Origin of the sequence: Pseudosulfitobacter pseudonitzschiae (genome assembly GCF_002222635.1) — a bacterium.
Classification (GTDB): Bacteria; Pseudomonadota; Alphaproteobacteria; order Rhodobacterales; family Rhodobacteraceae; genus Pseudosulfitobacter; species Pseudosulfitobacter pseudonitzschiae_A.
This window is the reverse complement of the sequence record NZ_CP022415.1, coordinates 3,188,190-3,243,754: the sequence shown is the minus strand read 5'-3', so window position 1 is coordinate 3,243,754 and position 55,565 is coordinate 3,188,190. Positions and strand designations below refer to the sequence as shown.

Annotated in this window: 56 protein-coding genes (1 of these 56 only partly in view); 37 read left to right on the top strand and 19 right to left on the bottom strand. The window is 58.2% G+C overall.

Annotated features, from left to right (window positions below; translation table 11 throughout):
* Positions 1-299: 299 nt before the first annotated feature.
* From dnaA to SULPSESMR1_RS15940, 6 genes are all read left to right on the top strand, one after another.
* Positions 300-1,655: a chromosomal replication initiator protein DnaA gene (gene dnaA / locus SULPSESMR1_RS15965; RefSeq protein WP_089421763.1), complete on the top strand. Its 1,356-nt coding sequence runs from the start codon at positions 300-302 to the stop codon at positions 1,653-1,655.
* A gap of 179 nt (positions 1,656-1,834) precedes the next feature.
* On the top strand, positions 1,835-2,953 hold the full coding sequence (gene dnaN / locus SULPSESMR1_RS15960) for a DNA polymerase III subunit beta (protein ID WP_089421762.1): 1,119 nt from the start codon (positions 1,835-1,837) through the stop codon (positions 2,951-2,953).
* A gap of 103 nt (positions 2,954-3,056) precedes the next feature.
* On the top strand, positions 3,057-4,109 hold the full coding sequence (gene recF / locus SULPSESMR1_RS15955; RefSeq protein WP_240311426.1) for a DNA replication/repair protein RecF: 1,053 nt from the start codon (positions 3,057-3,059) through the stop codon (positions 4,107-4,109).
* Positions 4,106-4,726 carry a LysE family translocator gene (locus SULPSESMR1_RS15950; protein WP_089421760.1) on the top strand — a complete coding sequence of 207 codons (621 nt, stop codon included), beginning with the start codon at positions 4,106-4,108 and terminating at the stop codon, positions 4,724-4,726. The genes recF and SULPSESMR1_RS15950 overlap by 4 nt, the downstream gene beginning before the upstream one ends.
* A 78-nt stretch (positions 4,727-4,804) precedes the next feature.
* Entirely contained in the window at positions 4,805-7,222 is a 2,418-nt protein-coding gene (gene gyrB / locus SULPSESMR1_RS15945; protein WP_089421759.1) for a DNA topoisomerase (ATP-hydrolyzing) subunit B, read from the top strand.
* A gap of 302 nt (positions 7,223-7,524) precedes the next feature.
* On the top strand, positions 7,525-7,866 hold the full coding sequence (locus tag SULPSESMR1_RS15940; protein ID WP_089421758.1) for a DUF2853 family protein: 342 nt from the start codon (positions 7,525-7,527) through the stop codon (positions 7,864-7,866).
* 69 nt (positions 7,867-7,935) lie between these two features.
* Here SULPSESMR1_RS15940 and SULPSESMR1_RS15935 read toward each other — a convergent pair whose 3' ends face one another.
* From SULPSESMR1_RS15935 to tsaD, 4 genes are read right to left on the bottom strand one after another with little or no spacing between them, the layout of a single operon-like run.
* On the bottom strand, positions 7,936-8,355 hold the full coding sequence (locus SULPSESMR1_RS15935; RefSeq protein ID WP_089421757.1) for an EVE domain-containing protein: 420 nt from the start codon (positions 8,353-8,355) through the stop codon (positions 7,936-7,938).
* Complete coding sequence (locus SULPSESMR1_RS15930) at positions 8,355-8,627, bottom strand: YciI family protein (protein ID WP_089421756.1); 273 nt, start codon at positions 8,625-8,627, stop codon at positions 8,355-8,357. Before SULPSESMR1_RS15930 ends, SULPSESMR1_RS15935 begins: the two co-directional genes overlap by 1 nt.
* Before the next feature lies 1 nt (position 8,628).
* On the bottom strand, positions 8,629-9,591 hold the full coding sequence (locus tag SULPSESMR1_RS15925; protein ID WP_089421755.1) for an NAD(P)H-dependent glycerol-3-phosphate dehydrogenase: 963 nt from the start codon (positions 9,589-9,591) through the stop codon (positions 8,629-8,631).
* A complete protein-coding gene (tsaD, locus tag SULPSESMR1_RS15920; RefSeq protein ID WP_089421754.1) occupies positions 9,588-10,658 on the bottom strand; it encodes a tRNA (adenosine(37)-N6)-threonylcarbamoyltransferase complex transferase subunit TsaD in 1,071 nt (356 codons plus the stop codon). The genes SULPSESMR1_RS15925 and tsaD overlap by 4 nt, the downstream gene beginning before the upstream one ends.
* A gap of 72 nt (positions 10,659-10,730) precedes the next feature.
* Here tsaD and SULPSESMR1_RS15915 point away from each other — a divergent pair, with 72 nt between their 5' ends.
* The 4 genes from SULPSESMR1_RS15915 (at position 10,731) to SULPSESMR1_RS15900 (ending at position 14,661) form a co-directional block, all read left to right on the top strand.
* Positions 10,731-11,435, top strand: a complete 705-nt coding sequence (locus tag SULPSESMR1_RS15915) for a uroporphyrinogen-III synthase (RefSeq protein ID WP_089421753.1) — start codon at positions 10,731-10,733, stop codon at positions 11,433-11,435.
* Between the two features lie 71 nt (positions 11,436-11,506).
* Complete coding sequence (locus SULPSESMR1_RS15910) at positions 11,507-12,793, top strand: hypothetical protein (RefSeq protein ID WP_089421752.1); 1,287 nt, start codon at positions 11,507-11,509, stop codon at positions 12,791-12,793.
* A 10-nt stretch (positions 12,794-12,803) separates the two neighbouring features.
* A complete protein-coding gene (locus SULPSESMR1_RS15905) occupies positions 12,804-14,285 on the top strand; it encodes a heme biosynthesis protein HemY (RefSeq protein WP_089421751.1) in 1,482 nt (493 codons plus the stop codon).
* Between the two features lie 151 nt (positions 14,286-14,436).
* Positions 14,437-14,661 (top strand): hypothetical protein, encoded by a 225-nt coding sequence (locus tag SULPSESMR1_RS15900; RefSeq protein WP_089421750.1) that lies wholly within the window; start codon positions 14,437-14,439, stop codon positions 14,659-14,661.
* A 163-nt stretch (positions 14,662-14,824) separates the two neighbouring features.
* On the opposite strand, the gene ahcY is transcribed toward SULPSESMR1_RS15900, so the two are convergent.
* Both ahcY and SULPSESMR1_RS15890 read right to left on the bottom strand, forming a co-directional pair.
* Positions 14,825-16,216: an adenosylhomocysteinase gene (ahcY, locus tag SULPSESMR1_RS15895; RefSeq protein WP_089421749.1), complete on the bottom strand. Its 1,392-nt coding sequence runs from the start codon at positions 16,214-16,216 to the stop codon at positions 14,825-14,827.
* Between the two features lie 162 nt (positions 16,217-16,378).
* Positions 16,379-16,669, bottom strand: coding sequence for a hypothetical protein (locus tag SULPSESMR1_RS15890; RefSeq protein WP_089421748.1), 291 nt, complete (start codon positions 16,667-16,669; stop codon positions 16,379-16,381).
* 66 nt (positions 16,670-16,735) lie between these two features.
* Here SULPSESMR1_RS15890 and SULPSESMR1_RS15885 point away from each other — a divergent pair, with 66 nt between their 5' ends.
* The gene (locus tag SULPSESMR1_RS15885) at positions 16,736-17,344 is read left to right on the top strand and encodes an HD domain-containing protein (protein WP_089421747.1); all 609 of its coding nucleotides are present in this window, start codon (positions 16,736-16,738) and stop codon (positions 17,342-17,344) included.
* A complete protein-coding gene (locus SULPSESMR1_RS15880) occupies positions 17,341-17,829 on the top strand; it encodes a GNAT family N-acetyltransferase (protein WP_089421746.1) in 489 nt (162 codons plus the stop codon). Before SULPSESMR1_RS15885 ends, SULPSESMR1_RS15880 begins: the two co-directional genes overlap by 4 nt.
* 14 nt (positions 17,830-17,843) lie before the next feature.
* Here the strand turns inward: SULPSESMR1_RS15880 and SULPSESMR1_RS15875 are convergent, their stop codons facing one another.
* Together SULPSESMR1_RS15875 and SULPSESMR1_RS15870 are read right to left on the bottom strand one after the other, a co-directional pair.
* On the bottom strand, positions 17,844-18,398 hold the full coding sequence (locus SULPSESMR1_RS15875; RefSeq protein WP_089421745.1) for an ActR/PrrA/RegA family redox response regulator transcription factor: 555 nt from the start codon (positions 18,396-18,398) through the stop codon (positions 17,844-17,846).
* 70 nt (positions 18,399-18,468) lie between these two features.
* On the bottom strand, positions 18,469-19,086 hold the full coding sequence (locus SULPSESMR1_RS15870; RefSeq protein WP_089421744.1) for an SCO family protein: 618 nt from the start codon (positions 19,084-19,086) through the stop codon (positions 18,469-18,471).
* A gap of 94 nt (positions 19,087-19,180) precedes the next feature.
* Between SULPSESMR1_RS15870 and regB the strand changes: the two genes are divergently transcribed.
* From regB to trxA, 8 genes are all read left to right on the top strand, one after another.
* Entirely contained in the window at positions 19,181-20,566 is a 1,386-nt protein-coding gene (gene regB / locus SULPSESMR1_RS15865) for a sensor histidine kinase RegB (protein ID WP_089421743.1), read from the top strand.
* Positions 20,567-20,643: 77 nt separating this feature from the next.
* On the top strand, positions 20,644-22,173 hold the full coding sequence (locus SULPSESMR1_RS15860; protein ID WP_089421742.1) for a PAS-domain containing protein: 1,530 nt from the start codon (positions 20,644-20,646) through the stop codon (positions 22,171-22,173).
* Between the two features lie 53 nt (positions 22,174-22,226).
* Positions 22,227-22,700 (top strand): tRNA (adenosine(37)-N6)-threonylcarbamoyltransferase complex ATPase subunit type 1 TsaE, encoded by a 474-nt coding sequence (gene tsaE / locus SULPSESMR1_RS15855; RefSeq protein WP_089421741.1) that lies wholly within the window; start codon positions 22,227-22,229, stop codon positions 22,698-22,700.
* A complete protein-coding gene (locus tag SULPSESMR1_RS15850; protein WP_089421740.1) occupies positions 22,697-23,710 on the top strand; it encodes an aminoglycoside phosphotransferase family protein in 1,014 nt (337 codons plus the stop codon). The genes tsaE and SULPSESMR1_RS15850 overlap by 4 nt, the downstream gene beginning before the upstream one ends.
* Positions 23,692-24,375, top strand: a complete 684-nt coding sequence (locus SULPSESMR1_RS15845) for a nucleotidyltransferase family protein (RefSeq protein WP_240311427.1) — start codon at positions 23,692-23,694, stop codon at positions 24,373-24,375. Before SULPSESMR1_RS15850 ends, SULPSESMR1_RS15845 begins: the two co-directional genes overlap by 19 nt.
* Positions 24,368-27,325, top strand: a complete 2,958-nt coding sequence (gene addB / locus SULPSESMR1_RS15840; protein WP_089421739.1) for a double-strand break repair protein AddB — start codon at positions 24,368-24,370, stop codon at positions 27,323-27,325. The genes SULPSESMR1_RS15845 and addB overlap by 8 nt, the downstream gene beginning before the upstream one ends.
* Complete coding sequence (gene addA / locus SULPSESMR1_RS15835) at positions 27,322-30,711, top strand: double-strand break repair helicase AddA (protein ID WP_089421738.1); 3,390 nt, start codon at positions 27,322-27,324, stop codon at positions 30,709-30,711. The genes addB and addA overlap by 4 nt, the downstream gene beginning before the upstream one ends.
* Positions 30,712-30,749: 38 nt before the next feature.
* Entirely contained in the window at positions 30,750-31,070 is a 321-nt protein-coding gene (trxA, locus tag SULPSESMR1_RS15830) for a thioredoxin (RefSeq protein WP_028955559.1), read from the top strand.
* 52 nt (positions 31,071-31,122) lie between these two features.
* Here trxA and SULPSESMR1_RS15825 read toward each other — a convergent pair whose 3' ends face one another.
* Positions 31,123-31,674, bottom strand: a complete 552-nt coding sequence (locus SULPSESMR1_RS15825) for a hypothetical protein (protein WP_089421737.1) — start codon at positions 31,672-31,674, stop codon at positions 31,123-31,125.
* 85 nt (positions 31,675-31,759) lie between these two features.
* On the opposite strand from SULPSESMR1_RS15825, the gene SULPSESMR1_RS15820 reads away from it, so the two are divergent.
* The 7 genes from SULPSESMR1_RS15820 (at position 31,760) to SULPSESMR1_RS15790 (ending at position 38,862) form a co-directional block, all read left to right on the top strand.
* Complete coding sequence (locus tag SULPSESMR1_RS15820; protein ID WP_089419165.1) at positions 31,760-32,800, top strand: IS110 family transposase; 1,041 nt, start codon at positions 31,760-31,762, stop codon at positions 32,798-32,800.
* 174 nt (positions 32,801-32,974) lie between these two features.
* Positions 32,975-33,472, top strand: a complete 498-nt coding sequence (locus SULPSESMR1_RS15815; protein WP_089421736.1) for a hypothetical protein — start codon at positions 32,975-32,977, stop codon at positions 33,470-33,472.
* Between the two features lie 25 nt (positions 33,473-33,497).
* Complete coding sequence (gene hslV / locus SULPSESMR1_RS15810; protein WP_089421735.1) at positions 33,498-34,088, top strand: ATP-dependent protease subunit HslV; 591 nt, start codon at positions 33,498-33,500, stop codon at positions 34,086-34,088.
* Positions 34,075-35,145, top strand: coding sequence for a hypothetical protein (locus SULPSESMR1_RS15805; protein ID WP_089421734.1), 1,071 nt, complete (start codon positions 34,075-34,077; stop codon positions 35,143-35,145). Before hslV ends, SULPSESMR1_RS15805 begins: the two co-directional genes overlap by 14 nt.
* 13 nt (positions 35,146-35,158) lie before the next feature.
* On the top strand, positions 35,159-36,463 hold the full coding sequence (gene hslU, locus SULPSESMR1_RS15800) for an ATP-dependent protease ATPase subunit HslU (protein ID WP_089421733.1): 1,305 nt from the start codon (positions 35,159-35,161) through the stop codon (positions 36,461-36,463).
* A gap of 66 nt (positions 36,464-36,529) precedes the next feature.
* Positions 36,530-37,621 carry an alpha/beta hydrolase gene (locus SULPSESMR1_RS15795; protein WP_089421732.1) on the top strand — a complete coding sequence of 364 codons (1,092 nt, stop codon included), beginning with the start codon at positions 36,530-36,532 and terminating at the stop codon, positions 37,619-37,621.
* Positions 37,621-38,862 (top strand): MFS transporter, encoded by a 1,242-nt coding sequence (locus SULPSESMR1_RS15790; RefSeq protein WP_198362810.1) that lies wholly within the window; start codon positions 37,621-37,623, stop codon positions 38,860-38,862. Before SULPSESMR1_RS15795 ends, SULPSESMR1_RS15790 begins: the two co-directional genes overlap by 1 nt.
* On the opposite strand, the gene SULPSESMR1_RS15785 is transcribed toward SULPSESMR1_RS15790, so the two are convergent.
* From SULPSESMR1_RS15785 to SULPSESMR1_RS15775, 3 genes are read right to left on the bottom strand one after another with little or no spacing between them, the layout of a single operon-like run.
* A complete protein-coding gene (locus SULPSESMR1_RS15785; RefSeq protein WP_089421731.1) occupies positions 38,859-39,449 on the bottom strand; it encodes a Smr/MutS family protein in 591 nt (196 codons plus the stop codon). The genes SULPSESMR1_RS15790 and SULPSESMR1_RS15785 overlap by 4 nt on opposite strands.
* Positions 39,446-40,438: a murein transglycosylase A gene (gene mltA / locus SULPSESMR1_RS15780; RefSeq protein WP_240311430.1), complete on the bottom strand. Its 993-nt coding sequence runs from the start codon at positions 40,436-40,438 to the stop codon at positions 39,446-39,448. Before mltA ends, SULPSESMR1_RS15785 begins: the two co-directional genes overlap by 4 nt.
* A gap of 41 nt (positions 40,439-40,479) precedes the next feature.
* Entirely contained in the window at positions 40,480-41,136 is a 657-nt protein-coding gene (locus SULPSESMR1_RS15775; RefSeq protein WP_089421730.1) for a Tim44/TimA family putative adaptor protein, read from the bottom strand.
* A 106-nt stretch (positions 41,137-41,242) separates the two neighbouring features.
* Between SULPSESMR1_RS15775 and SULPSESMR1_RS15770 the strand changes: the two genes are divergently transcribed.
* Positions 41,243-41,722: an FxsA family protein gene (locus SULPSESMR1_RS15770; RefSeq protein WP_089421729.1), complete on the top strand. Its 480-nt coding sequence runs from the start codon at positions 41,243-41,245 to the stop codon at positions 41,720-41,722.
* Positions 41,723-41,790: 68 nt separating this feature from the next.
* Positions 41,791-42,282 carry a protein-export chaperone SecB gene (gene secB / locus SULPSESMR1_RS15765; protein ID WP_089421728.1) on the top strand — a complete coding sequence of 164 codons (492 nt, stop codon included), beginning with the start codon at positions 41,791-41,793 and terminating at the stop codon, positions 42,280-42,282.
* Positions 42,283-42,314: 32 nt separating this feature from the next.
* On the opposite strand, the gene dnaQ is transcribed toward secB, so the two are convergent.
* Genes dnaQ through SULPSESMR1_RS15745 form a run of 4 tightly spaced genes read right to left on the bottom strand, consistent with a single transcriptional unit; the run spans position 42,315 to position 45,013 of the window.
* The gene (gene dnaQ, locus SULPSESMR1_RS15760) at positions 42,315-43,001 is read right to left on the bottom strand and encodes a DNA polymerase III subunit epsilon (protein WP_089421727.1); all 687 of its coding nucleotides are present in this window, start codon (positions 42,999-43,001) and stop codon (positions 42,315-42,317) included.
* Positions 42,994-43,587 (bottom strand): dephospho-CoA kinase, encoded by a 594-nt coding sequence (gene coaE / locus SULPSESMR1_RS15755; RefSeq protein WP_089421726.1) that lies wholly within the window; start codon positions 43,585-43,587, stop codon positions 42,994-42,996. Before coaE ends, dnaQ begins: the two co-directional genes overlap by 8 nt.
* Positions 43,584-44,417 carry a shikimate dehydrogenase gene (locus SULPSESMR1_RS15750; protein ID WP_089421725.1) on the bottom strand — a complete coding sequence of 278 codons (834 nt, stop codon included), beginning with the start codon at positions 44,415-44,417 and terminating at the stop codon, positions 43,584-43,586. Before SULPSESMR1_RS15750 ends, coaE begins: the two co-directional genes overlap by 4 nt.
* On the bottom strand, positions 44,414-45,013 hold the full coding sequence (locus SULPSESMR1_RS15745) for a Maf family protein (protein ID WP_089421724.1): 600 nt from the start codon (positions 45,011-45,013) through the stop codon (positions 44,414-44,416). The genes SULPSESMR1_RS15750 and SULPSESMR1_RS15745 overlap by 4 nt, the downstream gene beginning before the upstream one ends.
* Positions 45,014-45,415: 402 nt before the next feature.
* Here SULPSESMR1_RS15745 and SULPSESMR1_RS15740 point away from each other — a divergent pair, with 402 nt between their 5' ends.
* The 7 genes from SULPSESMR1_RS15740 to SULPSESMR1_RS15710 all read left to right on the top strand — a co-directional run bounded on the left by SULPSESMR1_RS15740 (position 45,416) and on the right by SULPSESMR1_RS15710 (position 52,765).
* The gene (locus SULPSESMR1_RS15740; RefSeq protein ID WP_089421723.1) at positions 45,416-45,865 is read left to right on the top strand and encodes a CopD family protein; all 450 of its coding nucleotides are present in this window, start codon (positions 45,416-45,418) and stop codon (positions 45,863-45,865) included.
* Positions 45,866-45,985: 120 nt separating this feature from the next.
* Entirely contained in the window at positions 45,986-47,275 is a 1,290-nt protein-coding gene (gene rho, locus SULPSESMR1_RS15735; RefSeq protein ID WP_089421722.1) for a transcription termination factor Rho, read from the top strand.
* An 18-nt stretch (positions 47,276-47,293) separates the two neighbouring features.
* On the top strand, positions 47,294-48,574 hold the full coding sequence (gene mnmE, locus SULPSESMR1_RS15730; RefSeq protein ID WP_089421721.1) for a tRNA uridine-5-carboxymethylaminomethyl(34) synthesis GTPase MnmE: 1,281 nt from the start codon (positions 47,294-47,296) through the stop codon (positions 48,572-48,574).
* A 14-nt stretch (positions 48,575-48,588) separates the two neighbouring features.
* Positions 48,589-50,448 (top strand): tRNA uridine-5-carboxymethylaminomethyl(34) synthesis enzyme MnmG, encoded by a 1,860-nt coding sequence (gene mnmG / locus SULPSESMR1_RS15725; protein ID WP_089422360.1) that lies wholly within the window; start codon positions 48,589-48,591, stop codon positions 50,446-50,448.
* Positions 50,445-51,062: a 16S rRNA (guanine(527)-N(7))-methyltransferase RsmG gene (rsmG, locus tag SULPSESMR1_RS15720; protein ID WP_089421720.1), complete on the top strand. Its 618-nt coding sequence runs from the start codon at positions 50,445-50,447 to the stop codon at positions 51,060-51,062. The genes mnmG and rsmG overlap by 4 nt, the downstream gene beginning before the upstream one ends.
* Positions 51,055-51,870: a ParA family protein gene (locus SULPSESMR1_RS15715; RefSeq protein WP_089421719.1), complete on the top strand. Its 816-nt coding sequence runs from the start codon at positions 51,055-51,057 to the stop codon at positions 51,868-51,870. The genes rsmG and SULPSESMR1_RS15715 overlap by 8 nt, the downstream gene beginning before the upstream one ends.
* Position 51,871: 1 nt before the next feature.
* Positions 51,872-52,765 (top strand): ParB/RepB/Spo0J family partition protein, encoded by an 894-nt coding sequence (locus tag SULPSESMR1_RS15710; protein WP_089421718.1) that lies wholly within the window; start codon positions 51,872-51,874, stop codon positions 52,763-52,765.
* Here SULPSESMR1_RS15710 and hemW read toward each other — a convergent pair.
* From hemW to rph, 3 genes are read right to left on the bottom strand one after another with little or no spacing between them, the layout of a single operon-like run.
* Positions 52,762-53,907 (bottom strand): radical SAM family heme chaperone HemW, encoded by a 1,146-nt coding sequence (gene hemW / locus SULPSESMR1_RS15705; RefSeq protein ID WP_089421717.1) that lies wholly within the window; start codon positions 53,905-53,907, stop codon positions 52,762-52,764. The genes SULPSESMR1_RS15710 and hemW overlap by 4 nt on opposite strands.
* Positions 53,900-54,511: an RdgB/HAM1 family non-canonical purine NTP pyrophosphatase gene (gene rdgB, locus SULPSESMR1_RS15700; RefSeq protein ID WP_089421716.1), complete on the bottom strand. Its 612-nt coding sequence runs from the start codon at positions 54,509-54,511 to the stop codon at positions 53,900-53,902. The genes hemW and rdgB overlap by 8 nt, the downstream gene beginning before the upstream one ends.
* Entirely contained in the window at positions 54,508-55,221 is a 714-nt protein-coding gene (gene rph / locus SULPSESMR1_RS15695; protein WP_089421715.1) for a ribonuclease PH, read from the bottom strand. The genes rdgB and rph overlap by 4 nt, the downstream gene beginning before the upstream one ends.
* Before the next feature lie 110 nt (positions 55,222-55,331).
* Here rph and hrcA point away from each other — a divergent pair, with 110 nt between their 5' ends.
* Positions 55,332-55,565 carry the start of a heat-inducible transcriptional repressor HrcA gene (gene hrcA, locus SULPSESMR1_RS15690; RefSeq protein WP_089421714.1) on the top strand. Its footprint extends 831 nt past the window's final position, so the window shows 234 of its 1,065 coding nt (coding positions 1-234); its start codon is at positions 55,332-55,334; the stop codon falls past the right edge of the window.

Below are 55,565 nucleotides of genomic sequence, written 5' to 3'. Positions count from 1 at the left end.
GCTGCCGCACTATAAAGGGTTTGTTTGCCGGCCGGACAGTTGGACAAAGACTGAATGGTGTCTGTGGAATGCCGATTTTTTGGCGCCACCTGTCGCATCAATATTTGGAATGACGCACGTCGTTCTGGGGGTCCTACGTGGCACCCACGGACGTAGTCTGTTTTCTGATCGAAGACGACGCAAGTCGCATCTGTTTCCGTCGGGACACGGAATGATGTGAGCGTGTCGTGGGAAGTATTAGGCGGCCGAGTGCATATTGCGCTTGGTGGGGACAGCGGAAAGGCTTGGGGAATAAAAGAATGACACAAGAAAAATGGGGACAGCTGAGACAACGGCTGCTCAAAACCGTGGGACAGAACAATTTCACAACTTGGATCGAGCCGCTGGAATTCCAGCAACTTGAAGATGGCATTGCCACATTCAACGTGCCGACCAACTTCATGGGCAATTATGTCAGCCAGAACTTTGCAGATCTGATTTTGCACGAACTGCGCCATGAGAATGCCAGCGTAAACCGGCTAAACTTTACCGTCGCTGCCAATATGTCCGAAAAACCACGTTCAACGCCTGCCAAGCCTGCCGCCGCCCCAGCCAAGGTCGCACCTTCCTCGGCGCTGAACACAGCACCACTGGACCGTCGTTTCACCTTTGACAGCTTTGTCGTGGGCAAGCCCAACGAACTGGCCCATGCCGCCGCCAAACGCGTGGCCGAAGGTGGCCCTGTTACGTTCAACCCGCTGTTTCTGTATGGCGGCGTGGGTCTGGGCAAAACACACCTGATGCACGCGATCGCATGGGAACTGCAACAAACACGCCCCGATCTGTCTGTGCTGTACTTGTCCGCCGAACAGTTCATGTACCGGTTTGTTCAGGCGCTGCGTGATCGCAAGATGATGGATTTCAAAGAAATCTTTCGCAATGTCGATGTGTTGATGGTGGATGATGTTCAATTCATCGCTGGCAAGGATTCGACGCAGGAAGAGTTTTTTCACACCTTTAATGCACTGGTAGACCAGAACCGCCAGATCATCATCTCGGCTGACCGCGCCCCCGGCGAAATCAAGGATCTTGAGGATCGCGTCAAATCGCGTCTGCAATGTGGTCTGGTCGTCGACCTGCACCCCACAGACTACGAACTGCGCTTGGGCATCCTGCAAAGCAAGGTCGAACAACAGGGCCGCAACTATCCCGGTCTGACCATAGCCCCCGGCGTGCTGGAATTTCTTGCCCACCGCATTTCGACCAATGTGCGTGTTCTCGAGGGTGCGCTGACCCGTCTGTTCGCCTTTGCCTCGCTTGTGGGCCGCGAAATCGACATGGATCTGACCCAAGACTGTCTGGCCGACGTGCTGCGCGCGTCCGAGCGCAAGATCACCATCGAAGAAATCCAGCGCCGTGTTTCCGAACACTACAACATCCGTCTGTCGGATATGATCGGCCCCAAACGTCTGCGCAGCTATGCGCGGCCGCGTCAGGTGGCCATGTATCTGTCCAAACATATGACCAGCCGGTCATTGCCCGAGATTGGCCGCCGGTTCGGGGGTCGCGACCACACCACCGTCATGCACGGCGTGCGCCGTATCGAAGAGCTGAAAGTGCAGGACGGGCAAATCGCTGAAGATCTTGAACTGCTGCGCCGCGCGCTCGAAGCGTAAACCTGCGTCACCTGTACAACACGGCACCCTTTTCGGGTGCCGTTTGTGTTTGGAACGGATGCAATCCACCTGCCACGCTTGACCCTTCCTGCAATCCAGCCGACAACAAACAAAAAGCTTGAGAATGTGCCGGTATAGGGTAGTTTGCCCGTCCCGGTGGTCCGATTGGAGAGGGACAGATGAAAATCAGTATTGAACGGGCCGCGTTGCTCAAAGCCGTGAGCCAGGCCCAGTCTGTGGTCGAACGCCGCAACACGATCCCGATCCTCGCCAACGTGTTGATCGAGGCCGAAGGATCTGACGTGATGTTCCGCGCCACCGATCTGGATATCGAAGTGGTGGACAAGGCCCCAGCACAGGTCGAACGCGCGGGTGCCACCACCGTGTCCGCCACCACGCTGCATGAAATCGTGCGCAAACTGCCCGATGGTGCGTTGGTCACCCTGACCGCCGACGCCGCCGCCGGTCGTCTGACAGTGGAAGCGGGCCGGTCGAACTTTTCGCTGGCGACGCTGCCCAAGGAAGACTTTCCAGTCATGGCCTCGTCGGAATATGCGTCGAACTTCTCGATCGAGGCGGCCAAGCTGCGCCGCCTTTTCGACAAATCCAAATTCGCCATTTCGACTGAAGAAACCCGGTACTATCTGAACGGTGTCTACATGCACGTGTCCACCGGCGAAGACGGCAAGGTGCTGCGCTGTGTCGCGACAGATGGCCACCGTCTGGCGCGGATCGACACCGATCTGCCCGCAGGGGCCGAAGATATGCCCGGCGTCATTGTTCCACGTAAAACCGTAGGCGAGTTGCGCAAGCTTCTGGATGATGACGAGATGAAGATTGCCGTGTCGGTGTCAGAAACCAAAGTGCGCTTTGCCACGCCGGAAATCACGCTGACGTCGAAGGTGATCGACGGCACATTCCCTGATTACACCCGCGTTATTCCGCAGGGCAACACCCGCAAGCTGGAAGTAGACGCCAGCGACTTTGCCCGCGCTGTAGACCGCGTTGCGACCGTGTCATCAGAACGCTCGCGCGCGGTAAAACTGCAACTGGACGAAGATCGTTTGATCCTGTCGGTGAACGCCCCCGACAGCGGTGCCGCCGAAGAGGAATTGGCGGTGTCGTACAATGACGAGCGGCTGGAAATCGGCTTTAACGCCAAATACCTGCTGGAGATCGCCAGCCAGGTGGACCGCGAAAACGCTGTGTTCATGTTCAACTCGTCAGGCGACCCGACGTTGATGCGTGAAGGCAATGACATGTCGGCTGTCTATGTCGTCATGCCGATGCGCGTTTAAGAGTTTTCTTGCCTCCGGCGGGGATATTTCAGGCCAAAAGAAAGGGACAGTTGTGACGCTGTCCCTTTCTGCATTGACCGTTTCCCATTTCAGGTCGCACCGCATGGCGCGAATTTCGGTGGACCCGCGCCCGGTTGCGATCTTTGGACCCAATGGTGCAGGCAAGACCAACATTCTGGAAGCGGTGTCATTGTTTTCGCCCGGTCGCGGTTTGCGCAGGTCAAGCGCCGAGGATATGACGCGACGGCCGGAGGCGCTGGGTTGGAAGATCTCTGGCGTACTGACATCGCTGCGGCAGGTTCACGAGATTGACATCACATCAGAGGCAGGCGCCGCGCGGCAGGTGCGGATTGACGGCAAGGCGGCAGCTCAGGTGGCGCTGGGGCGGGTAGCACGGGTGCTGTGGCTGATCCCAGCGATGGACCGGCTGTGGATCGAAGGTGCGGAAGGGCGGCGGCGGTTTCTGGACCGGATGACGCTGAGTTTTGAGCCCGGTCATGCGGAGCTGTCGCTGTCCTATGAAAAGGCGATGCGGGAACGCAACCGGCTGCTGAAAGACATGGTGCGCGATCCTGCGTGGTACGGCGCACTTGAGGCACAGATGGCGCAGGCCGGTGCGGCGATCCACGCCAACCGGTTGACGACCTTGTCCGAGCTGCACAGCGCCCAGCAGGACGCGCAGACGGCCTTTCCCACGGCAGATCTGGAGTTGACCCACGCCGATGTCCCCCTGCCCACGACCCAGGCCGATTTGCGCACAGCATTGGCCGAGGGTCGCAAACGCGATCTGGCGGCAGGGCGCACGCTGATCGGGCCGCACCGTGCCGATCTGATCGGTACCTATGCCGCCAAGGACGTGCCTGCCCGAGATTGCTCCACCGGCGAGCAAAAGGCGCTGCTGGTGTCACTGATCCTTGCGAATGCGCGGGCATTGGCACAAAGCTTTGGCGCACCACCGCTGTTGCTGCTGGACGAGGTTGCAGCCCATCTGGACGCGGACCGGCGCGCGGCGCTGTATGACGAAATCGTGGCGCTGGGTGCGCAGGCTTGGATGACAGGCACAGACCGCAATCTGTTTGATGCGCTGGGCGCGCGGGCGCAGTATTTGAATGTGACCGAAGCGGATGGCGCTTCGCATGTAGAGGCAGTGACATGACGCTTCAGTGGTCCGACCTGTTGCTGTATTGCAGCGCGCTGTTGATCCTGTTCCTGACGCCGGGTCCGGTGTGGCTGGCGTTAATGGCACGCGGCCTGTCAGGCGGGTTTAGCGCTGCTTGGCCGCTAGCGCTTGGCGTAGCGATTGGCGATATCGTCTGGCCGTTGGTCGCGATTCTGGGCATCTCTTGGATATTGTCGGTGTTCGACACTTTTATGCTGGTGCTGCGGTGGATTGCCTGCGGCGTGTTCGTCGTCATGGGGGCCATGCTGATCCGCCATGCCGATGCTGCCATCAGCGCTGACAGCCGCCTGACCCGCCCCGGCATGATGGCCGGATTTCTGGCCGGTATCCTTGCGATTCTGGGCAACCCAAAGGCGGTGTTGTTCTACATGGGCGTCTTGCCCGGCTTTTTCGATCTGCGCGCGGTGACGTGGGTCGACGTGCTTTTGATCGTCGGTGCATCGGTTCTGATCCCGCTTGTCGGCAATCTGACGATGGCTGCTTTTGTCGGGCGTGTGCGGACGTTTATCACCACCTCGGGCGCCCTGCGGCGAATCAATATCGGGGCCGGTGCGCTGCTGATTCTGGTGGGGTTGGCCCTGCCCTTTGTCTAGGTCAGAAACTTGTCTCGATTGCGTGACATCCCCCTGCAAAAACAGTATAAAATAACAAAAAATATAGGGTGAAACGGCATGTCCGAAAACGAGCAGGCGCCACAAGAGTATGGCGCGGATTCCATCAAAGTTCTCAAGGGCTTGGATGCTGTCCGCAAACGGCCTGGCATGTATATCGGTGACACTGACGACGGGTCGGGTTTGCACCACATGGTCTACGAGGTCGTGGACAACGGCATTGACGAGGCGCTGGCCGGTCATGCCGACGCAGTGACTGTCACAATCCACGAAGATTCCTCGGTTTCGGTCAGCGACAACGGGCGCGGGATTCCTGTAGGTATTCACGAGGAAGAAGGCGTTTCAGCTGCCGAGGTCATCATGACCCAGCTGCATGCGGGCGGCAAATTCGACAGCAACAGCTACAAGGTATCGGGCGGTTTGCACGGCGTTGGCGTCTCGGTTGTGAACGCGCTCAGCGACTGGCTGGAATTGCGCATCTGGCGCGAGGGCAAAGAGCACATCGCGCGGTTCGAAGGCGGCTACACTGCCAAGCATCTTGAAGTTGTTGGCGACTCCAACGGCAAAACCGGCACCGAAGTGCGCTTTCTCGCCTCGACCACCACATTCTCGAATCTGGAATATTCGTTCGAAACATTGGAAAAGCGCCTGCGCGAGCTGGCGTTCCTGAACTCAGGCGTGCGGATCATTCTGACGGATGAACGCCCCGCAGAACCCCTGCGGTCCGAACTGTTCTACGAGGGCGGCGTCAAGGAGTTCGTCAAATACCTTGACCGGTCGAAATCGTCGATCATGGAAGATCCGATTTTCATCTCGGGAGAGCGTGACGAAATCGGCGTCGAGGTCGCGATGTGGTGGAACGACAGCTATCACGAGAACGTCCTGCCCTTTACCAACAACATCCCCCAGCGGGATGGTGGCACCCATATGGCGGGCTTTCGGGGTGCGCTGACGCGGACAATCAACAATTACGCCCAGTCCAGCGGGATCGCGAAAAAGGAAAAGGTTTCGTTCACAGGCGATGACGCGCGCGAAGGTCTGACCTGTGTGCTGTCTGTCAAAGTGCCCGATCCAAAGTTTTCGTCCCAGACCAAGGACAAGCTGGTCAGTTCCGAAGTGCGGCCTGCTGTCGAGAGTCTGGTGAACGAAAAGCTGGCAGAGTGGTTCGAAGAAAACCCGCTGCAAGCCAAGATTATCGTCGGCAAAATCATCGAAGCCGCTTTGGCCCGCGAGGCCGCCCGCAAAGCGCGTGATCTGACGCGGCGCAAAACAGCGATGGATGTGAACTTTCTGGCGGGTAAGCTCAAGGATTGCTCGGAAAAAGACCCGTCCAAAACCGAAGTCTTTCTTGTCGAGGGTGACAGCGCCGGAGGGTCTGCACAGACGGGCCGTGACCGCCAGACACAGGCGATTTTGCCGCTGAAGGGTAAAATCCTGAACGTGGAACGCGCGCGGTTCGACCGGATGCTGGGCAGTCAGGAGATCGGCAACCTTGTGATGGCGCTTGGCACCGGCATTGGCCGTGACGAGTTCAATATCGACAAGCTGCGCTATCATAAAATTGTCATCATGACCGATGCGGACGTTGACGGCGCACACATCCGCACGCTGTTGCTGACGTTCTTTTACCGGCAGATGCCCGAGTTGATCGAACGCGGTTATCTCTACATCGCGCAACCGCCGCTGTACAAAGTGTCGCGTGGCAAGTCCGAGGTTTACCTCAAGGATCAGACTGCGATGGAAGAATACCTGATCAATCAGGGCATCGACGGCGCCATGCTGCGTCAGGGCAACGGCGAGGAAATCAGCGGCGCCGATCTGGCCCGTGTTGTCGATCACGCCCGCCAGATGCGCCGTGTACTGGAAGCGTTTCCAACGCATTATCCGCGTCACATTCTGGAACAGGCGGCAATTGCCGGTGCGTTTTCCGAAGGTGCGGTCGAGCGTGACCTGCAAGGTGTCGCCGACAGGGTGGCCGAGCGTCTGAACCTGATCGCGCTGGAATACGAAAAAGGCTGGCAGGGGCGCATCACTCAGGACCACGGCGTGCGTCTGGCCCGTATCCTGCGCGGCGTCGAAGAGGTGCGCACGCTGGACGGTCGCATTCTGCGCGGCGGCGAGGCTCGCAAGACCGGCACGTTCACGCAGCACCTGCAAGATGTCTACAACATGCCTGCACAGTTGGTGCGTAAGGACCGCAGCCAGATGATCTATGGGCCGATGGACCTGCTCGACGCCGTTCTGGCCGAGGGCGAAAAGGGTCTGTCGCTGCAACGCTACAAGGGTTTGGGTGAAATGAACCCCGACCAGCTGTGGGAAACCACGCTGGACCCGGATGCGCGGACGCTGTTGCAAGTGCGTGTCGAGGACATGGCCGAGGCTGACGACCTGTTCACCAAGCTGATGGGTGACGTGGTCGAACCGCGCCGCGAGTTCATCCAGCAAAACGCGCTGAACGTAGAAAATCTGGATTTCTGATCAATCAGGGGGCGTGCTGGCGCAGCATGGCACGCGCCCGATTGTCTGTATTCGGTTCGGGTATCGCGGAACTTTTGACACCCTGCGGCATGTGCAGTCCGCCTTGGTGACACGGCGGGGCGCAGTTGTGCCTTATGCACGCCAAACAGTCAGCTTTAACGGTAAGCACACTTGGAATTGGGTCTGTATGCGCGCGCAGAGGGGGAACTTTGTGAAAATTTTTCCTTTTTTGCGGCACGGATAGCCCTTAGACTTTTATCCAAGGCCGGTTTTGCGGCCAATACCAAGGTAGGAGACTGACTATGGGAAAACGTGACGACCTGATCGCGCAGTACGCGGATGATCTGAAGAACAAATGTGGCATGACGCCAGACATGGACCTTTTGACCAAGGTCACTATCGGCTGCGGGCCCGCGATCTATAACGCTGATGCGTCCACTGTGGCAGGCACGCAGCCATCCGAACTGGAGACAGTCAAAGAAAACTTTCTGATTAAAAAGCTGGGCTTGGCCGATGGCCCCCAACTGATGGAAGCGATCAACAGCGTGATCGAAACCTATGGCAAATCCGAGCGTAACAAATACCGCGCGGTGGTTTACTATATGCTAACCAAACACTTTGGGAAAGACAGCGTTTACGGCTGATTTCCCTTTGTCAAAGACGGTTTCAGGCCCGCATTACGCGGGCCTTATTCGTTTGGTCCCGGTCCGGTGTCAGGGATCAATCCCCGCCAAACCGCAAACAATCTGCCATTCCACATCTGTGACCGGCTGCACCGACAGACGCGAATTACGCACCAGAACCATATCGTCCAGACGGCCATCAGCCTTGATCATGTCCAGCGTTACAGGTGTTTTAACGGATTTGACCGCCTTGATGTCCACACATTCCCACCGGTCATCGTCGGTGCTGCTGTCAGGGTGCGCCACGGCGATCACCTCGACCACGCCAACCACGGCTTTTTCCTTTAGAGAATGATAAAAAAAACCCCGATCGCCCAGTTTCATTTCGCGCATGAAATTGCGTGCCTGATAGTTGCGCACGCCGTCCCATTCCTCGCCCGCGTCGGCCTTGGCCAGTTGGTCATCCCAGCCCCAGGTGGACGGTTCCGATTTAAACAGCCAATATGCCATCAGCCAATAACCTTTTTCCATTCGATCAGTTTGACGTCGGCAAACAAACCGGCCAGCGCATAGGGGTCGTTGTCGGCCCACAATTGCGCGTCTGCCATGCTGTCCACCGACAAGATCACCAGCGATCCAGCCATCTGACCACTGCCATCCAGCAACGGGCCAGCCTGAGCCACAACGCCAGTTTTTTCAATATAAGCCAAGTGGTTGTCCCGATTGGCCTTGCGCACGTCCAGCGCGCCCTCTCGGTCTGTGGCAATCAATGCGATCAGCATGTCATTCTTCCTTCAGTGGGCGCGACAACAGGGCCGCCATAGATGTGGGCACGTCGGCCTCGCCGTCCAGCAGGCGGGCAACTGTGTGTGTAATCGGCATATCAACTCCGCTGGCTTGCGTCATCTGCACAATCGCGCGGGCCGTGGCGACGCCCTCTACCGTGGTCGAGGGATCAAAGCTGTTTCCGACGCCCAGCGACAGACCCAGCCGGTAATTGCGCGACTGCTCTGACGTGCAGGTCAGCACCAGATCGCCAAAACCGGACAGCCCTGCGAGCGTTGCGGTTTCGGCCCCAAGGTGTCGCGCAAGGCGGGTCATCTCGGAGAACCCCCGCGTCATCAATGCAGCGCGCGCGCTTTGGCCCAGTCCCGCGCCAATGGCGACCCCGCAGGCGATGGCGATGACGTTCTTCAGCGCGCCGCCCAGTTCGGCACCCTGAGTGTCCGTTGTACGGTAAAGACGCAGGTTTTGCGTTGTTAGAGCCTGTTGCAACTTCTGACACGCCGCATCATCCGCACAGGCCAGCGTCAGTGCGGTTGGCAACCCACGCGCAATGTCGGCGGCAAAGCTGGGGCCCGTCAGGATCGCGGCGGTGGCCTGTGGCACCATATCGCGGATCACCGTAACAGGGCCACGTCCGGTCGAAACCTCGAAACCCTTGCAGCACGCGACCAGATTGGCGGTGCTGCTCTGCGGAATGTGGTCGGTCAGAAAGCCGGCAAGCCGTTGCATCGGAACCGCCAGCAGGATCACATCTGCGGCCAGCGCCTGCGCTATATCGCTTGTTAGAGACATAGATGCAGGCAAATCCACACCCGGCAAACGCGCGGTATTTGTTCTGTTGGCCTGCATTTCAACCACATGATCAGGATTGCGCCCCCACAGGGTCACGGCACCCTTCTGTGCCAGAGAAATCGCCAGCGCGGTGCCAAAGGCCCCTGCCCCAAGGACAGAAACGCTCATGCTTTGGCCCCTTTTTTGCCGCTGCCCAGCATCGCCTGACTGGCGGTGTCCAGTGGCATTCTGGGGCGGGCCGACAGGTCCATTCCGTCAGCTTCGCGGGTTTGCATCTGTTCGATGGCCGCATAAGCAATCATTGCCGCATTATCGGTACACAAAGCCAAGGGTGGCGCAATAAACGGGATGCTGTTCGCGTTCGAAACAGTCTCTAATGCAGCGCGTATAGTCTGGTTTGCAGCCACACCACCAGCAACGCACAGTGCCCTTACCGGACCGCTGGCCACCAAGGCGCGCCTGCATTTCTCTTGCAGGACATCCGCGACGGCGGCCTGGAATCCGGCGGACAGATCAGCCTGATCCTGTTCGGTCAGCCCGCCCTTTTCCGCGATGACCTTGTCACGCGCGCGCAATGTTGCGGTTTTAAGACCCGAGAACGACATATCGCACCCCTCACGATCCAACAGAGGACGCGGCAGGGCAAAGCGTTTGGCATCCCCACCCGTCGCTGCATGTTCAATCGACGGCCCACCCGGCTGTGACAGGCCGATCAGCCGCGCAACCTTGTCGAACGCCTCTCCGGGGGCGTCGTCGATGGTGCCACCAAGACGGCGAAATTCGTCAGGTCCAGAAACACACAGAAACTGGCAATGCCCGCCCGACACCAGCAGCAGTAAATAGGGATATTCAATCGCATCCGTCAGGCGCGGCGTCAAAGCATGGCCCGCCAGGTGGTTCACACCATAGAGCGGCACATCCAATGCTGCCGCCATCCCTTTGGCCAGCATCACACCCGACACCACGCCCCCGATCAATCCCGGCCCTGCGGTGACAGCAATTGCGTCAATATCACTTGGGTTAGAGCCTGCTTCAGCCAGCGCCTGCCGCACCACGCCGTCCAGCTTTTCCGCATGGGCACGCGCCGCAATCTCGGGTACGACACCGCCGAAATCCGCGTGCAGGCTGGTTTGCCCCAGCACCACCGAAGACAGCACGCGCCGCCCCCGCAACACAGCCGCGGCCGTATCGTCGCAACTGCTTTCGATGCCCAGCACTGTTAGATCGTTGTTCATGATGCGTGTCCGTTGCGCATTGTTCCGCTCCGAGGTAACACCTAGACATCGTTCAAACAACCAGAGCACAGCATGTCACGGCACCGGATCACGCTTTTGATGACCCGCCCCGAGGCCGGATCGCATGGCTTTGTCGCCGCCCTGCCCGATGCTGTGACGCAAAGCTGCGAGGTTGTCATATCGCCGCTGATCCGCATTGAACCACTGACGGTAGACACACCTGATTGCGACGCCGCTGTCTTTACCTCGGCGCATGGTGTGGCACATGCACCGCAAGCGCTTGGGCGGCGTGCGTTTTGTGTGGGTAACGCCACCACAGACGCTGCCGCAAAAGCAGGCTGGCAGGCACAGCACAGCGGGCAAGATGCCGAAACCTTGGTCGCCGCCCTGATAGCAGCACAGCCCCAAGGGCGGTTGGTACATTTTTCAGGCACCCACACGCGGGGAGATGTGGTAGGCCATTTGCGCGCCGCCGGTCTGACGGCTGACAGCGTTGCGGTTTATGATCAGGTGCTACTGCCGCTTACAGAAGCGGCACAAAACAGGCTGAATGGGACAAATCCTGTCATCGTTCCTCTTTTTTCTTCACGCAGCGCGCTACATTTCAGTCAGAGCACGGTGGGCGCTGCGCCGCTTTATCTGGGTGCGATCAGCGCGGCTGCTGCGGCAAATTGCGCAGATGTCGACCACGTGGCATTGCAGATAGCACGGAACCCGAACCGTGTTTCGATGATTGAGGTTGTGCAAATACTTTTGGCACAGGTGCTATCAGCTTGAAGCATGCCAAGAGAGGCGGCTAAGTTTAAACGGGCGCGCGTTCAAGCGTTCGGGAATCGGAAGGTAATATCGTGGCGAAATCCAAGTCTCCTGAAAGTGTTGGTCCAGCGGAAGACAAAGATAAGGTCGCAACCGAAGCGAACGCCGACGATAAGACCGCCACAGATCCGGACAAAGACGCTGGGCTGCCAGAGCCCGATAAATCGGACGAGCCAGAGATTGCCGACACGCCACAACCTGACAGTGCCGACGAACCCGTTGAACTGAGCGAGCCAGGCGAAATTATCGCAACTGAAGAGGTGACTGCGCCGAATGACGATGCCGCGGAAGATGACACGCCGGAAGAGGTCGTCACCCCAGAAGAAACTCCAACGCCCAACGAATATCCCGCAGCGCCCTCAACAATGCCCGCGGTCGCGCCCGAGCGATCCAGCAGCGGTTTCTGGCCACTGGTGCTGGGCGGCATGGTTGCCGCCTGCCTTGGATTTGTCGCGGGTAAGTCACAGATAATCGACCCCATATTACCTTCCAGTTGGCGCAGCGCGGGCGAGAACACCGAGACAGCGGCCAACGTAGAGGCGATGGGGCAAACCGTCAGCCAGTTGCGCAACGAGATCGAAGAACTGCGCAGCCAGATACCGGATGCACCCACCGACAACTCGGATACGTTGAACACCCTGTCGGCCTCGGTCGAGGAACTGGTGGCGCGGACCGACGCGTTGGAACAGCGTCCGCAGCCACCCGCTGATGGCGCATCGAACGTTGATGTTTCCGCGCTGACCGATCAGATGGCGACCCAGCAAGAACAGATCGACAAATTGCTGAAAGACGCCCGATTGATTCAAGAATCGGCCACGGCGGCGGCGGGCACAACGCTGGCACGCGCTGCAGCCACCCGCGTTCTGGCTGCTGTGGACAGCGGATCGCCCTTTGCGACAGCTCTGGCCGATGTTTCCGCCAACAGCGACGTGGACGTTCCTGTTGCGCTTTCGCGCGTTGCGGATGACGGCGTGACACCGCTGCCCGACCTACAACAAGCCCTGCCCGACGCCGCGCGCGCTGCACTGGCTGCGGCGCGCACCAATGCCACCGACGAAACCGGCGGGTTTGGCGGGTTCTTGCGGCGTCAACTTGGCGCACGTTCGGTACAACCGCGCGAAGGCACCGATCCCGATGCGGTGCTGTCGCGCGTCGAAGAGGCCACCCGACAGGGGCACCTTGCCGATGCGCTGGCCGAAGCCGAAACCTTGCCTGATCCGGCCAAGGCAGAACTGCAATCCTGGATGGACGCCGCACAGGCCCGTCTTGAGGCCATGAATGCCGCCGAAGCGCTGATTCAGCGTTTGGCCGCAAACTGAGGGGACCCGCATGATCTGGTCACTGGTTAAAATTATTCTGTTCGTTTGCGCCGTCGCTGCCGTTGCCTTGGGCGCGGGATATCTGCTGGAAAGTCAGGGGGGTATTCAGGTTGTCGTTGCAGGCACCGAATTCACGCTGGGACCGCTCGAATCCGTCATGGCGCTGGTGCTTTTGGTGCTGGCCGTCTGGCTGCTGATCAAGATTGTCGGCGCTTTGATTGCAGTCTGGCATTTCCTGAACGGAGACGAGACAGCCATCACCCGCTATTTCGCCCGCAACCGGCAAAGTAAAGGCTTTGACGCGCTGGCCGAGGGGATGATGGCGCTGGCGTCTGGCGAAGGGCGCCTGGCGATGACCAAGGCCGCCAAAGCCGAGAGATACCTCAAGCGCCCCGAACTGACCGACCTTCTGACCGCGCAGGCCGCCGAAATGTCGGGCGACCGTCGCAAGGCCGAGGAAACCTATCGCAAATTGGTGAAAAACGAACAGACCCGTTTTGTCGGCGTGCGCGGCATCATGAAGCAAAAACTGGCCGAGGGGGACACCGCCACGGCGCTGGAACTGGCCAAGAAAGCCTTTGCGCTGAAACCGCGCCACACGGAAACGGGCGATGTGCTGTTAAAGCTGCAGGCACAATCTTCGGATTGGTCCGGCGCGCGCACCACACTGCACACGAAGTTGAAAGCAGGCGCGCTGCCCCGCGACGTTCACAAGCGTCGCGATGCCGTGCTTGCCTTGTCCGAGGCCAAGCAGGTGTTCAAGGCTGACCAGAGCATCGAAGCCCGTGAATCCGCAATCGAAGCCAACCGCCTGTCGCCCGACCTGATCCCAGCTGCGGTCATGGCCGCGCAAAGCTATATCCAGCAGGGCAACAAGAAATACGCGACCCGCGTGCTGAAAAAAGCGTGGGAGGCATCGCCGCACCCCGATCTGGCTGCAACCTTTGCCGCGATCGAACCCGAGGAAACCGCGGCTGCACGGCTCAAACGGTTTCAGACACTGACCAAGCTGCATCGCGAACATTCTGAAACGCGGATGCTGCTGGCCGAGTTGCACATCGCGAATGAGGATTTTCCGCAAGCGCGCCGCGATCTGGGCGATCTGTTCGAAACCGATCCGACTGCGCGTGTCGCGACCCTGCTGGCCGCAATCGAGCGTGGGGAAGGTGCCCCTGACAATGTGGTCAAAGGCTGGTTGACCCGTGCCCTGACAGTGCCACGCGGGCCGCAGTGGGTCTGCGAGAACTGCCTGCACATCCATGCAAACTGGCAACCCGTCTGCGAGAACTGCGAAAGCTTTGACACGCTGGCGTGGATCAAGCCGCCGATGGCCGAAGTTGCCATGCCAGGCAGCATTGGAATGCTGCCGATGATCGTCGGCAACCCCGAGCCGCAGACCGACCCCAAGGCTGATCTGAACATGATCGAGGATGCCGAGTTGTTGGAATCTGACGCTGCGGACGACCCCGTATCGGATCAGAAACAGACCTGATATGCGTCAATGGCCGCAGTGGAAAACTCTGTGGCCTTTGACGTCTCCGTAAAATCAGACCATTCCTGCCGTATTCCTGTCGCACTTTAGCGGCACGTTTGTGTTGAACATCGGCGAGCGTCATCACCAAATCTTGCGACAGGCATGCACTATGACAACTTCGAACAGCTTTCAGGAACGGCTGAAACGGCTTGAGGCAAAGAATGGCCAACCTGCCTTGGCGGGCACGGCCAAGCCAGCCCCCGTGCCAAAGCCGGACGCCACTGGTGGCGCTATACTCATGACACCCAAGACGCTGATGATCGCCTTTGGCGGGGTTGTGGCACTGGTGGTTGTCGGATCGGTTCTGACAGTTCTGCTGACCATACCGAACTGACAATCATTTCAATGAGAGCGTTGCGACGCACGGGCAGGTTCCGAAAGCAGGCCACCCTGTGATGTGCTGCGGTAAGTGCGAATAAATTATCGTGCCACTAATATCGAAAAAAGCCGCCCGGTGGCAGGGCGGCTTTTTCGTTGTCTCGAACCTGCGAAGCAGATCAGTAGCGGTAATGTTCCGGCTTGAACGGTCCCTCAGGGGCGACGCCGATATAGGCTGCTTGTTCTGCATCCAGCTTGGTCAGCTTCACGCCGATTTTCGCAAGGTGCAAACGGGCGACTTTTTCATCCAAATGCTTGGGCAGGATATAAACATCGTTTTCGTAGTTATCGCCGCGCATCCACAGTTCCATCTGCGCCAGAACCTGATTGGTAAAGCTGGCGGACATCACGAACGACGGGTGACCCGTGGCGTTGCCAAGGTTCAGCAAGCGGCCTTCGGACAACAGGATCAGACGGTTGCCGCTTGGCATCTCGATCATGTCCACCTGTTCTTTGATGTTTGTCCACTTGTGGTTCTTCAGGGCGGCAACCTGAATTTCGTTGTCAAAGTGGCCGATGTTGCCGACGATCGCCATGTCCTTCATCTCGCGCATGTGCTCGATGCGGATTACGTCTTTGTTGCCGGTGGTGGTAATAAAGATATCTGCGTCGGCAACCACGTCTTCCAACAGCACAACTTCGAAACCATCCATCGCTGCCTGTAGGGCGCAGATTGGATCGACTTCGGTCACTTTCACACGGGCACCCGCGCCGCGCAGCGATGCGGCCGAACCTTTGCCAACGTCGCCATAGCCCATGACGACAGCGACCTTGCCCGCCATCATAGTGTCGGTGGCACGGCGGATGCCATCGACCAGCGATTCCTTGCAGCCGTATTTATTGTCGAACTTCGACTTGGTCACAGAGTCATTCACGTTGATCGCAGGGAAGGGCAGTTGGCCCCGTTTTTTCAGATCATACAGACGGTGAACGCCCGTCGTGGTTTCTTCGGAAACGCCAACAATCTGGCTGCGCATCTTGGTGAACCAACCGGGGTTGGCTGCCATGCGTTTTTTGATCTGGGCAAAAATCGCTTCTTCTTCTTCTGACTTGGGAATGGCGATCAGCTCGTCCTCTCCCTGTTCGACGCGCGCACCCAGAAGGATATACAACGTGGCGTCGCCGCCATCATCAAGGATCAGGTTCGGACCCTCTTCAAACATAAAGGATTTGTCGAGGTAATCCCAATGTTCGACCAGCGACTGGCCTTTGATCGCAAAAACGGGCACGCCGCTGGCCGCGATGGCCGCCGCAGCGTGATCCTGGGTCGAAAAGATGTTGCACGAAGCCCAACGCACGTCAGCGCCCAGCGCCACCAGCGTTTCGATCAGCACAGCGGTCTGGATCGTCATGTGCAGCGACCCGACAATGCGCGACCCTTTCAACGGTTTGCTTTCGCCATATTCCTCGCGCAGGGCCATCAGCCCGGGCATTTCGGTTTCGGCGATGTCCAGTTCTTTGCGTCCGTAATCGGCCAGTGCGATGTCTTTGACGATATAGTCGTTTGCCATGAGGGCCCTCGTGGGTGTTGTGAAATTTGCTCAGCGCATATCAGGCAGATCCTAACGAAACAATCCATAACCCCGCAGGAACGAGGGGGCAGTTAGTATGGGCACGACAAAACCGGCCAAGCAGGTGCCGGGCCGGTCGGGAAATGTCATGTAATGTGGATCTTAGTCGGTCAGCATCGCCAGCAATTCGCCAGCGTCCCCATCGCTATTCCAGTCCTTGCCAGAGTCCAGAACGCAGCTGTTGCCGTCGGGCAGATATTGCACCAGCGACCATGTTCCATTCCGCTCGGATACCCACAGCTGGGTGTCTTTGGCTTCTTGGCCTGCAACGGGTGTTTCACCGTACCAGTCCACCAGCGAAGCTTCCATTTCAGCGCTGGACATGCAGACCCCACCGGCCAAAGCGGTCGAGACCGAGAAAATCAGTGCGGCGATGGTCAATACGGGTTTCATGATATGCTCCTTCAAGGTTAAAACTCGAAAAGCACGAAATGGTTCCGTTCTTTTGCAAGAGGTTACATGGCACGCGCATCAAAGACAGCACCCAGAGCCTGGCAAAGGATGCTTTCGGGGCGGCGTCTGGACCTGCTGGATCCGACCCCAGTGGACATCGAAATTGAGGACATTGCGCACGGACTGGCCTTTGTCGCGCGATGGAACGGGCAGACGCGGGGCGATTATGCTTACTCGGTCGCCGAGCACTCATTGCTGGTCGAAACCATCTATGGCCGCATCGCCCCGAACGCCCCTGTGAAATGGCGTCTGGCGGCGTTGCTGCATGATGCGCCCGAATATGTGATTGGCGACATGATCTCGCCGGTGAAGGCAGCCATCGGGCCAAGATATGGCGTGCTGGACGAACGGTTGGAGGCGGCAGTGCATCTGCGCTTTGGACTGCCAGCCAAGGTGCCTGTGGCCGTGAAAAAGCAGATCAAAAAGGCCGATACCGTCAGTGCTTGGATGGAGGCGACGGAAATCGCGGGCTTTTCCAAGACCGAAGCCGACAAGATATTTGGCAAACCTGATCCCACGCTTATGGACGGGCTGTCGATTGTCCTGCGTCCTCCCGTCGAGACGCGCGCCGAGTTTACCGCGCGTCACACCGAATTGCTGGGGCTACTGCCATGATCCGCGTGCGCCATGCCACGGCGCTGGATGCCGCGTCGATGGCGCATCTGTTGAATGCGATCATTGAAACGGGCGGGACAACTGCGCTGACCCGTCCGGTGACTGCAACGGATCTGAAAGACTGGATGACTGTCGATGCCGACCGCTCGGCGTGGCAGGTGGCTCTGGACGACACCGAGGCTGTAGTCGGCTTTCAATGGGTCGCACCGCACGCGAAATTGCCACCGCAAGCCTGCGATGTTGCCAGCTTTGTGCAATTGGGGCGCACCGGTCTGGGTATCGGGTCGGCGCTGTTCGATGCGACGCGCAAGGCGGCCAAGGATCTGGGTTATGACTGGATCAACGCCACCATCCGCGCCGACAACGAGGGTGGTCTGACCTATTACCAAAGCCGCGGCTTTCGCGACTGGGCCATTGACGAAGGCGTAAAGCTGGACAGCGGTCAAGTGGTCAACAAGATCAGCAAGCGCTTCGATCTGAAATAGCCCGTCACTGGCAATCAGCGCGGCGAGCGTTTCGCCAGAATGCGCTGCAACGTCCGGCGGTGCATGTTCAGGCGTCGCGCGGTTTCGCTGACATTGCGGTCGCACAATTCATAGACCCGCTGGATATGCTCCCAACGCACACGGTCCGCGCTCATCGGGTTTTCGGGGGGTGGGGGCAGATCATCGCCGCGCGCCAACAGGGCGTTGGTGATGTCGGTCGCATCCGCAGGTTTCGAAAGATAGTCGGTGGCACCGATCTTGACCGCAGCAACGGCAGTGGCAATTGCGCCATACCCGGTCAATACAACAACCCGCGCATCGGGGCGGCGTTCACGCAGCACCTCGACGATGTCCAGACCGTTGCCATCCTCCAGACGCAGATCGACCACCGCATAGGCGGGTGGCCGGGCTGTGGCGATGGCACGTCCTGCAGCGACGGAATCGGCGGTTTCAATCTCGAAACCGCGCTTTTCCATTGCTTTGGCCAGACGTCGCAGAAAAGGCTCGTCATCGTCCACCAGCAGCAGCGACTTGTCTTCACCGATATCCTCGGGGCTAACCTCAGCCATACCGTCTCTCCTGCATTTAAGAACCTTTTCGGTGACTATGTAGCGCGCGGCAGGCCGCGTCAAACCTCACCTAAGAGTGATCAACAAAGCACTGCACCCGGTCGGCCATTTCTTCGGGTGACACTTCGCGTCGGAAAAAGTCCACAAAACCCGTTTCGGGCAGCACCAGATAGGTGAACGTCGAGTGATCCACCAGATACAGATCATCATCAGCCGGATGCGCCTTGTAGTAAGTTTTATAGGCCTGACTTGCCGCTTTGACCTGTTCGGGGGATCCGGTCAGACCAATCATTTTTTCATGCATCGCATCGGCATATTCGCCCACAACTTCCGGCGTATCGCGCGCAGGGTCGATCGAGATGAATACCCCCGCGGCTGAAATTCCCCTGTCTGCCAAAACGTCCAGCGCATCGGAATTGCGGGCCACATCAAAGGGGCAGACGTCAGGACAGAAGGTATAGCCAAAGTAAACTAGCGACGGTTCGGTAATCACATCCTTATCGGTGACCGTCTCGCCCTTACCATTCACCAGCTCGAAAGGGCCGCCAATCTGGCCTGCGCCGCCAGCAACCGCACTGCCGCGACATTCGGCAAACCGGTCGTCCGCACCCATGCGGGTAAAAAGAAAGGTGCCGCCGACCACGGCAACAACCGCAACAGCAGCAAGAATGGAGAAAAGGCGGGTCATGATGGCCTCCGGCTAAGGATTGCGCCTGTTGGCGCTGCGTGGAACACTGGTACGTAGCCCTAGTGCGAAATACAATGAACAGCATCGTGACATAATGGCCCAACCTGATCTTGACCAGATGGCACGCACCCAGCGTTCAAGCTGGATACGCTTGCGGACGTTGATATTGCTGCGCTGGGTGGCGATCATCGGGCAGCTGACAGCCATCACCGTGGCGCAGCGGCTTTATGGCCTGCAACTTGAACTGGGGCTGTGCTATCTGGTGATTGGCGTGTCAGTGATCGGCAATCTGATCGCGATCTTTGTCTTTCCCGAAAACAAACGCCTTAGCGAAGTCGAAAACCTGATGATGGTGATGTTCGACCTGCTGCAACTGGCGGTATTGCTGTTTCTGACGGGCGGGCTGCACAACCCCTTTGCACTGTTGATGTTGGGGCCGGTGACAACCTCTGCCGCGGTGCTGACCGCGCGGTCGGCCATCATGACAGGTGGCACCGCGATTGTTCTGGTGACGATCCTGTCACAGTACCACTTTCCCTTGCTCACCGATCAGGGGGCCATTCTGCGCATACCGGACATCTTTGTGTTCGGCCAATGGACCGCGCTGGTGATTGCGATCATATTCATCGGTGCCTATTCGCGGCGGGTGACATCGGAAATGGATTCAATGTCCGATGCGCTGTCTGCCACGCAAATGGCGCTGGCACGCGAGCAAAAGCTGACGGATCTGGCCGGTGTGGTGGCCGCAGCCGCACATGAACTGGGCACACCACTTGCAACCATCAAACTGGCCAGCGCCGAGCTGATAGAAGAACTGGAAGACCCCGAACTGCGCGAGGATGCCATGCTGATCCGTGATCAGGCCGATCGCTGCCGTGACATCCTGCGGGACATGGGGCACGCAGGCAAAGACGACCTGCATTTGCGGCAAGCCCCGCTGATGTCCGTCATCTCCGAGGCCGCCGAGCCGCACAGTCATCGCGGCAAGCACATCCATTACACGCATGATCCGGACGCCGGAGACGAAATTGATCAACCGTCGATCCTGCGCAAACCCGAAATCATCCACGGTCTGCGCAACCTGATACAGAACGCAGTGGATTTCGCGGCGGCCAATGTCTGGATCGAGGCGCACTGGACCGACAGCACAATCACTCTCAGAATCATGGACGACGGGCCCGGATATCCTCCGCAAATGCTGGGCCGGATCGGCGATCCTTTTGTAAAGCGGCGCCGATCCGTGGCAGACAGACAGACGCGTCCGGCCTATGACGGCATGGGCTTGGGTCTGTTCATCGCCAAAACTCTTCTGGAAAGATCAGGGGCCGAACTGAACTTTGAAAACGGCTCGGATCCGTACACCGCGCAGCGCCAAATACGTCAAACGCAGTTGGGTGCCATTGTCGAAGTCGTGTGGAAACGCAATCTGATCGAAGCACCGGCGGCAAAATTGGGGCCGAACATACGATTTTCCGTTTGATCATCCCAATCGGTTAATGACCTATTAACCTATTCTTGTTTTTGGTTGCACACGTAAAAAGCGAACCGAGGCTTGCAATGCCGCTGATCGACATCATCACACTTGTCCTTGTTTCCTGCTTTTCGGCGGCTGCCGTTCTTGGGTTGTGTTGCTGGTTTGGGTTTGGCCGCAAGATTGAGGGCGCAGGGGATGCGAGCGATATCAAGGTTTTATTCGAAGGTGACCTTGCAACCCATGCCAGCCCTGCGGCCCTTGTTGCGTTTAACAGCACATTGGACGATCTGACGTGGGACAGTGCGCAAGCCCAATTGCGGTACCGGTTTCAGAACCTCCCTCCAGATCCCGCAGTTCTGGATGACGGGGTGCAACATATGCAGGCCCTGATGCCGGGAGATGGCGCGGTTTTGACCGTGGAAAAACGCCGTGACCTGATCGAGATGAGCCTGTCCGGTGACCGGAATGAAAGCGTGGGCTACCACGCTCAACTGAAATTGTTGCAGGCTAAAATTGACACGCTTGAACGCTCCAGCGTCTCTGCACCCTATCCGATGTGGCAAAAGAACCAGCAGGGCCACATCACCTGGAAAAACGCAGCCTATGACGAACTGGCGCAAAGTGTTGGACAGGGCGACGCCGATATCGCGCTGTTTGACGATGTTTTGGGGTCTGCTGCCACGCCGATCCACCGACGTGCCGCGATAACGACCCACCCGGACGGAAAAACACGCTGGTTCGATGCATCGCAACAAGATGTGGATGGCGTCATCGTGGCCCATGCCGTCAACATCGACGCGGTTATCGACGCCGAGGTGGCCCAGCGCAATTTTGTACAAACTCTGGCTAAAACCTTTGCGCAATTGTCCATCGGTCTGGCCATTTTCGACCGTAAGGGACAGCTTGCCCTATTCAATCCGGCACTGGTCGACCTGACACGCCTGCCCGCCGAGTTTCTCAGCACGCAGCCTTATCTTTTGTCTTTCTTTGACCATCTGCGCGAAAACCGGATGATGCCAGAGCCGAAAAATTACGGGTCGTGGCGGCAGGACATCGCAGAGTTGATCAAGGCCGCCTCAGATGGCCGGTATTTGGAGATATGGACGCTGGAATCGGGCCAGACCTACCGCGTCAGTGGTAAACCGCATCCCGACCGCGCTGTGGCCTTTCTGATCGAAGACATCAGCGCCGAAATCGCTTTGACCCGTAACTTTCGTGCCGAACTGGAGATGGGCCAGTCGATGATGGATGCACTGTCAGTTGGGTTGGCGGTGTTTACGCCGGCGGGCGTTCTGACACTGTGCAACTGCGTCTATTCGCAGATGTGGGGCTTTGATCCCGATCGCAGTTTTGCCGACATTACGATTAATGATTCCGTTCAGGTCTGGCGTGCGAAATGCGTGCCCACCACTGCTTGGGACGAAATCCGCGATTTTGTGAAATCAACAGGTCCGCGTACAGAATGGCAGGTTGATCTTGAAACGACCGATAGCGTTGACATCCAGTGCACCATCACGCCCCTGACCGGCGGAGCTACGATGCTAAAGTTTCGTGTACTCGGGGACCGGATGCCAAACCAGCCCGACCACCTGACGATCGCGCAGACAGGCTGACCCAGCGCAGCCATTTCACTTGCGGCTGGTGACACGCAAGGTAGGTTGCTGCCATGGCGGCAGACCACTTTGAAACCCTTTTCCCGACTCCAGAAGCAACCGCCACATTTGGCGCGGCGCTGGGCGTGCGCCTGTTGCCCGGCGACGTGATCCTGCTGGATGGGCCAGTGGGCGCGGGCAAGACCCATCTGGCGCGTGCCCTGATCCGTGCGATCCTGTTGTCGGACGAAGATGTGCCGTCACCCACATTCACGCTGGTCCAGACCTATGACACGCAAAACGGGGCACTGTGGCATAGCGATCTGTACCGGTTGACCTCAACATTCGAAGTCGAGGAACTAGGCCTGATTGATGCCTTCGAAGATGCGATCTGCCTGATCGAATGGCCCGACCGTCTGGGCGAATTGACCCCTGAATCTGCCCTGCATCTCACGCTGGCCCCCGCGCCGGATGAGGGGGCACGCGTGGTGCACGCCACATGGAGCGATCCAAAGTGGCGAGACCGATTGGCAGGACTGCAAACATGACCGACCGCGCAACCCGAATGGCACACTTCATCACCACCGCTGGCTGGCAGGACGCCACCCGCACCACGGTTGCAGGAGATGCGTCTAACAGACGGTATGACCGGCTGACGATCTCCGCCGGCAACACTGCCATTTTGATGGACGCACCGCCCGAAAAGGGCGAAGACGTGCGTCCTTTTGTGCATATCGCTACGTTTCTGCGGGCACAGGGCCTGAGCGCACCTGCCATTCTGGCACAGGACGACACACACGGGTTTCTGCTGCTGGAGGATCTCGGCGATGATCTGTTTGCCCGCGTTCTGACACGCGAGCCTGCGTTGGAACTGCCACTCTATCAGGCCGCTACCGACGTTTTGGTCGCGCTTCACCGTGCCACGCCACCTGCGCTGGCTGCTTATGACGCCGACACCATGACCCCGCTCGCTGCGCTGGCCTTTGACTGGTATCAGGCGGGTGCGACGGGTGCGGTAAATACCCAAGAAAAGGCGCGATTCAGCACGGCCTTTCACGCAGCGCTTGCTCCGCTGGACGCCACTGCGCCAGTATTGATCCAGCGCGACTATCACGCCGAAAACCTGCTGTGGCTGCCCGACCGAGATGGCTTCGCCCGTGTCGGCCTGCTGGATTTTCAGGATGCGATGGCGGGGCATCCCGCCTATGATCTGGTGTCGATCCTGCAAGACGCGCGGCGCGATGTACCTGCCAGCATCGAGACGCAGATGATCGAACGCTATACCACCGTCACCACGCAGGACGCGACCGGATTTGCACGTGCCTATGCCCTGCTGGGCCTGCAACGCAATCTACGCATTCTAGGCGTTTTTGCCCGCCTGTCCATCCGTGACGGTAAGGCGCACTATGTCGATCTGATCCCGCGGGTGTGGGGCCATATCCAGACCAATCTGAAACACCCAGACGCCGCACCACTGGCCGATCTGCTGACCGGACTGCCCGTACCCGATGTCCAAACCCTGAACCGGATAAAAAGCCGATGCGCGAAACAGCGGTAATGATCTTTGCGGCGGGGTTTGGCACGCGGATGCGACACCTGACCCAAGACCGCCCCAAGCCGATGGTGGCTGTGGCCGGGCGACCCTTGATCGACCACGCGCTTGAGATGGTGCGGACCGTGTCGCCCGACCGGATTGTCGCCAACCTGCATTATTTGCCGCAAGTTCTGGAAACGCATCTGGCAGGCACCGGAGTGCAAACCGTAACCGAGACAGGCGCGATCTTGGAGACCGGTGGCGGGCTAAGAAACGCCCTGCCTCTGCTGGGGGACGGGCCGGTGTTCACTGTGAACCCCGATGCGATCTGGACCGGCGCCAATCCGTTGCAAGCACTGCGCGCGGCATGGAATCCGGCGCAAATGGACGCTTTACTGATGTGCGTGCCTGTGGCGCAAACCGTGGGCTATGCGGGGCAGGGTGATTTTAACGTAGGTCGTGACGGACGACTGCAACGGGGACAGGGTGCGGTTTATGGCGGCGTGCAGATCATAAAAACCAACCGTCTGTCCGAAATTGTCCAGACCAGTTTCTCCCTGAACCTGCTGTGGGACATGATGCTGCAAGACGACCGCCTGTTCGGCGTAGAGCATACAGGCCGTTGGTGCGACGTGGGCCACCCCGAGGGTATTGAGATGGCCGAAAAAATGATCGTTGCCGATGTTTGAACCCTCGGACACCCCGCGCCTGTTCGGTTTGCCACCCGGCGTGGATTTCCCGGCAGCGCTGATCGACGGGCTGCGCGCACGGCTTCCCGACAAAGACCCCACGGCGATTGCGCGCGTTGATCTGATCGTGAACACCACGCGGATGCAGCGCCGGTTGCGCGCACTGTTTGATCTTGGCCCCGCCGGCTTGTTGCCGCGCGTGCATTTGGTGACAGGTCTTGATGGGTTGCTGAGCGGTCCGGTGCCGCCCCCGGCCGTGCCACCGTTGCGCAGGCGGCTGGAGCTGATCCAGCTGGTCGCGGGTCTGCTCGACCGCCAGACCGACTTGGCACCGCGCGCATCGCTGTTCGATCTGTCCGACAGTCTGGCCGCGTTGCTGGACGAGATTCAAGGCGAGGGCGTGCCGATCGAGGCAGTGACCGAGCTTGATGTCTCTGATCAATCGGGGCATTGGGAGCGCGCCAAGACGTTCATCCGCATCGCCGAAACCTATCTGGGGCCGCGCACCGACCAAATGGACGGACAGGCGCGGCACCGTGCAGTTGTCACTGCACTGATCGAACAATGGGAGCATGAACCGCCGCAACATCCGGTGATCGTCGCCGGTTCGACCGGATCGCGCGGCACTGTGCAAATGCTGATGCAGGCGGTGGCAAGATTGCCACAAGGTGCAGTTGTATTGCCCGGCTTCGATTTCGACATGCCGCCCGAGGTTTGGTCGAACCTGTCCGACGGGCTTCTGGCCGAAGATCACCCTCAATACCGTTTTCAAAGCATCGCGCGCGCCTTGGACATGCACGCGACGCAAGTGGCGGAATGGACCTCCACCGCGCCGCCGGACCCCGTGCGCAACAAACTGGTGTCGCTGGCGCTGCGCCCTGCGCCCGTAACCGATGCATGGCTGATCGAAGGGCCCAAGCTGGACGGGCTGGCCACTGCGCTGGACGGCGTGACGATGGTCAATGCCGAAACCCCGCGCGCCGAGGCGCTGGCGATTGCCATGCGCCTGCGTCTGGCCGCCGAGCGGGGCGAGACGGCGGCATTGATCACCCCGGACAGGATGTTGGGGCGTCAGGTTACGGCAGCGCTGGACCGTTGGGATATTCTGCCCGATGACAGCGCGGGCGTGCCGCTGCATCTGTCTCCTCCGGGGCGGCTGTTGCGGCACACTGCATCTCTTCTGCGCGATACGTTGGACGCCGAGGCCTTGCTGACCTTGCTGAAACACCCGTTGGTGCACAGCACTGCCACGCGCAACCGTCACCAGTTGAACACCCAGCGGCTGGAATTGCAGATCCGCAAAGAGGGACTGCCCTATCCGACACCCGATACGCTGGTGGCAACGGCAGGACGTGCGGTCAACGACGCTGACGAAGTCGCACGGATCACCGCCTGGGCTGCATGGCTGGCGGAAACGATCTGCCACAGGGATGTTAGCGACGAACACGAATTGTCGGATTGGGTCGCCGTGCACCGCAGCCTGACCGAAGCGCTGGCGGGAGGCCAAGAGGCCGAAGACAGTGGCGGGCTGTGGGACAAATCCGCAGGCGGCGAAGCACGGCGGATCATGGATGCGCTGGCAGACGAAGCGGACCTGGGCGGCTCGATGTCAGCGGCGGATTATGCCGATCTGGTCGGTGCGCTGTTGGCGGGGGGCGAGGTGCGCGACCGCGATGCGCCTTTTGCCGGTGTGATGATCTGGGGGACACTTGAGGCGCGCGTTCAGGGGGCCGATCTGGTCATTCTGGGCGGCATGAACGACGGTACATGGCCCGAAGCGCCCGCGCCCGACCCGTGGCTGAACCGTGTGATGCGGCACAAGGCGGGGCTGCTTTTGCCCGAACGCCGTATCGGTCTGGCGGCGCATGACTTTCAACAGGCGGTAGCGGCGCCCGAGGTCTGGATCACCCGCGCGGTCCGCTCGGATGACGCCGAAACCATCCCGTCGCGGTGGATCAACCGGATGCAGAACCTGTTGCAGGGTCTGCCATCCACCGGTGGCCCGGAGGCGTTGAAAGCAGCGCAAGAACGCGGTGATGCGTGGCTGGCAAAAGCACGTGCGCTGGAGAAAGCTACTGAGGTTTCCCCGGCCTACCGCCCGTCGCCGCGCCCCCCTGTCGCTGCGCGCCCTCGGACGCTGTATGTCACCGATATTCAGCGGCTGATCCGCGACCCCTATGCCGTTTACGCCAAGCATTGCTTGCGCCTGCGCCCACTGAACCCACTGGTGCAAGACGCCGATGCACGGCTTCGCGGCGTCGTGCTGCATGAGATCATGGAGCGTTTCCTGCCGATGACGCTGGACGATCCGACCACGTTGACCGCCGCGCATCTGATACAAACCGCCGATGCGGTTCTGGCCGAGGTGGTGCCGTGGCCCACCTTCCGCACGCTTTGGCAGGCGCGGATCGCGCGCGTTGCGGACTGGTTCGTGATGCAGGAACAGGCGCGCCGCAAGACCGCCACGCCGCTGGCGCTGGAAAGGGACGCCATGGGCGCGCTGACGCTTGAGGATATTGGCATGACCGTCGCCTGCCGTGCCGACCGGATCGACGAAACCGCGGACGGGTCTGCGATCCTTTACGATTACAAAACCGGATCAGCCCCCAAACCCGCTGTGCAAAAGCATTTCGACAAGCAACTGCTGATCGAGGCGGCAATTCTGGAGGAAGGCGGGTTCAAATCCGTCGGCATGCGTCCAGTGCTCAGCGCCGTCTATATCGGACTGGGATCGATCCCCGAAGAGGTCGCGGCCCCGCTGCTGGACGAACCACCGGAAAAGACGCTTGAGGATTTGCGGGTGTTGCTGATGGCCTATTTAGACCCTGAAAAGGGCTTTACCGCCCGTCGTGCGCCGCGATCCGAGGTGGATGAGGAAGACTATGATCAGCTGGCCCGCTACGGCGAATGGGACACCGGCACCAAAGCCACGCCCGAGGATGTGACATGACCGTTATGGACGAGGCCACCCTGCGCCAGCTTGAGGCGGCGCGGCCTGATGCGTCAACATGGCTTTCGGCCAATGCCGGTTCGGGCAAGACACGGGTGCTGACGGACCGCGTGGCGCGGCTGTTGCTGGACGAGGTTGAGCCGCAACACATCCTGTGTCTGACCTATACCAAAGCGGCAGCGTCCGAGATGCAGAACCGGCTGTTCAAACGACTGGGCGCTTGGGCGATGCTGCCCGATGCGGAACTGGCGCAATCGCTGACCGATCTGGGGGCAGGGCACGCCACCGGTACCGACGCGCTGCGCCGTGCGCGGACCCTGTTCGCCAGTGCGATCGAAACGCCGGGCGGATTGAAAATCCAGACAATCCATTCGTTCTGCGCAGCTTTGTTGCGACGCTTTCCGCTAGAGGCGCAGGTCAGCCCACAATTCACCGAGATCGAAGACCGCGCCGCCGACATGCTGCGTGCGGACATCGTCGACCAAATGGCGCTGGGTGGCGAAAGTGCAGTCGTGCGCGCCCTTGCTACGCAATACACCGGCGAAGATTTCGGCAAGCTGACGCGCGAGATTGTCGGTCAGCAGGCGGGGTTTTCGCCTGCGCTGGACTGGGCTGGCTGTCTGAATCTGTTCGATCTGCCCGCAGACCTGACGGCGGACGCTGTCGCTGCCCGCGTTCTGCTGGGCAACGAGGCCGACATTCTGGGCGCGCTGATCCCGCATCTGCTAGTCAAGGGTGGCAACGACGCCAAGGCAGGGCACAAACTGCAACAGATCAACCGGATGGACCTGTCAGCACTGTCCGTGATGGAAGAGGTGTTTTTGACCGGCGTCAGCGCCAAGGAACCCTTTACCGCCAAGCTGGGCAGTTTTCCAACCAAGCCGACGCAGGCCAAAGTGGCCGATCTAATGCCCGCATTAGAAGACCTGATGCGCAGGGTCGAAGACACGCGGGCGCTGCGTCTTGCGTTTGGTGCGGCACGCAAGACGCACAGTCTGCACCAGTTTGCGCAGCCGTTTCTGGACCGTTACGCGCAGGCGAAGCAATTGCGCGGCTGGCTGGACTTCGACGATCTGATCAACAAGGCGCGCAGCCTGCTCTATGATAAAAAGGTCGCGGCGTGGGTGTTGTACCGTATCGACGGCGGCATCGATCATATTCTGGTGGACGAGGCGCAAGACACCAGCCCCGCGCAGTGGGACGTGGTACGCAAGCTGACCGAGGAGTTCGCCAGCGGCGATGGTGCCCGTGCGGACGTGCTGCGCACGGTGTTCGTGGTCGGAGACACCAAACAGTCGATTTATTCGTTTCAGGGGGCCGACCCGCGCGAATTCCACCGGATGCAGCAAGAGTTCCAGACCCGCATCGAGGGTGCAGGGCAGCTGTTTCAAGAGCGTACACTGGACTTTTCATTCCGCTCTTCGCCCGCAGTGTTGCGGCTGGTCGATACGTGTTTCTCCGAAGACGCCCAGCCCGGTTTTGCCAAACAGGCGCAGCATATCGCGTTCAAAACCGATCTGCCGGGGCGGGTCGATCTGTGGCCGTTTCTGGAAAAGGCCACGAAAGAGGAAGAAAACGTCTGGTACGATCCCGTCGACAGGCTAAGCCCGACACATCACAATCTGGTGCTGGCACATCAGGTGGCCGACCATCTCCAGCATCTAATGGAAAACGAGACCATCCCCGACGATGGCGACACTCCCGGCACCTATGTGCGGCGCAAGGTGCGCGCGGGCGACTTTTTGATCCTTGTGCAGCGCCGTTCGACCCTGTTTTCGGAAATTATCCGTGCGTGCAAGGCACGCGGCCTGCCGATTGCAGGGGCTGATCGGCTGAAGGTAGGCGGCGAACTGGCCGTCAAAGATCTGGCGGCGCTGCTGTCATTTCTGGCCACACCCGAGGACAGCCTGTCGCTGGCCACGGTTCTGCGTTCGCCTCTGTTCGGTTGGACCGAGCAGCAGTTGTTCGGGTTGGCGCACACGCGCAGCCAGACGCATTTGTGGCCCGCGCTGCGTGACCGCGCCGCAGAATTTCCAGAAACCTACGCCGTACTGCGCGATCTGCGCGACAATGTGGATTATCTGCGACCCTACGACCTGATCGAACGGATACTGACGCGCCATGACGGGCGGCGCAAGCTGTTGGGGCGGCTGGGCGTCGAGGCCGAAGACGGGATTGACGCGATGCTGTCGCAGGCGCTGGCCTATGAACGCACGGACGTGCCCAGCCTGACGGGTTTTCTGGTGTGGATGCGCACCGACCAGCTGGAAATCAAACGTCAGATCGACAGCGCATCGGACCAGATCCGTGTGATGACAGTGCATGGATCGAAAGGTCTGGAAGCACCAATTGTGATCCTGCCCGACACGGCAAAGCGCGACATTCGCGTGCTGGACGAAGTGATTGATGCAGGCGGTCATCCGGTTTGGAGGCCCAAGGCAGCCGAGATGCCAAAAATGGTGGCCGACACGATGGATCGGATGAAGCAGGACATCGCCGAAGAGCGGCTGCGGCTGCTTTATGTGGCTCTGACACGCGCGGAAAAGTGGCTGATTATCGCGGGCGCGGGCGAGGCGGGCAAGAATGGCGACAGCTGGTACGAGATCGCGCAAACCGCGCTCGGACAGATGGGCGCAGTGGACACGCTGACCGACCAGGGCACGATCCAGCGGTTCAGTCATGGCGACTGGAATGCGCCGCCATTGGTTGAACTGCCCCCCAAGGTCTTGCAAACAGCGCAGGTTGATCCGCTGTTCGGCACGGCCGCCCGGCGCCCGCCCGAGCCACCCAAAACGCTGTCACCATCCGACCTTGGCGGGGCCAAGGCATTGGCCGGTGATTTGGGCACGGATGAGGATGCCGCGAAATCCTTCGGCTCGGCTGTTCACCTGCTGTTAGAGCGCATGGCGGGGCGTAACGCGACCGATTGGCCCGCCATCATTGACGTCTGCCGCAGCGATTATGTCGAAATGCCCGGCGAGATATGGGAAACCGCCACAGGGGACGCCCGCGCGGTGCTGCACGCGCCCCATCTGGCCGGACTGTTCACCGAAACTACACTTGCCGAAGTGCCGGTAACCGCCAACCTTGGCCCCGAACGCCTGCACGGCGTCATCGACCGGTTGCTGGTTTATGATGATCACATATTGGCGATTGATTACAAAACAAACCGCGTCGTTCCCGCCACACCCGAAGACTGTCCCGACGGGCTGCTGTTGCAGATGGGTGCCTATGCACAGGCTCTGTCACAGGTGTTTTCGGGCAAACGCATCGACGTGGCCATTTTGTGGACCACCGATCAGACGTTGATGCCGTTGCCTGCAACATTGGTCATGACTGCGTTGCAACGGGCGGGGTACCTTGACGATCCTATGGGTGCTACATAGGTTCTTAGTCCACATTCAAGCTGGCAGGAGACACCCCTATGGCCACCGTTGCAGTTACAGACGCTACCTTTGACGCCGAAGTGAAAAACTCGGACATCCCCGTTGTCGTGGATTTCTGGGCAGAATGGTGCGGCCCGTGCAAGCAGATCGGCCCGTCGCTGGAAGAACTGTCGGCCGAGATGGAAGGCAAAGTGAAAATCGTCAAAGTGAACGTTGACGAGAACCCGAATTCCCCAGCCCAGATGGGTGTGCGCGGTATTCCCGCCCTGTTTATCTTCAAGAACGGCGAAGTCGTATCAAACATGGCAGGCGCCAAACCCAAAGCGGCGCTGCAAAACTGGATCAACGACGCGATTTAATCCGTCGCCCTGTCAGTAAACGACCAAAGGCGCCCGCATCGGGCGCCTTTTTTCATTGTGCTGGGATTGGCCAACCAAACCTTGCCAGCCGCGCGGCAATCTTGGCTTGTGCTGACGGGTGACCCGCGTTGATCGACTGGTATTGCAAGAACCACCAGATGTATTTGGCGTAATCGGGCCGGTGACCGGCAATACGATGAAAGTTGGCGGGATCATCACCGCGCAGGGCGATATGGTGAAAATCAACCTCTGCGAACAGGATCGCGGGCTTGCCAAAGAAATAGCCGTTAAACGCCGCTGACGAGTTTTGCGTGACCACGCAATCGCACGCGGGCAGCAGGCGGTCCATCTCACCAATGCGCACCTCAAGCAGCGGATCGCGGTCGGCTATGGCCTCAAGTACTGCAATCTCGGCGTCGGTATAGACTTCTTTGGGGTGCAATGCCGCCACGATCCGCCGGTCGGGCCATGCGGCGCGCGTGCGGTGGATCATCTCAAGCGGCGCGCAGGATTGAAACGACCGATGCTCGGTCAGCCGTCCTTGCAATGGCATGTAGACAAAGCCATCATTGTCGGCGCGGGCTGGGGCATCGGCAAACAACATGGTGTGATTGCGGCGGTCGCTCTCCAGTGGCGAACGAGGTCCGGTATGTTGGCCTCATGGATATAAGCCGTGAGGAGAACGACCTATGGAACATTATGCTGGTTTGGATGTGTCACTGAAAGAAATTTCGATCTGCGTTGTCAATCATGATGGCAAGACCATCGCGCGCGGGACGTGCCCTGCGGACCCGGAGGGCGTGGCAGGTTGGTTTCGCAACCGATCGCTCACGCCACACCGGATCGTACATGAGAGCGGGATGCTTTCGATCTGGCTGCAGCGCGGGATGATGAGGCTTGGTCTTCCAGCGACATGCATCGATGCCCGGAAGGCGCACAAGGCTCTGTCGGCCCGGCTCAACAAGTCCGATGCCGCTGATGCTGAAGGACTGGCGCAGCTCGCGCGGACCGGCTGGTTTACACCGGTCCACATCCGCAGCGAAGATGCTGACAGGCTGCGAAGTCTGGTCGGTGCGCGAGAACGGATGATCCGGTTGCGCAAAGACCTCGAAGGTCACATCCGGGGCGTGCTGAAAACCTTCGGCATCCGAATGACCGGCATCGGCCAAGGTCGGCAGCGCCAGAATTTTCGCGACCAACTGGCCGCAGCGGGGGAAACCGATCCGGTGCTGCGCGCCATCGCCGATGGGTTTATTACGGCCCACTCCACGTTGTGCCAAGCGGCGGACAATCTCGATAAGGCTGTGAAGAAAAAGGCAAAGGCCCACCCCGTTGCGTGTCGCCTGATGACCATTCCTGGCGTCGGGCCAGTGAATGCGCTCAGCTTCATTGCCCTGGTCGATAATCCAGACCGGTTCAGCCGGGTGACTGATGTCGGCGCATTCCTCGGGCTCACACCAAAGAGGCACCAGTCTGGCGAAATGGATTGGTCGGGACGGGTGTCGAAGTGCGGAGACGGGACGATGCGCGGACTGCTGTTCGAGGCAGCGTCCTGCTTGATCCGCCAGGTGAAGCGTTTCTCGCCACTGAAGAGCTGGGCTGTGCGACTGGCCGGACGACGCGGGTTCCGAAAGGCCGCAGTCGCAACAGCGCGCAAGATCGCAGTCCTGATGCTGACGATCTGGAAATCTGGCGCGGACTATCACTGGACAAAGGAGGCCACTGCCTGATCTGAATTTCCGCCGCTGAGAAGGCGGGAAGCGAAGTCCCGACGGGACGGAGGTAGATCGATCTCGTAAAAACGGTTGGGGCGCAGGCTCGCTTGCCCACCCCGCAAACGACATTGGAGACGATCCACCACCGAAAACCATCATGAGGCGCAATGCGCGACCTCGGAGAGAACCATGACCCCGAACGGACAGATCGCCATCCCGCTTGACAAAGCCGCAATCAGAGAACCGCTTTTGCCAAAACGCATAGAAACGCTGCGCCTCTTTCGGGTCGATCTGATCGGCGACAAAGTCATTGCGCGCCACGTCCCAGCCCCAGCGCCGGTCGGTCTGGTCGATCTGCCAGAACGGGTAGTGATAGACACGCCGAAAGGTCAGACCGCGCACGCCGACGGGCGGTTTCATATGGCTGAGCGTCAGCCCACCAGACGCGGCACCCGCGAGGCGCGCCGCCTCGGTGCCATGGATAAATTCACAACGCAGCCCCGCATTTTCAAGCACGCCCGCAACCTTGCCGATGAAGTTGTGGGCACCCGCTGCCGCGCTGTCGCGCAAGCCTGCCTCAAGGTAGAATCTGACCGTCTCTTGGGTGCCCATGCGCCATTGCTAGCTGCCCGTCCCGGTGCGAACAAGGTCGAACCCTTGTGTGCAGATGCGCCCACCGCCATATAGGCCCTCAAGGCACAGGAGAGCGACCATGGAAAAATCCGACTTTCCCGGATGGCACGGGACCACGATTATCGGCGTCAAAAAGGGCGGCAAAGTGGTGATCGCAGGCGACGGACAAGTGTCGTTGGGCCAGACGGTCATCAAAGGCACAGCACGCAAGGTGCGTCGCCTATCACCCGGCGGCTTTGATGTGGTCGCAGGCTTTGCGGGTTCAACGGCAGATGCCTTTGCCCTGCTCGAACGGCTTGAGGCCAAGCTGGAAGCGACACCGGGCCAGTTGGCACGTGCCAGCGTTGAACTGGCCAAGGACTGGCGCACCGACAAATACCTGCAAAAGCTCGAGGCGATGCTGATCGTGTCAGACGGCGCCGAAATTTTCGTGATCACCGGCGCGGGCGATGTACTGGAGCCGGAACATAACGTGGCGGCCATCGGGTCGGGCGGCAATTTTGCGCTGGCAGCGGCCCGCGGCATGATGGACAGCGACCGCGACGCCGAAGCCGTGGCGCGGGATGCGATGGCGATTGCGTCCGACATTTGCGTTTATACCAACGGTAATCTGACGGTCGAAACCATCAGTCCAAGCGGCGACTCAAAGCCATCTTATGACCGAACTTGACCGCAACGATCTGCGCGCCGCAGTTGGCGCGGGCGTTCTGAGCGAGGCACAGGCGGCATCGCTGCTTGCGCTGGCACAAAGCCGGCGCGGGGCACGCGAAAGCCTGCCCGCAGGCGATGAGCCGTTCGAGTTGTTCAAAGGCTTTAACGAGATTTTCATCGTTATCGGTCTGATCATTCTGGCGACGGGTTGGGGAGCCGTAGCAGGCCTATCCATTGCGACCTCGCTTGGTGCCTATCAGGACAAAGCCGTGTTGGCGGCAGTTGTTGGTGCGGCAGTCCTGTGGGGTTTGTCGGAATATTTCATCCGCCGTCGACGGATGGTTGCGCCTGCGATTGCGCTGTCGATCCTGTGGGCGCTTAATGCAAGCGCTGGCCTGATCGCGCAGTTCTCCGAACCCTTCATGGTTGCGCAGGCCAACTATTCCAGCCTGCCATTGCCAATCGGCCTGACCACGGTGGCCATCGCTGCCTACTGGCTACGGTTTCGGGTGCCCTTTGCGATGGCTCTGATTGCACTTGGCGTATTTGCCCTGTCGATGATGATGGGGGCGATCCAAATGGGATCGCCCACAAACATAACCGACTATTTCCTGCTGTCGGCTAGTGGTCCCTTTGCCTGGATCACGCTGGCGGTGGGGTTGCTTGTGTTTGCCGTGGCCATGTTCTTTGACATGAGCGATCCGCACCGCGTGACCCGCCGTTCGGCGCAGGGGTTCTGGCTGCATGTTGTGGCCGCCCCCGCACTGGTCAACACTATCGCGCTGAGCTTGCTGGAAAACGGCACCGGCACCGCGTACCTGCTGTTGCTGGCGGTTTTGCTGCTGTTTGCTGTTGTCGCCATCGTGATCGACCGCCGGTCGTTCCTGATTGCTGCCATTGCCTATAGCGTCACGCTGACAGGCACGGTTTTTGACGGCAACGGCACAGCCTCGACCATACTGGTTCTGGGCGCCTTCCTTGTCGTGCTTGGCGCATTCTGGACACCGATCCGCGCTGCAATTCTTTCACCATTGTCCAGGGTGCTGCCACTTAACCGGCTGCCACCCTCTCACTGATACGGGATACCCAATGACAAACCTGACACCCCGCGAAATCGTAAGCGAACTCGACCGGTTTATCATCGGCCAGAATGACGCAAAGCGCGCCGTTGCGGTCGCCCTGCGCAACCGCTGGCGACGCAAGCAATTGGCTGACGATCTGCGTGATGAAGTCTATCCCAAAAACATCCTGATGATCGGGCCCACCGGCGTCGGCAAAACCGAGATCAGCCGCCGCCTGGCGAAACTGGCCCGCGCGCCGTTCCTCAAGGTCGAGGCGACCAAGTTTACCGAAGTCGGTTATGTCGGGCGCGATGTCGAACAGATCATCCGCGATCTGGTCGATAGCGCCATCGTCATGACCCGCGAACACATGCGCGAGGACGTCAAGACCAAGGCCCGTGCCGCTGCCGAAGAGCGCGTAATCGACGCCATCGCAGGCACCGATGCACGCGATGGCACCCGCGATATGTTCCGCAAAAAGCTGAAGTCGGGAGATCTGGACGATACAGTGATCGAGCTCGAAATTGCCGACACGTCGAATCCCTTTGGCGGAATGGATATCCCCGGCCAGCCCGGCGGTGCCAGCATGATCAACCTGGGCGATATCTTCGGCAAGGCGATGGGCGGGCGTACTGTGCGCAAAAAGCTGACCGTCGCGCAAAGCTACGAGGTTCTGGTCGGAGAAGAGGCCGACAAGCTGTTGGACGACGAGATCGTGAACAAAGCGGCTGTCGCCTCGGTCGAAAACAGCGGCATCGTGTTTCTAGACGAGATCGACAAGGTCTGCGCCCGCTCGGACGCGCGCGGTGCCGATGTCAGTCGTGAAGGCGTGCAGCGCGATCTGCTGCCGCTGATCGAGGGCACGACCGTCAGCACCAAACACGGACCGGTGAAAACCGACCACATCCTGTTTATCGCATCCGGTGCCTTCCACGTCTCGAAACCTTCGGACCTGCTGCCGGAATTGCAAGGCCGTCTGCCGATCCGCGTGGAGTTGCGGGCGCTGACCGAACGAGATTTTGTCCGCATCCTGACCGAGACCGACAATGCGCTGACACGGCAGTATACCGCGCTGATGGGCACCGAGGATCTGACCGTCAGTTTCACCGAGGATGGCATCAAGGCGCTGGCCAGCATCGCCGCCGAGGTGAACGCCACGGTCGAAAACATTGGCGCACGGCGGCTGTATACGGTGCTGGAACGTGTGTTCGAGGAACTGTCGTTCACAGCGCCAGATCGCGCAGGCGAAAAGATTGTGGTGAACGCCGAATTCGTCGACGCAAATCTTGGCCAACTTCTGGCATCACCAGACATCAGCCGTTACGTTTTGTAACCTCAAAATTGCAGCCCTTCCCACCCTTTGGGTTTCAGCCTAGGTTGGCCCAAAGGGTGGGTTCGGGTGCTGCGATTTCTGATCATTTTTGTGATGTTGTTGTCCGCCTGTGCGGACCGCGTGGCGTCGCCTGTCGTGCCCGCAGCCTTGGACATCGGCACCATTCGCAACGTCTTTGTCGGCACAACTCGCGCAGAAGACCCACCAGGCACGTTCAGCATAAAACGTTCCTCAAATCTCAGCCTTTTGCAGGTCAAGGTATCCATCCCGCCTGACCACAAGTTTGGCAAAATCTCGGACGGCTTGGACAAGCCGAAACCGGATCGTGATTTCGTAATCGCCCAGCGCCACGACTTTGGCACGCCGGACCAATTTCGCAACGCGTTGAACCTTGAGATCAAGAAAGTGAACGCGCCGGAACGTGAAGTGACGGTGTTTGTGCACGGGTTCAACAACAGCTTTGCCGACTCGGTGTTCCGTGTGGCGCAGATGGCCAATGACCTGAAACTGCCGGGGTCTTTTGTGTCCTACGCATGGCCCAGCCGTGGCAATCCGCTGGGCTATCAATACGATGCCGACAGCGCCCTGTTTGCGCGCGACGGACTGCAAGAACTGCTTTACAATGTGCAGCGCGCAGGCACCGAACGGATCATTCTGGTGGCCCACTCGATGGGCAGCGCATTGTTGATGGAGACCATGCGCCAGATCGAAATCGCGCAGCCCGGCTGGACATCCAGAAACATCGCAGGCGTCGTATTGCTGTCGCCAGATTTGAACGTGGATGTGTTTCGCTCCCAAGTTCGCGCTTTTGAAAAGCTGCCCCAGCCATTTCTGATCTTTGTGTCCAAACGCGATATCGTGCTGAAGCTGTCGGCACGTATGCGCGGTGAAAAGGTACAGCTGGGTAACCTCAGTTCAATCGCTGACCTTGGCGATATGCCGGTTCAAGTCATTGATGTCAGCGCTTTCGAAGACCGCCAGAGCGGTGATCACTTCGTGACTGCAGGATCGCCAGCGCTGGGTGCGCTTTTGAGTAATATCGGACGTCTGGACAGCGGATTTGTGCGTGGCCGCAGCGGTGTCGGCCTGTCTTTGCCGGGGACACGGCGGGTTTATGGCAATGCGTCCGAACTGACTGTGCGGTTGCCAGACAAATGATGCGGATTGATCCACTGGCGGGGCCGCAACCGCTGACCGAATTCATTGCAGGTAATGCGCGCTGGTTGGGCGCGGGAGCGTTGCTGACGCTGTTGTCATCCTTTGGGCAGACATTTTTTATCTCGATCTTCGCGGCGGAAATTCAGGGGGCCTTTGGCCTTAGCCACGGGGGATGGGGCGGGATTTATTCGCTGGGCACCACGGCGTCGGCGATCGTGATGATCTGGGCCGGTGGTCTGACCGACCGATTCCGCGCGCGGCATCTGGGCGCGGGTGTGCTGATGCTGCTGGCGGCGTCCTGTTTGATGATGGCGGCCAACCCTTTTTTATGGGCGCTGCCTGTGGTGATCTTTGCGCTGCGGCTGATGGGGCAGGGTATGACCAGCCACATTGCAATCGTGGCAATGGCGCGTTGGTTTGTCGCCACGCGGGGCCGCGCGCTGGCGTTGGCAAGTCTGGGATTTTCGGTGGGCGAGGCGCTGTTGCCTTTGTCGTTCGTGGCTCTGATGACCGTGATGGACTGGCGGCTTTTGTGGGTTGCGGCGGCTGTGGTCGCGGTAATCGGGGTGCCGGTACTGCTAAGCCTGCTGCGCACTGAACGCATGCCCCAGTCGATGGCCGAGGAAAACGCCAGCTTCGGAATGCGTGGGCAGCACTGGACGCGGATGCAGGCGCTGCGCCATCCGTTGTTCTGGTGCATGTTTCCCGCGCTGCTAGGTCCATCGGCATTCAACACCGCCTTTTTCTTCCATCAGGTCCACTTTGCCGAAGTCAAAAGCATCACACATCTGTCGCTGGTGGCGCTGTTTCCCGTTTACACGCTATGCTCTATCGGGTTTTTGATCGTATCCGGCTGGGCGCTGGACCGTTTTGGCACCGCGCGCCTGCTTCCATTCTATCAACTGCCGATGGTTGTCGCATTCACGCTGTTCGGGCTGGGGCAAGGGATTGTGCCAATGGTTACGGGGTTCTTCTTTCTGTCCATGACTACGGGGGCCAACTCGACCCTGCCCAACGCGTTCTGGGCCGAGTATTACGGCACGCGTCACATCGGTTCGATCAAAGCGATGGCGGCTGCCGTCATGGTGCTAGGGTCCGCCATCGGGCCAGGCATCACCGGCATGATGATCGACGCAGGTGTGACCCTGAGTGTGCAATATCTTGGAATCGCAGCCTATTTTATCTTTACCTCGACGATGGTCGGGCTGGGAATTGTCCGCAGCCGCGCCGATATGGCCTAGCGTCTCTTGCGCAAATAAACGTAGTAGGCACCCGTGCCGCCGTGGCGGATATTGGCGGGGGTGATCTGCAACACCGCCTGCGCCAATGGCGCCATCGACAACCACTGGGGCACCTGATGACGCAACACGCCAAAACGGACGGGGATCGGGCCACCTTCATCCCGGGATTTGCCCTTGCCTGTGATCACCAGAACCAGCCGTTTTCCCGACGCCTGCGATGACAGAATAAACCGCGTCAGCGCCGGATGCGCGTGATCCAGCGTCATACCGTGCAGGTCGATGCGACCCTCTGGTTTCAGCTTGCCGCGTCTCATCTGGTCAAAGGCTTTGCGGTCCATCTGGACCTGCGCCTTTGACAAACGCTCGGCCAAGGGGTGCAACACGTCGCGGGTGATCGCCGGCTGACCTTTGGAAACTGCGGGCTTCGGCAATGTCTCGAAACGGGGGGTGACGCGCGGCTGTGGTGGGTCCGCCCGCGTAACCTCAAGCGCTTGCTTCATCGCCGCACCGGTGTCCAGCCTTTCGGCCTTTTCGGTAACCTTGCGCCACAACTCAAGCTCGTCCGGTCGAAGACGCCGGCGGGTCATATCGCGCTTTCGGGCAGCATGGCATAGGCGCGCTGAATCGGCAGCAGCACATACATGCGTCCGGGATCACGCAACCGCCCCGCAGCACGCCCCGCCTTGTCACCGGTGCCAAAGAACACATCGGCGCGCTGTGCGCCCTTGATCGCCGATCCGGTGTCTTGCGCGATCATCAGACGGCGCAGCGGCAGCTTGCCATCCTTTTCGATCCACACCGGTGCGCCCAGCGGCACAAATGACGGATCGACAGCAATCGACCGCATCGTAGTGATCGAACGGTTCATTGCACCCAGCGGGCCGCGGTCGGCGGGCACTTCGCTGACCTCGCGAAAAAAGACATAAGAGTCGTTGTGATACAGCAGTTCACGTCCTGTATCCGGATTGCGGCGCACCCAGCTCTTGATCACATCGGCGCTGACCTGATGGGCGGTGTAGGTGCCGCGCCGGACCAGTTCCGCTCCAATCGAGCTGTAATCATGCCCGTTCGATCCCTCATACCCCACGCGCAGGAACGTGCCATCAGGCAGACGAATCCGCCCAGAACCCTGAATTTGCAGAAAGAACAATTCAACTGGGTCATCGACCCACGCGATTTCCAGACCGCGCCCGGACATCGTGTCACCATCAAGAATATCACGACGGGTCAGCCACGGACGGGTCACGCGTGCCTCGGGTGGCATGGAATACACCGGATAGCGAAAGCGCGGTGTTTGCTGCCGCGATCCGTCAAGTTCGGGTTCAAAATAGCCGGTGAACAGCCCGTCCTTCCCGTCTTCGATCAGCACGGGGCGAAACAGAAGCTCAAAGAATGTTCGGGGTTCGGGGTTTTGCGCGGCAAAGGCGCACAGGGCGCGCCAGTCCGGTTCATTCAAATCGTGGCAGGTGTTTCTGAAAACAGCCATGGCAGCGGCGTGGTCATCGGTGTCCCAGCCGTCAAGCTGGTCAAAGCCTGTAACCTGCACCCGTGTTTCAGACTGAGCCGGTTGTGTCATCGCCGCCCCCATAAGGATACCGGCAACAACACACCGCCAGATCACGCGTCTGTGGAAACCAGCAGCCAATTTGGATCATCCGAACCCATTGTCCGCGCAAAGGCCCAAGTGTCCTTCTGGCGTTTGATTTCGGTTGTACTGCCTTCCACGATATCGCCGCCCTTGTCACGCACGGCAGAGGTCAGTTCAGCGACAAAGCGAATGGTCAACTCGGCCTCGTTGGTGTCAGCGTCAAAGGTGGCATCAGTCAGCCTGACTTCGCTGATGCCGATAAAGTTCACGTCGATGGTCAGACCCTGATCTTCGCGCGCGGCCACGCCGTCGACAAAACTCTCATAGACCTCTTCGGACAGGAAGGGCTGAATCTGCGCCAGTTCGCCCTTTTCATAGCCCAGAACGATCATTTCATAAGCACCGCGCGCGCCGCCAAGGAAATCAGAGACGTTGAACGACGGCTCGATCCGCTTCATCCCCGCCAGTGCTTTGGCAGCATCACTGTCTTCGGGGACGTGATCGGTGATATCCAGGTCGGGCCCGCCTTCGATCACTTCGAATTCGGGGCGCTTGGCATCTGACGATTGTTTGGTCACAGGCGGCTTTTCAAAGCCTTCACGCGTGCCCAGAACGCTTTTCAGGCGCAGGATCAGGAAAATGGCGATGCCGGCCAGAACCAACAGTTGGATAAGGGGCGCTTGCATTGAAATAACCTCATTCAGGCGGAGAAGTGGTAACCCGCAGTGTTGGACATTATGTAGGGGCTGAGGCGCATCAAGTCCACCGCGCCAACAGGAAAGGATCGTTTGTATGTGGTTGTTTTTGGCATTTCTCGCTGTGCCACTGATCGAGATTACGCTTTTTGTCCAGATCGGTGGTGCCATTGGGCTGGGCTGGACCCTGTTTATCGTCATCGCGACAGCCATTCTGGGGACCTATCTGGTGCGCCAGCAAGGGTTGCGAACGATTGAAAAGCTTCGGTCGTCGGTGAACGAACTGACCGATCCAACCGAACCGCTTGTTCACGGCGCAATGATCCTGTTTGCCGGCGCCCTGTTGCTGACACCGGGATTCTTCACCGACGCTTTGGGCTTTTCGTTGATGATCCCGCAGGTACGGTCGTGGATGTTTCAGACCATGCGCAGCCGGATCAACGTGTCAGCTTTTGCAACCGGTCCGCAGCAATCTCGACGCCATCCCGACCGTCCCGATGTGATTGACGCCGATTATCAGGACGTCACCCCCGAAACGGATGAACCCCAAGGCCCGTCAGGCTGGACCAAGCCATAAGGCCCGGCATTGAGCACCGCCCGGCAACCTGCTAAAGCGTGAAAAACGCTATTTAATGGGAGACTCCAATGGCTGAAACAGACGGTCAGGCACCACAGCAACAGGCGCAACCATCTATGCGCATCTTGGGCCAGTTCATTCGCGACATGTCGTTCGAGAACATCATGGCACAAAAGGGCGCGCCGCAGGATGTGCAGCCCGATGTGCAGGTTCAGGTGAACCTTGATGCCAAAAAGCGCAGCACTGACAACCAGTATGAATCCGCGATCAAACTGAACGTCACATCCAAGGTCAAAGACGGCGACGCCACACTGTTCGTGCTGGAAATCGACTATGTCGGGATCTTTCACATCGAAAACGTGCCCGAAGACCAGATGCACCCGTTCTTGCTGATCGAGTGCCCGCGCATGATCTTCCCGTTTTTACGCCGTGTTGTCAGCGACATCACCCGCGACGGTGGTTTCCCGCCGCTGAATCTGGAAAACATCGACTTTATCGCAATGTACCGCAATGAAATCGCGCGTCGTCAGGCAGAAAACCCGCCCAAAGCCGACGCTTGATCTAATGAAAGCTGGAGGCCGCTAGGCGGCCTTCAGCCCTTTGCCCACAGGGTTGCGTCACCCATTTTTTCGATAAACGTGGCATGGGCCTGTGCCTCTTCTTCGGTCAGAAGGGACGGCATGGCGGTCGGGCGCGGCTGAGGTGTCCAGTCGGGCAGGTCGGTTTCCGACTTTTGCGAATTACCGGTGGACAGGCCGAAATCAGGCTGCCGGCCACCAATCAGTTCAAGATAAACCTCGGCCAGAATTTCACTGTCCAGCAAAGCGCCGTGCAGCGTGCGCGCCCCGTTGTCGATGCCAAAACGGCGGCACAACGCATCCAGTGATGCGGGCGAGCCGGGAAACCGCTTGCGGGCGATTTCAAGCGTATCAATGGCGCGGTCATAGGGAATTTCCGGCAGGTTCATCCACTTTAACTCGGCATTTAGAAACTTCATATCAAAGGCAGCGTTGTGGATCACCAGTTTTGCATCGCCGATAAAGTCCAGAAAGGCCTGACCGATGGATGCGAACTTCGGCTTGTCGCGCAGAAAGTCGTCGCCCAGCCCGTGTACCTGAAACGCTTCGTCCGGCATTCCGCGTTCCGGGTTGATGTATTGATGATAGGTCTTGCCCGTGGCCATGTGGCCCATCAACTCGACCGCGCCGATCTCGACGATACGGTCACCGGTGAACGGGTCAAATCCGGTTGTTTCGGTGTCCAGAACGATCTCACGCATCGGATAAGCCTGCCTTGATGGTGTTTACGATGGCCTGCACCTGCGCGCGGGCGTGGTCCATCGTATCGGTGATCACAACATAGTCGGACTGTGCCACTTTGTCATCGTTTGGCATTTGTTTCGCTTTGATCTGCTCGAATTGCTCAAGTGTCATTGTACCACGGTCCAGCACGCGCTTTTGTTGTATTTCCGCCGGAACAGAGACACATACAACCGCATCCATCGCCTTGTTTCCGCCGGTTTCAAACAGCAGCGGAATGTCGAATACCAAAATGTCGGACCGCGCCGCGTCGACAAACTCTTTCCGGTCTTGTGCCACAAGCGGATGCACGATTTTCTCGATCCGCGCCAGCAATGTAGGGTCTTCGGCGATCAATGCGCGCAAGGATGGGCGCGACACCATGCCGTCAATCACTGCACGCGGCTCAAGCGCGCGCATCGGTTCGACTGCACTGCCGCCTTTGCCGTAAATGCGGTGTACGGCGACATCGGCATCCCACACATCGCACCCTGCTTCGGCGAACAATTGCGCCGTGGTTGATTTGCCCATGCCAATGGACCCGGTCAGCCCCAAACGAAAGCTCATCGCAGGGCCGCTGCCCGTGCCGCACTATCGACCGTTGGGCGCTGGCCAAACCACCGCTCGAACCCAGGCACGGCCTGATGCAGCAACATGCCCAAGCCATCAACCACTACACAGCCTTGTTCTTCGGCAGTGGCAAGAAATCTGGTCTTGAGCGGGGTATAAACCAGATCTGTTGCAACAGTGCCGTGTCGCAACCCGTCCAAGGGTATACGCATTTCAGGTTTGCCGATCATCCCCAGTGATGATGTGTTTACCGTCAGCACGGCATCATCCAGCATGTTGCCCGCCTGCACCCAGTCATAGATCTGTACACGGCTGCCAAAGTCAGAGGCCAATCGTTCCGACCGCACGCGGGTGCGGTTGGTCAGCATGATCTCGGGCACGCCTGCGTCCAACAGCGACGCAACGACCGCGCGGGACGCGCCACCGGCACCAATCACAGCTGCGGGACCGGATTGAGGAACCCAGTTTGGCGCACCGGTTTTAAGATTTTCCAGAAACCCGTAACCATCTGTATTATCAGCCTGAATCTTGCCATCCTTGCGAAAGATTATTGTGTTCGCCGCGCCGATCAGCGTCGCGCGGTCGGTCACCAGATCAGCGATCTGTAACACGGCCTCTTTGTGGGGAATGGTGATGTTCACCCCGACAAACCCCATCTGGGGCAGTGTGCGCAACACGTTTTCCAGATCATCTGGCTCGACGTGCATGGGAACGTAATGCCCCTTCAGCCCCAGCGTCTTAAGCCAGTGGCGCTGTAGCTGTGGCGATTTGGAATGAGCAACGGGGGCACCGATTACGCCCGCCAATGGAATCTTTGTCTCGGTCACGCCTTCAAAACTCCTCGGACTGTAAGAAAGGCCAGAAGCTGCAAAAGTGGCATACCCAGCACACTAAAGTAATCCCCTTCGATGCTGGCCATCAGACGCACGCCCTCTTCCTCGATCTTATATCCGCCGACGCTGTGGCGAATACTGTCCCAATTACGGTCAACATAGTCGCGTACGTAGACGTCGGATGCATCACGCATCCGCACACGAACCTGACCGATATGCCGCCAGATAGGTTGCCCATCTTCGCAGATCACCGACGCTGACAACAGACTGTGTGTGTCACCGCGTAGGGCACTCAGTTGGGTAACCGCCTCTTCAGGCGTCTCGGGTTTTGACAACAGGGTGCCGCGATGGTCCAGCACCTGATCACAGCCCAGAACAAATACCCCAGGCACCTTGTCACTGATCTTACGGGCTTTAATCTCGGCCAGACTGTCAGCGATATCGCGCGGCTTTGCCCCTTCGGCCAACATACCCGCTTTAACGCTTTCTTCATCGACCCGTGGTTTCATCACCTCAAAGGGAACACCGGCTTGGGTTAGCATTTGCGCCCGGATAGACGACCCCGAGGCGAGGATGAGAGCCTGTGGCATGTGGATAACCTTGTGTGAAAACCATGTGCAGCGCGTTGGTCCTTTTGTGAGAATTATACGCTTGGGGTTCAATCCCGAATTTCGCCCGGGTTCTGTCAGTCTTCACCTCATTTGTACCCCCATGCATAAGGACAAAATCGAAGGTGTTGATATCTGAGTTCTCTTGAAATTATCCACAGAGTTACACAGGCCTTGAATAAACTCACATTTTATTAATACATTGATATAAATCACAAAATTTTAATACCCTTCATACCACTCCCGAGGTGGATAAACTTTTACGCCTGTGCAAAAACCAGTGCACAGAATGATAATCCACAGGATTCAACGACCCTACTTAATCATCAACCTTTCTTTTCTCTTATATTTATTATTAGTAAGGAGCCGAGCGCAGGAGGCCCCATGTCCGATATTCTGAGCAACTGGTATCCCTACATCAAGGCAATGCACATCATGTCAGTGATTGCGTGGATGGCAGGGCTGTTTTACCTGCCACGGCTGTTTGTCCATCACATCGAGACTGCAGGCCTGCAGGGCCCCAGCCACGATTTGTTCATAATCATGGAAGACAAGCTTCTACGTGTAATCATGAACCCGGCGATGATATCGACTTGGCTTTTTGGTATCTTTTTGGTGATGATACCCGGGATAGTAAATTGGGACATGGTCTGGCCCTGGACCAAAGCGATCGCGGTACTGGCGATGACCGTATTCCACATGTGGTTGGCAGGGCAACGGCGCAAGTTTGTCGCGGGCAAGCGCCTGAAAACTGGTCGCACCTACCGGATGATGAACGAGCTACCAACAGTTCTGATGGTTGTGATTGTGCTGTCTGTGGTGGTGAAGTTCTGAATTCATTGACTCAGACAGCGCATTTGCCTATTTGACATAAAGCACCCCGTTCGGGGACCGCATCAAGCGATATATTTTGATTTAGGACAGCCTGTTTTGTGCCGGCTGCTACGTGTTTGCATGACAACCGAAACAACTGAGATAAACGAATGTCTGACTCTGGCCGAGTTGAAAGCCAATAGCCCCAAAGATCTGCTAGCGATGGCCGAAGAGCTTGAGATCGAGAATGCTTCGACCATGCGCAAAGGCGAGATGATGTTCCAAATCTTGCGTGAACGCGCGGACGAAGGCTGGGACGTGTCTGGTGATGGCGTGTTGGAAGTGCTGCAAGACGGTTTTGGATTTTTGCGCTCGCCCGAGGCGAACTATCTGTCCGGCCCCGATGACATCTATGTCTCGCCCGAAATGATCCGTAAATATTCGCTGCGCACCGGTGATACCATTGATGGTGGAATTCGTGCTCCTGACAATGACGAACGCTATTTTGCGCTGACAGATGTGGCAAACATCAACTTTGAAGACCCTGAAAAGGCGCGTCACAAGATTGCCTTTGACAACCTGACGCCGTTGTACCCCGATGAGCGTCTGACGATGGAAACCGACGAGCCCACGACCAAAGACCGGTCGGCGCGGATCATTGATCTGGTTTCGCCCATTGGTAAAGGTCAGCGTTCGTTGATCGTGGCACCGCCGCGCACAGGTAAAACAGTGCTGTTGCAAAACATCGCCAACAGCATCGAACGCAATCACCCCGAATGCTATCTGATTGTTCTGCTGATTGATGAGCGGCCGGAAGAGGTCACCGACATGCAGCGTTCGGTCAAGGGCGAAGTTATCAGTTCAACCTTTGACGAACCTGCAACGCGTCACGTCGCCGTTTCGGAAATGGTTATTGAAAAGGCCAAGCGTCTGGTCGAACACAAGCGTGACGTTGTTATCCTGTTGGACTCGATCACCCGTCTGGGCCGTGCGTTCAACACCGTCGTGCCGTCGTCGGGCAAGGTTCTGACCGGTGGTGTGGATGCCAACGCGCTGCAACGCCCCAAGCGTTTCTTTGGTGCGGCACGCAACATCGAAGAGGGCGGTAGCCTGACCATCATCGCCACTGCTCTGATCGATACCGGCAGCCGGATGGACGAGGTGATCTTTGAAGAATTCAAAGGTACGGGTAACTCGGAAATCGTGCTGGATCGCAAGATTGCAGACAAACGCGTGTTCCCGGCCATTGACATCTTGAAATCCGGGACGCGAAAAGAAGAACTGCTGGTGGATAAGATTGACCTGGCAAAAACCTTTGTTCTGCGCCGTATTCTGAACCCGATGGGTACGACGGATGCAATCGAGTTCCTGATTTCCAAGTTGAAGCAGACCAAGACCAACTCGGATTTCTTCGATTCCATGAACACCTGACCCTTGGGGGCGTGACTGATGGATACGATTTTCGCCCTTGCAACTGCACAGGGCCGCGCGGGCGTGGCCGTGGTGCGTGTGTCGGGTCCATTGGCGCACCGTGTTGGCGCGCAGTTGTGCGGTGACATTCCCGACGCAGGAAGCTTTGCCGTGCGTGCGGTGCGCGCGGATAGTGAATTACTGGACCGTGCTCTGGTTCTGACTTTTGCAGCCCCGCACAGCTTCACGGGCGAGGACGTGATAGAATTCCATTTGCATGGCAGTATTGCGATCATCCAAAGGGTGCTGACTGTTCTGGGTCAGTTCGATGGCGCAAGATTGGCCGAACCGGGCGAGTTTACCCGCCGCGCTCTTGAAAACGGAAAGATGGACTTGGCTCAAGTCGAGGGTTTGGCAGATCTGATAGATGCCGAAACCGAATTTCAGCGGGCACAGGCGATGCAAACCGTTGAGGGCGCATTGAGCAAGGTCGTCGAAGACTGGCGTAGGCGGCTGATTCACGCGGCGTCTCTTTTAGAGGTCACAATAGATTTTGCCGATGAAGACGTGCCAGTGGATGTGGCCCCCGAGGTGTCCGATCTGCTTGCGGATGTGATCGCGCAAGCCTCGGATGAGGTATCGCGGTCGTATGTGTCCGAGCGTGTTCGCGTCGGGTTTGAAGTGGCGATTGTTGGTCTTCCGAATGTGGGAAAATCTACACTTCTCAATGCGTTAGCGGGGCGTGACGCTGCAATTACCTCAGAATTTGCGGGCACAACGCGTGATGTCATCGAAGTGCGGATGGATCTGGATGGTTTGCCGGTAACGTTTCTGGATACGGCTGGTTTGCGGGACAGCGACGATCATGTGGAATCTATCGGGATCAAGCGGGCAATATCGCGTGCAAAGAAAGCTGACTTGCGTGTGTTCCTGACCGATGATGCGTCAGAGTTGCCCTTGGAACCTTTACCCCAAGATTTAGTGATCGCGCCAAAGGCGGATTTACGAACTGACGGGACCGGAGTTTCTGGTGTCACGGGCGCAGGTTTGACTGATCTAGTACAAGCCGTTAAGGCCGTATTTTCAGGAATGGTTGCGCATGTTGGCCTGACATCGCGTGCCAGACATCGTACATCGCTGCAATCCGCCGTCGAAGCGTTGGAACAAGCGTCGTTGCTCGTCAAGCAGGGGCCAGAGGTTTATGATCTGGCAGCGGAAGAATTGCGCACTGCGATTCGAAGCCTCGAGTTCCTAGTTGGACGAATCGATGTAGAAAATTTGCTGGATGAAATCTTTTCCAGTTTTTGCTTGGGTAAGTGACAGGAGTGTTTCACGTGAAACATTTTGACGTTTTGGTAATCGGAGGTGGCCATGCGGGAGCAGAGGCTGCCCACGCGGCTGCGCGGATGGGTGCCAACACGGCGCTGGTCACCATGACGCTGTCTGGCATTGGTGTTATGTCCTGCAATCCAGCGATCGGCGGTTTGGGAAAAGGGCACCTTGTTCGCGAAATCGACGCAATGGATGGCGTGATGGGAAAAGTTGCAGATAAGGCTGGAATTCAGTTCCGTCTGCTGAACCGGCGTAAGGGGCCTGCGGTTCAAGGCCCACGTGCGCAGGCAGACCGTGAGATTTATCAACGAGAAATGCTGGCTGTCATTCAATCGCAGCTCAATCTAACAGTGATCGAAGGTGAAGTTGTCGACCTGAAAATGGTGGGGCAGCGCGCAACCGGAGTTGAACTGGCAGATGGAACACAGATTCACAGCAGCACAGTTGTCCTAACCACGGGGACGTTCCTTCGGGGGATCATACATATTGGCGAAGAAAAACGTTCTGGCGGTCGCATGGGCGATAAGGCGTCGGTACGTCTGGCGGAGCGGATTGACGCGTTCGGCTTGCCCCTTGGTCGGCTTAAAACCGGAACGCCGCCCCGTTTGGATACACGCACAATCAATTGGTCCATTCTGGACGAGCAGCAGGGGGACGAAGACCCTGCGTTTTTCTCTTTTGAAACAGCGCAGTTGTCGGCGAAACAGGTTGCTTGCGGAATTACCCATACCAACGAACGCACCCATGAGATTATCACGAAGAACCTCAAGCGTTCGGCGATGTATGGCGGTCATATAGACGGGAAGGGCCCGCGCTATTGTCCGTCGATCGAAGACAAAGTCGTGCGTTTTGCTGATAAAACGTCACATCAAGTGTTTCTTGAACCTGAAAGCTTGTCTGGAAACACGGTTTACCCAAACGGTATATCGACATCTCTGCCCGTAGATGTGCAAAAGGACTATATCCACTCCATTGTCGGGCTAGAGGACGCGGTGATCCTGCAACCGGGATATGCGATTGAATACGACTATGTCGATCCGCGCGCATTGGACGCGTCGCTGCAGCTTCGCGCGACAACGCATCTTTTCCTTGCGGGGCAAATAAACGGGACGACAGGTTACGAAGAGGCCGCAGCGCAAGGTTTGGTCGCGGGTATCAACGCTGCTTGTTTGGCGCAAGGTCGTGAGCAAGTCCATTTTGGCCGTTCGAACAGCTATATCGGTGTAATGATTGACGATCTGACGACACGTGGCGTGACAGAGCCCTATCGCATGTTCACCTCGCGCGCCGAATTTCGACTGTCGCTGCGCGCAGATAATGCGGATCAACGGCTGACACCGATGGCGATCGATCTGGGAATGGTATCTTCGAAGCGGCAATCCTTGTTCGAAGCCAAGCGAGATGCGCTTTCTGCTGGATATCAAGCATTGACGCGAAAAAAATACACTCCCAAACACATTTCGGGCGCAGGAATAGCAGTGAAAGAGGATGGTACGCGCCGGACGCCTTACCAACTGTTGGCATTTCCAGATGTTCAGTTTGCGGATATTGTACGTGTTCAGCCAGACTTGGAAGGTATTGAAAAGAAAATACAAATTCAACTCGGACGCGACGCGCTCTACGCAAATTACATTGACCGCCAGCAGAAAGATATTGACCGTATTCAAAAGGACGAAGCCCAGCTTATTCCTAGTGGATTTGTGTATTCGGGGATCAGCGGGCTTTCGAATGAGCTGACCGCAAAGCTTGAAAACGCACGGCCCAGCAATCTGGCGCAAGCCGCGCGGGTTGAGGGGATGACGCCAGCGGCTTTGGCGCTGTTGCTGGCCAAGCTTCGGCAGCACAAGAAGAAATCAGCATGACTATTATACCTGATTGGTTGGCGGGGGATGTTTCACGTGAAACATTGGAAGACCTCGAACGCTTTCACGACTTGTTTTTAAAGTGGAACGCCAAAATCAATTTGGTTTCGCGCTCAAGCGCGCCCGAGCTGTGGAATCGCCATATTTGGGATTCGGCACAGGTTTGGATGCTTGCGCCAAAAGTTGCGCATTGGGCAGATTTTGGCAGTGGTGGAGGCTTTCCGGCAATCATTTGTGCAACTTTCGCGAAACACGCTGACTGTGAGACACGATTTACACTGGTTGAAAGCGATCAGCGTAAATCGACGTTTTTGCGGACGGCAGCGCGCGAGCTTGAATTGAATGTAACTGTCGTGGCCAAGCGGATTGAAGCACTTGAACCGCTGAATGCAGATATAATTTCTGCACGCGCGTTGTCGCAACTGTCTGATTTGTTTGGGTTTGTGGCGCAGCATTTATCCCATAATGGTCAGACGCTCTTTCCGAAGGGCGAGATGTGGCAATCAGAGCTTGATGATGCGCGGAAAACATGGACATTCGACTGTGAAGCACATGCAAGCCACACAGACTCGCAGGCGGCTGTATTGCAGATCAAGGAGTTGAAACGTGTCTGATCCCACACGCCCAATTGGACCCAAGATCGTTGCAGTTGCCAATCAAAAAGGGGGCGTCGGTAAAACGACGACGTCGATCAATCTGGCTGCGGCATTGGCCGAACAAGGTCGCAAGGTGCTGCTTGTGGATCTGGACCCGCAGGGCAATGCTTCGACGGGGCTTGGGATCGAGGTAGATGACCGCATTTTGACGACGTACGAGCTGTTGCTGGAAGATGTCGACCTCAACGAAGCAATTCTACCCACAGCAGTTGAAAATTTGTCAATTATACCCGCGACAGTCGATCTGAGTTCGGCTGATCTTGAGCTGATCTCCAATGAAAAGCGCAGTTTCTTGCTGCATGATGCCTTGCGCCAGGTCCAAATGGACGCATTCGGCTTTGACTATGTGTTGGTCGACTGCCCGCCCTCACTGAACCTGCTGACCGTTAATGCAATGATCGCAGCGCATTCAGTCTTGGTGCCGCTTCAGTCCGAGTTCTTTGCGTTGGAGGGCCTTTCGCAATTGATGCTGACCATTCGCGAGGTTCGCCAATCCGGCAATAAAGATCTGAGGATCGAAGGTGTCGTTCTGACCATGTACGATCAACGGAATAACCTGAGTTTGCAGGTTGAGCAGGACGCGCGAGATAATCTGGGCGATCTGGTGTTCAAAACTGTAATCCCGCGCAACGTTCGTGTGTCAGAAGCGCCGTCTTTTGCAATGCCGGTACTTAATTACGATCCTGCATCTCGCGGCGCCAAAGCCTATCGTGAGTTGGCCATGGAATTTATTCGAAACAATGCTCGACAGAAAGTAGAGGCCTGAGATGGTATCCAAAGATAAAAAACGTGGTCTCGGTCGTGGCCTTTCGGCGTTGATGGCGGATGTGAACGAGGCTGAGCAGGTCGCACAAGAAAGCACTGCTTCTGGCGTGCGGTCGGTGCCGATTGAGCGCGTCAAACCCAATCCAGAGCAGCCGCGCAAGCGGTTTACGCAGGACGATCTGGATGATCTGGCGGCGTCAATTGCCGAAAAGGGTGTCATCCAACCGCTTATCGTGCGTGAAAAAGACGGTGCTTTTGAAATTGTTGCGGGTGAGCGTCGCTGGCGTGCTGCGCAGATGGCCAAGCTTCATGAGCTGCCAGTGATCGTGCGCGACTTTGACGATATTGAAGTTCTGGAAGTCGCAATTATCGAGAACATTCAGCGTGCCGATCTGAATGCGATTGAAGAGGCCGCAGGCTATCGTCAGTTGATGGATAAATTTGGTCATACCCAGGAAAAGATGGCAGAAGCTTTGGGAAAAAGTCGCAGCCACATTGCAAATTTGCTGCGATTGCTACAGTTGCCTGAAGATGTGGTCGAGATGGTGCGCACGGGCGATCTGTCATCTGGTCATGCGCGCGCGTTGATAACAGCAGATGATCCCTCCGCTTTGGCGCGCAAAGTGGTTGCCGAAGGTCTGAGTGTACGTGCGACCGAAGCGCTGGTGAAATCCATGCAAGGACGGAATGACCCTGCTGCCCCGAAAACCGGCACCAAAAGATCGGGTGAAGCGAAAGACGCGGACACCAAAGCTCTTGAAGGGGATTTGTCGGCGGCCTTGGGCATGACAGTTTCACTGTCCCACAAGCCGGGGGCAGAGTCGGGACAGCTTTCGATTTCGTATAAAACACTAGAAGAGCTGGACGAACTCTGCCGGATGCTAAGCGGAAGTTAATCCGCCAGCAATTCGCGCAAAACCCCATTCAGAACGCTAACACCTTGTTCTGTAACAAAAATCCTTTGACCCCTCTGATCGAGCAAACCAAGCTCAGAGAGGTTTTTCAGCGTATCAATGGCCACAGAGCGCCCTGAAAGCGTCTCAAAACGCGAAAGATCCACGCCTTCTGACAATCTAAGGCCCATCAAAAGAAATTCGTTGGCCTGATCTTTGTCGGTCAAAGCGATGGCAGGCAGTTGTCGCAGCTCTTCCAGCCAGCGTTTCGGGTTGCTTGGCGCTTCGGTTGCGTATCGTTTACCTTCGGCGGTGATGCGCCCGTGTGCACCGGGACCAATCCCAATGTAATCGCCATAGCGCCAGTAGATCAGATTGTGCCGTGACTGCGCGCCGTCACGGGCATGGTTGCTGACCTCATAGGCGGGCATTCCAAAGTCGGCGCAGATGTCGCGGGTAAGGGTGAACATATCGGCGGCGCGATCTTCGTCCGGTAATCCGGACAGTTTGCCCGCGTTATACCGATCACCAAAAGCTGTACCTTGTTCGATGGTAAGCTGGTACAGCGACAAGTGATCTATTGCCATGTTCAGAGCCTGCTTTAGCTCGGATTCCCAAGCCTGCAAGGTTTGTTTTTGCCGCCCATAGATCAGATCAAAACTGACCCGCTCAAAGGTCTTGCGTGCAATGTCGAATGCGGCGCGTGCCTCGTCGGCAGTGTGAATACGACCCAAGCGCCGTAGATCTTCGTCGTTCAGTGCCTGAATGCCCATTGATATGCGGTTCACGCCACCTGATCGAAAATCGGCAAAACGCTGCGCCTCGACCGACCCGGGGTTGGCCTCAAGTGTGATTTCCATGTCGTTGGCGGTGGGCCAATGTTTGCGGATCGCGTCGATGATGTCCGCAACAACCCAAGGTTCCATCAGGCTGGGCGTGCCACCGCCGAAAAACACGGTGTGAACAACGCGGCCTGGCGTTTGCTTGGCGGCTCTGCGAATCTCTTCCAGATAAGCATCGCGCCAAGCAGAATGATCGACGCTGCGCGTGACGTGACTGTTAAAGTCGCAATAGGGGCATTTGGCCGCGCAAAAAGGCCAGTGGATATAGATTCCAAAGCCGCCGTATTGCCAATCTTCAGTCAAAACAGCCGTCGATCAGTTTCTTGAACGCATTTGCGCGATGGCTGATCGCGTTCTTGGCATCTGCGGTCATTTCGGCAAATGTCACGTTGTGGCCAAGTGGCTGGAACATGGGGTCGTATCCGTGCCCCAACGCCCCGCGCAGGGGCCAGACCAACGTGCCGTCAACCGTACCTTCGAAAACCTCATCGTGACCATCGGGCCACGCCAACACCAGCGTCGAGCAGAACCGCGCGGTGCGGGGTTCGGGTGCTTTACGATGTTCCAGCATCTCGCGCGTTTTGGTCATGGCCATCAGGAAATCGCGCCCGTTTGGTGTTTCGGCCCAATCAGCGGTATAGACACCCGGCGCACCGTCAAGCGCATCGACCTGAATGCCGGAATCGTCTGACAGTGCGGGCAGGCCGGTCGCTTGTGCTGCCGCATGTGCCTTGATCCGGGCGTTGCCGACAAAGGTGCTTTCGGTTTCTTCCGGCTCTGGTAGCTTCATTTCGGCGGCGCCGACGACTTGCACGCCAAAGGGTTGGAGCAGCGCAACCATTTCTTCCAGCTTGCCCGCGTTGTGCGTGGCCACCAACAACCGATCCCCTGAAAATTTGCGTGTCATAAAGTGGCGGCCTTTTGCACTGTGACCAGTTCAGACATGCCCTTTTCAGCCAGATCCATCAACTGATTCATCTGATCGCGCGAAAATGTCTGCCCTTCGGCGCTCATCTGCACTTCTATCAAGCGGCCTGTGCCAGTCAGGATAAAGTTGCCGTCTACGCCTGCTTCGCTGTCTTCGGGGTAATCCAGATCCAACACCGGCTGGCCCGCGTAGATGCCGCAGCTGACGGCGGCAACGGGGTCTACTAGCGGATCAGAGACAATATCGCCCGCTTTCAGCAACTTGTTCACAGCAAGCTTCAATGCAACCCAGCCGCCGGTGATCGACGCGCAACGGGTGCCGCCGTCTGCCTGCAACACGTCGCAGTCGATAGTGATTTGACGTTCACCCAAGGCCGAGCGATCTACGCCAGCGCGCAAAGACCGGCCAATCAGGCGTTGGATTTCAACTGTCCGCCCGCCTTGTTTACCCATTGCGGCCTCACGGCGCATTCGCGTGTTGGTGGCGCGGGGCAGCATGCCGTATTCGGCGGTGACCCAGCCCAGCCCGGACCCTTTGATAAATGGCGGCACGCGGTCTTCAATTGTGGCGGTGCACAGAACATGCGTGTCACCCATTTTGATCAGGGCAGACCCTTCGGCGTGTTTGGTAAAGCCGGTTTCGATGGAAACGGCGCGCATTTCGTCCAGTTTTCTTCCCGAGGGTCGCATGATATATCCTTTTATCTGTTGGGGCGGGGATAACGCCCTGCGGGCCTGCGACGCAAGTGCGATTGACCTTTTGTTGCACAGCCCGTCTAGTGACGACGCCGAGGCGAAATATGACAGATACACCGAATATCTTTGAAGAGCTGAACGACCGATCGCGCGAAGTGTTTCGCCGCGTGGTCGAAGGCTATCTTGCGAACGGTGATCCGGTCGGATCGCGCACGCTGACCCGCGATTTCAGCGAAAAGGTCAGCGCGGCGACGATCCGCAACGTTATGCAGGATCTGGAATTTATGGGGCTGTTGGACAGCCCGCACGTCAGCGCCGGACGCGTTCCGACGCAGCGC

What these genes read in the sequence shown, in the direction of transcription:
- dnaA (WP_089421763.1), top strand. Translation starts at nt 300, where the DNA reads ATGACACAAGAAAAATGGGGACAGCTGAGACAACGGCTGCTCAAAACC.
- dnaN (WP_089421762.1), top strand. Translation starts at nt 1,835, where the DNA reads ATGAAAATCAGTATTGAACGGGCCGCGTTGCTCAAAGCCGTGAGCCAG.
- recF (WP_240311426.1), top strand. Translation starts at nt 3,057, where the DNA reads ATGGCGCGAATTTCGGTGGACCCGCGCCCGGTTGCGATCTTTGGACCC.
- SULPSESMR1_RS15950 (WP_089421760.1), top strand. Translation starts at nt 4,106, where the DNA reads ATGACGCTTCAGTGGTCCGACCTGTTGCTGTATTGCAGCGCGCTGTTG.
- gyrB (WP_089421759.1), top strand. Translation starts at nt 4,805, where the DNA reads ATGTCCGAAAACGAGCAGGCGCCACAAGAGTATGGCGCGGATTCCATC.
- SULPSESMR1_RS15940 (WP_089421758.1), top strand. Translation starts at nt 7,525, where the DNA reads ATGGGAAAACGTGACGACCTGATCGCGCAGTACGCGGATGATCTGAAG.
- SULPSESMR1_RS15935 (WP_089421757.1), bottom strand. Translation starts at nt 8,355, where the DNA reads ATGGCATATTGGCTGTTTAAATCGGAACCGTCCACCTGGGGCTGGGAT.
- SULPSESMR1_RS15930 (WP_089421756.1), bottom strand. Translation starts at nt 8,627, where the DNA reads ATGCTGATCGCATTGATTGCCACAGACCGAGAGGGCGCGCTGGACGTG.
- SULPSESMR1_RS15925 (WP_089421755.1), bottom strand. Translation starts at nt 9,591, where the DNA reads ATGAGCGTTTCTGTCCTTGGGGCAGGGGCCTTTGGCACCGCGCTGGCG.
- tsaD (WP_089421754.1), bottom strand. Translation starts at nt 10,658, where the DNA reads ATGAACAACGATCTAACAGTGCTGGGCATCGAAAGCAGTTGCGACGAT.
- SULPSESMR1_RS15915 (WP_089421753.1), top strand. Translation starts at nt 10,731, where the DNA reads ATGTCACGGCACCGGATCACGCTTTTGATGACCCGCCCCGAGGCCGGA.
- SULPSESMR1_RS15905 (WP_089421751.1), top strand. Translation starts at nt 12,804, where the DNA reads ATGATCTGGTCACTGGTTAAAATTATTCTGTTCGTTTGCGCCGTCGCT.
- SULPSESMR1_RS15900 (WP_089421750.1), top strand. Translation starts at nt 14,437, where the DNA reads ATGACAACTTCGAACAGCTTTCAGGAACGGCTGAAACGGCTTGAGGCA.
- ahcY (WP_089421749.1), bottom strand. Translation starts at nt 16,216, where the DNA reads ATGGCAAACGACTATATCGTCAAAGACATCGCACTGGCCGATTACGGA.
- SULPSESMR1_RS15890 (WP_089421748.1), bottom strand. Translation starts at nt 16,669, where the DNA reads ATGAAACCCGTATTGACCATCGCCGCACTGATTTTCTCGGTCTCGACC.
- SULPSESMR1_RS15885 (WP_089421747.1), top strand. Translation starts at nt 16,736, where the DNA reads ATGGCACGCGCATCAAAGACAGCACCCAGAGCCTGGCAAAGGATGCTT.
- SULPSESMR1_RS15880 (WP_089421746.1), top strand. Translation starts at nt 17,341, where the DNA reads ATGATCCGCGTGCGCCATGCCACGGCGCTGGATGCCGCGTCGATGGCG.
- SULPSESMR1_RS15875 (WP_089421745.1), bottom strand. Translation starts at nt 18,398, where the DNA reads ATGGCTGAGGTTAGCCCCGAGGATATCGGTGAAGACAAGTCGCTGCTG.
- SULPSESMR1_RS15870 (WP_089421744.1), bottom strand. Translation starts at nt 19,086, where the DNA reads ATGACCCGCCTTTTCTCCATTCTTGCTGCTGTTGCGGTTGTTGCCGTG.
- regB (WP_089421743.1), top strand. Translation starts at nt 19,181, where the DNA reads ATGGCCCAACCTGATCTTGACCAGATGGCACGCACCCAGCGTTCAAGC.
- SULPSESMR1_RS15860 (WP_089421742.1), top strand. Translation starts at nt 20,644, where the DNA reads ATGCCGCTGATCGACATCATCACACTTGTCCTTGTTTCCTGCTTTTCG.
- tsaE (WP_089421741.1), top strand. Translation starts at nt 22,227, where the DNA reads ATGGCGGCAGACCACTTTGAAACCCTTTTCCCGACTCCAGAAGCAACC.
- SULPSESMR1_RS15850 (WP_089421740.1), top strand. Translation starts at nt 22,697, where the DNA reads ATGACCGACCGCGCAACCCGAATGGCACACTTCATCACCACCGCTGGC.
- SULPSESMR1_RS15845 (WP_240311427.1), top strand. Translation starts at nt 23,692, where the DNA reads ATGCGCGAAACAGCGGTAATGATCTTTGCGGCGGGGTTTGGCACGCGG.
- addB (WP_089421739.1), top strand. Translation starts at nt 24,368, where the DNA reads ATGTTTGAACCCTCGGACACCCCGCGCCTGTTCGGTTTGCCACCCGGC.
- addA (WP_089421738.1), top strand. Translation starts at nt 27,322, where the DNA reads ATGACCGTTATGGACGAGGCCACCCTGCGCCAGCTTGAGGCGGCGCGG.
- trxA (WP_028955559.1), top strand. Translation starts at nt 30,750, where the DNA reads ATGGCCACCGTTGCAGTTACAGACGCTACCTTTGACGCCGAAGTGAAA.
- SULPSESMR1_RS15825 (WP_089421737.1), bottom strand. Translation starts at nt 31,674, where the DNA reads ATGTTGTTTGCCGATGCCCCAGCCCGCGCCGACAATGATGGCTTTGTC.
- SULPSESMR1_RS15820 (WP_089419165.1), top strand. Translation starts at nt 31,760, where the DNA reads ATGGAACATTATGCTGGTTTGGATGTGTCACTGAAAGAAATTTCGATC.
- SULPSESMR1_RS15815 (WP_089421736.1), top strand. Translation starts at nt 32,975, where the DNA reads ATGACCCCGAACGGACAGATCGCCATCCCGCTTGACAAAGCCGCAATC.
- hslV (WP_089421735.1), top strand. Translation starts at nt 33,498, where the DNA reads ATGGAAAAATCCGACTTTCCCGGATGGCACGGGACCACGATTATCGGC.
- SULPSESMR1_RS15805 (WP_089421734.1), top strand. Translation starts at nt 34,075, where the DNA reads ATGACCGAACTTGACCGCAACGATCTGCGCGCCGCAGTTGGCGCGGGC.
- hslU (WP_089421733.1), top strand. Translation starts at nt 35,159, where the DNA reads ATGACAAACCTGACACCCCGCGAAATCGTAAGCGAACTCGACCGGTTT.
- SULPSESMR1_RS15790 (WP_198362810.1), top strand. Translation starts at nt 37,621, where the DNA reads ATGCGGATTGATCCACTGGCGGGGCCGCAACCGCTGACCGAATTCATT.
- SULPSESMR1_RS15785 (WP_089421731.1), bottom strand. Translation starts at nt 39,449, where the DNA reads ATGACCCGCCGGCGTCTTCGACCGGACGAGCTTGAGTTGTGGCGCAAG.
- mltA (WP_240311430.1), bottom strand. Translation starts at nt 40,438, where the DNA reads ATGACACAACCGGCTCAGTCTGAAACACGGGTGCAGGTTACAGGCTTT.
- SULPSESMR1_RS15775 (WP_089421730.1), bottom strand. Translation starts at nt 41,136, where the DNA reads ATGCAAGCGCCCCTTATCCAACTGTTGGTTCTGGCCGGCATCGCCATT.
- SULPSESMR1_RS15770 (WP_089421729.1), top strand. Translation starts at nt 41,243, where the DNA reads ATGTGGTTGTTTTTGGCATTTCTCGCTGTGCCACTGATCGAGATTACG.
- secB (WP_089421728.1), top strand. Translation starts at nt 41,791, where the DNA reads ATGGCTGAAACAGACGGTCAGGCACCACAGCAACAGGCGCAACCATCT.
- dnaQ (WP_089421727.1), bottom strand. Translation starts at nt 43,001, where the DNA reads ATGCGTGAGATCGTTCTGGACACCGAAACAACCGGATTTGACCCGTTC.
- coaE (WP_089421726.1), bottom strand. Translation starts at nt 43,587, where the DNA reads ATGAGCTTTCGTTTGGGGCTGACCGGGTCCATTGGCATGGGCAAATCA.
- SULPSESMR1_RS15745 (WP_089421724.1), bottom strand. Translation starts at nt 45,013, where the DNA reads ATGCCACAGGCTCTCATCCTCGCCTCGGGGTCGTCTATCCGGGCGCAA.
- SULPSESMR1_RS15740 (WP_089421723.1), top strand. Translation starts at nt 45,416, where the DNA reads ATGTCCGATATTCTGAGCAACTGGTATCCCTACATCAAGGCAATGCAC.
- rho (WP_089421722.1), top strand. Translation starts at nt 45,986, where the DNA reads ATGACAACCGAAACAACTGAGATAAACGAATGTCTGACTCTGGCCGAG.
- mnmE (WP_089421721.1), top strand. Translation starts at nt 47,294, where the DNA reads ATGGATACGATTTTCGCCCTTGCAACTGCACAGGGCCGCGCGGGCGTG.
- rsmG (WP_089421720.1), top strand. Translation starts at nt 50,445, where the DNA reads ATGACTATTATACCTGATTGGTTGGCGGGGGATGTTTCACGTGAAACA.
- SULPSESMR1_RS15710 (WP_089421718.1), top strand. Translation starts at nt 51,872, where the DNA reads ATGGTATCCAAAGATAAAAAACGTGGTCTCGGTCGTGGCCTTTCGGCG.
- rdgB (WP_089421716.1), bottom strand. Translation starts at nt 54,511, where the DNA reads ATGACACGCAAATTTTCAGGGGATCGGTTGTTGGTGGCCACGCACAAC.
- rph (WP_089421715.1), bottom strand. Translation starts at nt 55,221, where the DNA reads ATGCGACCCTCGGGAAGAAAACTGGACGAAATGCGCGCCGTTTCCATC.